The 57,671-nt window shown below is 68.1% G+C and carries 43 protein-coding genes (1 of these 43 cut by a window edge); 19 read left to right on the forward strand and 24 right to left on the reverse strand.

The features are described from left to right. Positions 1 to 162 precede the first annotated feature (162 nt). Positions 163 to 2,265 (forward strand): ATP-dependent DNA helicase DinG, encoded by a 2,103-nt coding sequence (gene dinG / locus AC5P53_RS00740; RefSeq protein ID WP_049404916.1) that lies wholly within the window; start codon positions 163 to 165, stop codon positions 2,263 to 2,265. A gap of 105 nt (positions 2,266 to 2,370) precedes the next feature. Here dinG and ilvD read toward each other — a convergent pair whose 3' ends face one another. Further along, on the reverse strand, positions 2,371 to 4,209 hold the full coding sequence (gene ilvD, locus AC5P53_RS00745) for a dihydroxy-acid dehydratase (RefSeq protein ID WP_241887736.1): 1,839 nt from the start codon (positions 4,207 to 4,209) through the stop codon (positions 2,371 to 2,373). A 409-nt stretch (positions 4,210 to 4,618) separates the two neighbouring features. Here ilvD and AC5P53_RS00750 point away from each other — a divergent pair, with 409 nt between their 5' ends. The 3 genes from AC5P53_RS00750 to AC5P53_RS00760 are packed head-to-tail and all read left to right on the forward strand — an operon-like array spanning position 4,619 to position 7,036. After that, positions 4,619 to 5,191 (forward strand): DUF1190 domain-containing protein, encoded by a 573-nt coding sequence (locus tag AC5P53_RS00750; RefSeq protein ID WP_005420172.1) that lies wholly within the window; start codon positions 4,619 to 4,621, stop codon positions 5,189 to 5,191. Between the two features lie 7 nt (positions 5,192 to 5,198). Further along, entirely contained in the window at positions 5,199 to 6,377 is a 1,179-nt protein-coding gene (locus tag AC5P53_RS00755) for a glutathionylspermidine synthase family protein (protein ID WP_032957032.1), read from the forward strand. Beyond that, complete coding sequence (locus AC5P53_RS00760; RefSeq protein ID WP_032957033.1) at positions 6,377 to 7,036, forward strand: hypothetical protein; 660 nt, start codon at positions 6,377 to 6,379, stop codon at positions 7,034 to 7,036. Before AC5P53_RS00755 ends, AC5P53_RS00760 begins: the two co-directional genes overlap by 1 nt. 692 nt (positions 7,037 to 7,728) lie before the next feature. On the opposite strand, the gene AC5P53_RS00765 is transcribed toward AC5P53_RS00760, so the two are convergent. The 10 genes from AC5P53_RS00765 to baeS form a co-directional block, all read right to left on the reverse strand. After that, a complete protein-coding gene (locus AC5P53_RS00765; RefSeq protein WP_014648783.1) occupies positions 7,729 to 9,027 on the reverse strand; it encodes a DUF58 domain-containing protein in 1,299 nt (432 codons plus the stop codon). Continuing rightward, a complete protein-coding gene (locus AC5P53_RS00770) occupies positions 9,024 to 10,010 on the reverse strand; it encodes an AAA family ATPase (RefSeq protein ID WP_014648782.1) in 987 nt (328 codons plus the stop codon). The genes AC5P53_RS00765 and AC5P53_RS00770 overlap by 4 nt, the downstream gene beginning before the upstream one ends. Then, positions 10,007 to 11,191, reverse strand: a complete 1,185-nt coding sequence (locus tag AC5P53_RS00775; protein WP_032957038.1) for a DUF4350 domain-containing protein — start codon at positions 11,189 to 11,191, stop codon at positions 10,007 to 10,009. The genes AC5P53_RS00770 and AC5P53_RS00775 overlap by 4 nt, the downstream gene beginning before the upstream one ends. Continuing rightward, positions 11,188 to 12,804 (reverse strand): DUF4129 domain-containing protein, encoded by a 1,617-nt coding sequence (locus tag AC5P53_RS00780; RefSeq protein WP_288495375.1) that lies wholly within the window; start codon positions 12,802 to 12,804, stop codon positions 11,188 to 11,190. The genes AC5P53_RS00775 and AC5P53_RS00780 overlap by 4 nt, the downstream gene beginning before the upstream one ends. After that, on the reverse strand, positions 12,794 to 13,786 hold the full coding sequence (locus AC5P53_RS00785; RefSeq protein WP_014648779.1) for a stage II sporulation protein M: 993 nt from the start codon (positions 13,784 to 13,786) through the stop codon (positions 12,794 to 12,796). Before AC5P53_RS00785 ends, AC5P53_RS00780 begins: the two co-directional genes overlap by 11 nt. After that, positions 13,783 to 14,472: an RDD family protein gene (locus tag AC5P53_RS00790; RefSeq protein ID WP_049404933.1), complete on the reverse strand. Its 690-nt coding sequence runs from the start codon at positions 14,470 to 14,472 to the stop codon at positions 13,783 to 13,785. Before AC5P53_RS00790 ends, AC5P53_RS00785 begins: the two co-directional genes overlap by 4 nt. 123 nt (positions 14,473 to 14,595) lie before the next feature. Continuing rightward, on the reverse strand, positions 14,596 to 15,126 hold the full coding sequence (locus AC5P53_RS00795) for a gamma carbonic anhydrase family protein (protein ID WP_169411989.1): 531 nt from the start codon (positions 15,124 to 15,126) through the stop codon (positions 14,596 to 14,598). A 141-nt stretch (positions 15,127 to 15,267) separates the two neighbouring features. Beyond that, entirely contained in the window at positions 15,268 to 16,089 is an 822-nt protein-coding gene (locus AC5P53_RS00800; protein ID WP_049442031.1) for a nucleotidyltransferase domain-containing protein, read from the reverse strand. A gap of 135 nt (positions 16,090 to 16,224) precedes the next feature. Continuing rightward, entirely contained in the window at positions 16,225 to 16,914 is a 690-nt protein-coding gene (locus tag AC5P53_RS00805; protein ID WP_014648775.1) for a response regulator, read from the reverse strand. Then, positions 16,911 to 18,302, reverse strand: a complete 1,392-nt coding sequence (gene baeS / locus AC5P53_RS00810) for a sensor histidine kinase efflux regulator BaeS (protein ID WP_241887283.1) — start codon at positions 18,300 to 18,302, stop codon at positions 16,911 to 16,913. Before baeS ends, AC5P53_RS00805 begins: the two co-directional genes overlap by 4 nt. Positions 18,303 to 18,430: 128 nt before the next feature. Here baeS and smeA point away from each other — a divergent pair, with 128 nt between their 5' ends. Genes smeA through smeC form a run of 3 tightly spaced genes read left to right on the forward strand, consistent with a single transcriptional unit; the run spans position 18,431 to position 24,201 of the window. Beyond that, complete coding sequence (smeA, locus tag AC5P53_RS00815; protein ID WP_126411486.1) at positions 18,431 to 19,627, forward strand: multidrug efflux RND transporter periplasmic adaptor subunit SmeA; 1,197 nt, start codon at positions 18,431 to 18,433, stop codon at positions 19,625 to 19,627. Positions 19,628 to 19,639: 12 nt separating this feature from the next. Beyond that, complete coding sequence (gene smeB, locus AC5P53_RS00820) at positions 19,640 to 22,789, forward strand: multidrug efflux RND transporter permease subunit SmeB (RefSeq protein ID WP_241887284.1); 3,150 nt, start codon at positions 19,640 to 19,642, stop codon at positions 22,787 to 22,789. Then, positions 22,786 to 24,201 (forward strand): multidrug efflux transporter outer membrane subunit SmeC, encoded by a 1,416-nt coding sequence (gene smeC, locus AC5P53_RS00825; RefSeq protein ID WP_111206562.1) that lies wholly within the window; start codon positions 22,786 to 22,788, stop codon positions 24,199 to 24,201. Before smeB ends, smeC begins: the two co-directional genes overlap by 4 nt. A 112-nt stretch (positions 24,202 to 24,313) precedes the next feature. Here the strand turns inward: smeC and mnmG are convergent, their stop codons facing one another. Together mnmG and AC5P53_RS00835 are read right to left on the reverse strand one after the other, a co-directional pair. Continuing rightward, complete coding sequence (mnmG, locus tag AC5P53_RS00830) at positions 24,314 to 26,203, reverse strand: tRNA uridine-5-carboxymethylaminomethyl(34) synthesis enzyme MnmG (RefSeq protein ID WP_241887285.1); 1,890 nt, start codon at positions 26,201 to 26,203, stop codon at positions 24,314 to 24,316. Positions 26,204 to 26,750: 547 nt separating this feature from the next. Beyond that, positions 26,751 to 27,242 (reverse strand): hypothetical protein, encoded by a 492-nt coding sequence (locus AC5P53_RS00835; protein ID WP_032957537.1) that lies wholly within the window; start codon positions 27,240 to 27,242, stop codon positions 26,751 to 26,753. A 160-nt stretch (positions 27,243 to 27,402) separates the two neighbouring features. Between AC5P53_RS00835 and AC5P53_RS00840 the strand changes: the two genes are divergently transcribed. After that, positions 27,403 to 28,365 carry a pyridoxal-phosphate dependent enzyme gene (locus tag AC5P53_RS00840; protein WP_014648768.1) on the forward strand — a complete coding sequence of 321 codons (963 nt, stop codon included), beginning with the start codon at positions 27,403 to 27,405 and terminating at the stop codon, positions 28,363 to 28,365. Further along, positions 28,350 to 28,994 (forward strand): YdcF family protein, encoded by a 645-nt coding sequence (locus tag AC5P53_RS00845; RefSeq protein WP_049442020.1) that lies wholly within the window; start codon positions 28,350 to 28,352, stop codon positions 28,992 to 28,994. Before AC5P53_RS00840 ends, AC5P53_RS00845 begins: the two co-directional genes overlap by 16 nt. A gap of 77 nt (positions 28,995 to 29,071) precedes the next feature. Here the strand turns inward: AC5P53_RS00845 and bioC are convergent, their stop codons facing one another. The 5 genes from bioC to bioB form a co-directional block, all read right to left on the reverse strand. Beyond that, a complete protein-coding gene (gene bioC, locus AC5P53_RS00850) occupies positions 29,072 to 29,956 on the reverse strand; it encodes a malonyl-ACP O-methyltransferase BioC (RefSeq protein WP_014648766.1) in 885 nt (294 codons plus the stop codon). 12 nt (positions 29,957 to 29,968) lie between these two features. Next, positions 29,969 to 30,748 (reverse strand): SDR family oxidoreductase, encoded by a 780-nt coding sequence (locus tag AC5P53_RS00855; protein WP_014648765.1) that lies wholly within the window; start codon positions 30,746 to 30,748, stop codon positions 29,969 to 29,971. Positions 30,749 to 30,777: 29 nt separating this feature from the next. After that, positions 30,778 to 31,557: a pimeloyl-ACP methyl ester esterase BioH gene (gene bioH, locus AC5P53_RS00860; RefSeq protein ID WP_241887286.1), complete on the reverse strand. Its 780-nt coding sequence runs from the start codon at positions 31,555 to 31,557 to the stop codon at positions 30,778 to 30,780. Positions 31,558 to 31,575: 18 nt separating this feature from the next. Then, the gene (gene bioF, locus AC5P53_RS00865; protein ID WP_241887287.1) at positions 31,576 to 32,799 is read right to left on the reverse strand and encodes an 8-amino-7-oxononanoate synthase; all 1,224 of its coding nucleotides are present in this window, start codon (positions 32,797 to 32,799) and stop codon (positions 31,576 to 31,578) included. Between the two features lie 67 nt (positions 32,800 to 32,866). Continuing rightward, positions 32,867 to 33,910 carry a biotin synthase BioB gene (gene bioB / locus AC5P53_RS00870; protein WP_241887288.1) on the reverse strand — a complete coding sequence of 348 codons (1,044 nt, stop codon included), beginning with the start codon at positions 33,908 to 33,910 and terminating at the stop codon, positions 32,867 to 32,869. Between the two features lie 160 nt (positions 33,911 to 34,070). On the opposite strand from bioB, the gene AC5P53_RS00875 reads away from it, so the two are divergent. The 6 genes from AC5P53_RS00875 to AC5P53_RS00900 all read left to right on the forward strand — a co-directional run bounded on the left by AC5P53_RS00875 (position 34,071) and on the right by AC5P53_RS00900 (position 38,274). Continuing rightward, the gene (locus tag AC5P53_RS00875; RefSeq protein WP_241887289.1) at positions 34,071 to 34,634 is read left to right on the forward strand and encodes a DUF3658 domain-containing protein; all 564 of its coding nucleotides are present in this window, start codon (positions 34,071 to 34,073) and stop codon (positions 34,632 to 34,634) included. Positions 34,635 to 34,749: 115 nt separating this feature from the next. Continuing rightward, positions 34,750 to 34,944 carry an NIF family HAD-type phosphatase gene (locus AC5P53_RS00880; RefSeq protein WP_197651620.1) on the forward strand — a complete coding sequence of 65 codons (195 nt, stop codon included), beginning with the start codon at positions 34,750 to 34,752 and terminating at the stop codon, positions 34,942 to 34,944. Between the two features lie 123 nt (positions 34,945 to 35,067). Continuing rightward, the gene (locus AC5P53_RS00885; protein WP_014648760.1) at positions 35,068 to 36,408 is read left to right on the forward strand and encodes a chloride channel protein; all 1,341 of its coding nucleotides are present in this window, start codon (positions 35,068 to 35,070) and stop codon (positions 36,406 to 36,408) included. A gap of 93 nt (positions 36,409 to 36,501) precedes the next feature. Next, the gene (locus AC5P53_RS00890) at positions 36,502 to 37,197 is read left to right on the forward strand and encodes a ComF family protein (RefSeq protein ID WP_049442014.1); all 696 of its coding nucleotides are present in this window, start codon (positions 36,502 to 36,504) and stop codon (positions 37,195 to 37,197) included. Between the two features lie 58 nt (positions 37,198 to 37,255). Next, a complete protein-coding gene (locus tag AC5P53_RS00895) occupies positions 37,256 to 37,807 on the forward strand; it encodes an HdeD family acid-resistance protein (protein ID WP_014648758.1) in 552 nt (183 codons plus the stop codon). After that, the gene (locus tag AC5P53_RS00900) at positions 37,804 to 38,274 is read left to right on the forward strand and encodes a SecDF P1 head subdomain-containing protein (protein WP_180834995.1); all 471 of its coding nucleotides are present in this window, start codon (positions 37,804 to 37,806) and stop codon (positions 38,272 to 38,274) included. The genes AC5P53_RS00895 and AC5P53_RS00900 overlap by 4 nt, the downstream gene beginning before the upstream one ends. A 52-nt stretch (positions 38,275 to 38,326) precedes the next feature. Here AC5P53_RS00900 and AC5P53_RS00905 read toward each other — a convergent pair whose 3' ends face one another. The 6 genes from AC5P53_RS00905 to AC5P53_RS00930 form a co-directional block, all read right to left on the reverse strand. Next, positions 38,327 to 40,105, reverse strand: a complete 1,779-nt coding sequence (locus AC5P53_RS00905) for an MFS transporter (RefSeq protein ID WP_241887290.1) — start codon at positions 40,103 to 40,105, stop codon at positions 38,327 to 38,329. Positions 40,106 to 40,297: 192 nt separating this feature from the next. Continuing rightward, positions 40,298 to 41,413 carry an N-acetylglucosamine-6-phosphate deacetylase gene (nagA, locus tag AC5P53_RS00910; RefSeq protein WP_046433040.1) on the reverse strand — a complete coding sequence of 372 codons (1,116 nt, stop codon included), beginning with the start codon at positions 41,411 to 41,413 and terminating at the stop codon, positions 40,298 to 40,300. Continuing rightward, positions 41,410 to 42,186 carry a DeoR family transcriptional regulator gene (locus AC5P53_RS00915; RefSeq protein ID WP_014038836.1) on the reverse strand — a complete coding sequence of 259 codons (777 nt, stop codon included), beginning with the start codon at positions 42,184 to 42,186 and terminating at the stop codon, positions 41,410 to 41,412. The genes nagA and AC5P53_RS00915 overlap by 4 nt, the downstream gene beginning before the upstream one ends. 33 nt (positions 42,187 to 42,219) lie before the next feature. Then, a complete protein-coding gene (locus AC5P53_RS00920) occupies positions 42,220 to 43,554 on the reverse strand; it encodes a D-tagatose-bisphosphate aldolase, class II, non-catalytic subunit (RefSeq protein ID WP_049442012.1) in 1,335 nt (444 codons plus the stop codon). Positions 43,555 to 43,570: 16 nt separating this feature from the next. Further along, positions 43,571 to 44,509: an ROK family protein gene (locus AC5P53_RS00925; RefSeq protein ID WP_495227051.1), complete on the reverse strand. Its 939-nt coding sequence runs from the start codon at positions 44,507 to 44,509 to the stop codon at positions 43,571 to 43,573. After that, positions 44,502 to 45,656, reverse strand: a complete 1,155-nt coding sequence (locus tag AC5P53_RS00930; protein WP_049405400.1) for an SIS domain-containing protein — start codon at positions 45,654 to 45,656, stop codon at positions 44,502 to 44,504. The genes AC5P53_RS00925 and AC5P53_RS00930 overlap by 8 nt, the downstream gene beginning before the upstream one ends. A 321-nt stretch (positions 45,657 to 45,977) precedes the next feature. On the opposite strand from AC5P53_RS00930, the gene AC5P53_RS00935 reads away from it, so the two are divergent. From AC5P53_RS00935 to AC5P53_RS00950, 4 genes are all read left to right on the forward strand, one after another. Further along, the gene (locus AC5P53_RS00935) at positions 45,978 to 49,337 is read left to right on the forward strand and encodes a TIM-barrel domain-containing protein (RefSeq protein ID WP_495227052.1); all 3,360 of its coding nucleotides are present in this window, start codon (positions 45,978 to 45,980) and stop codon (positions 49,335 to 49,337) included. A gap of 132 nt (positions 49,338 to 49,469) precedes the next feature. Continuing rightward, on the forward strand, positions 49,470 to 52,445 hold the full coding sequence (locus AC5P53_RS00940; protein ID WP_241887292.1) for a TonB-dependent receptor: 2,976 nt from the start codon (positions 49,470 to 49,472) through the stop codon (positions 52,443 to 52,445). Positions 52,446 to 52,510: 65 nt separating this feature from the next. Next, the gene (locus AC5P53_RS00945) at positions 52,511 to 53,866 is read left to right on the forward strand and encodes a Gfo/Idh/MocA family protein (RefSeq protein ID WP_032958828.1); all 1,356 of its coding nucleotides are present in this window, start codon (positions 52,511 to 52,513) and stop codon (positions 53,864 to 53,866) included. Between the two features lie 317 nt (positions 53,867 to 54,183). After that, positions 54,184 to 57,671 carry the 5' portion of a DUF8616 domain-containing protein gene (locus AC5P53_RS00950; protein WP_241887293.1) on the forward strand. 1,198 nt of this gene lie beyond the right edge of the window, so only the first 3,488 of its 4,686 coding nucleotides appear in the window; its start codon is at positions 54,184 to 54,186; its stop codon lies off the right edge, out of view.

The following is a 57,671-nucleotide window of genomic DNA, read 5'->3' on the forward strand; positions in this document are numbered from 1 at the left end:
GGCGCCGGGCCACGCCCGGCGTGTTTCGCCCCTGTGCGGCGCGGGCTTCGGACCGAGCGCGCCGGCGGGCGTCGTCGCTGGCTCGTTCAGGGAGCCAGCAACAGTGAACGCGGCCGGCCATGCGACAATGACCGGCCTGATCCAGCTACGGTAGTTCCCGGCGTGACCGAAACCGTCGCCGCTCCGCGCACGCTCGATGACACCTTGAAGGACGCGATCCGCAAGGCGTACACGACGCTGCAGGCCAACACCCCCGGCTTCTCCACCCGTCGCTCGCAGAGCCAGATGATCGGCGTGGTGTCGCGCGCGCTGTCGAAAAGCGGTGGCGTTGGCGTGGTCGAGGCGCCGACCGGCGTCGGCAAGAGCCTGGGCTACCTCACCGCAGGCGTGCCGATCGCGCTGGCCACCAAGAAGAAGCTGGTGATCAGCACCGGCACCGTGGCGCTGCAGTCGCAGCTGGTCGAGCGCGATATCCCGAATTTCCTGAAGGCCACCGGCCTGGAAGCGACCGTGGCGCTGGCCAAGGGACGCACCCGCTACCTGTGCACGCGCAATGCCGCCGAGGCGCAGGGCGAGGGCTCGCAGGGCGGCATGTTCGAGGATGACGCGCCACTGTTCGACCGGCCGCTGGCGCCGATCGAGATGGACATCGCCAAACGCCTGACCGACGCCTTCACCAGCGGCAGCTGGGATGGCGATATCGACAATGCGCCGGAGACCATCAGTCCCGGCCTGCGCAGCCGCATCACCACGCCGGCCTCGGGTTGTGCCGGGCGGCGCTGCGCCTATTCGGCGCAGTGCGCGGTGCTGCGCTCGCGCAATACGGTGCGCGACGCACAGATCGTGGTCACCAACCACGCGCTGCTGCTGTCGGCGCTGTCGATCGGTGACAGCGACAACGGCCAGCCGTTGATCGCGCCACCCTCGGACATGCTGCTGGTGCTGGACGAAGGCCATCACATCGGCAACGTGGCGATCGACCAGGGCGCGGCCAGCCTCGCGCTGGACGAGATGGCCAAGCGCACCGGCCGCCTGCAGATCTTGATCGCCGGTGCGTACCGCGCGGTCGACAAGGACCGGCTGGGCAACCTGCTGCCCAACGAAGCGATCGAAGTCGCCAGCAACGTGGCCAAGCAGCTGCGCGCGTTCCGTGATCACATCGAGCGGGTGTGGATGCCGGCGCCGGCGGACGAAGAGCCGATGTGGCGCGCGGCCAATGGACGCCTGCCCGAGGCCTGGCGCGAGCCGATCGAGGCACTGGCCGACGATACCCGCAGCCTCTACAACTGGGCGCATGCGGCCACCACGCAGGTGGCCAAGGGCAAGCCGGACGATGCCGCGCGCGAGCGCCTGCAGCGCAACCTGGGCATGGCGCTGGAGATGATCGAGCAGCAGTACAACCTGTGGCAGGCGTGGCGCCGCGAAGACAAGGACGGCGCGCCGCCGATGGCGCGCTGGGTGACTGCCACCCGCGATGGCGACCTGGTGCTGCACGGTTCGCCGGTGTCGGCCGCGCACGTGCTGCGCAAGCTGCTGTGGGATGAAGTGGACTCGGTGGTGATGACCTCGGCGACGCTGACCGGCGGTGGCGACTTCCAGGCGCTGGCGATCGACAACGGCATTCCGGAAGAGGCCGAGATGGTCTCGCTGTCGTCGCCGTTCGACCTGCCCAACCAGGCCGAACTGATCGTGCCGAAGTTCCCGGTCACGCCGGACGACCGCGAAGGCCACCCGCGCGAAGTGGCGCGCTACCTGGACACCGAACTGGACTGGGCCAAGGGCTCGATGGTGCTGTTCACCTCGCGCTGGAAGATGGAGAAGGTGGCCGGGCTGATGCCGGCCGCGCGCCGCAAGCAGGTGCTGGTGCAGGGCGAGATGTCCAAGACCCGGCTGATCGAGGAACACCTGCGGCGTGTCGAGGCAGGCGAGGGCTCGGTGCTGTTCGGCCTGAACTCGTTCGGCGAGGGCCTCGACCTGCCCGGCGAGGCCTGCACCACGGTGGTGATCACCCAGGTGCCGTTCGCCGTGCCGACCGACCCGCAGACCGCCACCCTCAGCGAGTGGTTCGAGGGACGCGGGCTCAACGCGTTCAACCTGATCGCCATTCCGCATGCGCTGCGCACGCTGACCCAGTTCGCCGGCCGCCTGATCCGCACCTCCACCGACACCGGCCGCGTGGTCATTCTTGATTCGCGGCTGCTGACCCGCCGCTACGGCAAGCGCATCATCGACGCGCTGCCCCCGTTCAAGCGCGTGATCGGCTGAAAAAAGGGGACGGAGGGGATTAAGTCGTTTGAGGCACAAACGACTTAATCCCCTCCGTCCCCTTTTCCCAGATGGCGGCCAGCGGCCGGCACTACCGGATCGGCATCAATCGCCGAGCAGGGCGGTGTTGCGTACGGCGCCCTTGTCGGCGCTGGTGGCCAGCAGGGCGTAGGCCTTCAACGCGCTGGTGACCTTGCGCGGGCGTGGCGCGCGCGGTTTCCAGCCACGCGCGTCGGCGTCGGCGCGGCGCTGGGCCAGCGTGGCCTCATCCAGCAGCAGGTCGATGCGGCGGGCCGGGATGTCGATGCGGATGCGGTCGCCGTTCTCCACCAGACCGATGACACCGCCGCTGGCGGCTTCCGGCGAGACGTGGCCGATCGACAGGCCCGAGGTGCCGCCGGAGAAACGGCCATCGGTGAGCAGCGCGCACTGCTTGCCCAGTCCCTTCGACTTCAGGTAGCTGGTCGGGTAGAGCATTTCCTGCATGCCGGGGCCGCCCTTCGGCCCTTCGTAGCGGATCACCACTACCTCACCCGGTTGCACCTCGTCGGCGAGGATGCCGGCGACGGCCGCGTCCTGGCTTTCATAGACACGCGCGGGGCCTTCGAACACGTGGATCGATTCGTCCACGCCGGCGGTTTTCACCACGCAGCCATCCACGGCCAGATTGCCACGCAGCACGGCGAGGCCGCCTTCCAGTGAGTACGCATGCTGCAGCGAGCGGATGCAGCCCTCGGCGCGGTCCATGTCCAGGGTCGGCCAGCGCGTGGCCTGGCTGAAGGCCTCCTGGGTAGGGATGCCGGCCGGGCCGGCCTTGAAGAAGGCATGCAGGGTGTCGTTGTCACTGCGCACTACGTCCCAGCGTTCCAGCGCGTCGGACAGGCTGGCGCTGTGCACGGTCGGCACCGTGGTATCGAGCAGGCCGGCGCGGTCCAGCTCACCCAGGATGCCGAACACGCCGCCGGCGCGGTGCACGTCCTCGATGTGGTACTTCGGCGTGTTCGGCGCCACCTTGCACAGCTGTGGCACGCGCCGCGACAGCGCGTCGATGTGGGTCAGGTCGAAGTCGACCTTCGCCTCCTGTGCGGCGGCCAGCAGATGCAGGATGGTATTGGTGGAGCCGCCCATGGCGATGTCCAGGGTCATCGCATTGGCGAACGCGGCCTGGGTGGCGATGCCGCGCGGCAGCGCGCTGGGGTCTTCGCCGCCGTACCAGCGATGGCAGAGTTCGACGATCAGGCGGCCGGCGCGGCGGAACAGCGCCTCACGGTCGGCGTGGGTGGCCAGCGTGGTGCCGTTGCCGGGCAGCGACAGGCCCAGCGCCTCGGTCAGGCAGTTCATCGAGTTGGCGGTGAACATGCCCGAGCAGGACCCGCAGGTGGGGCAGGCGCTGCGCTCGAACGCGGCGACTTTCTCGTCGGAGGCGCTGTCATCGGCGGCCACCACCATCGCGTCGACCAGGTCCAGCTTGTGCTCGGACAGCCTGGTCTTGCCCGCTTCCATCGGCCCGCCGGAGACGAACACCACCGGGATGTTCAGGCGCAGCGCGGCCATCAGCATGCCGGGGGTGATCTTGTCGCAGTTGCTGATGCACACCAGCGCGTCGGCGCAGTGCGCGTTGACCATGTACTCCACGGCGTCGGCGATGATCTCGCGGCTGGGCAGCGAATACAGCATGCCGTCGTGGCCCATCGCGATGCCGTCGTCCACGGCGATGGTGTTGAATTCCTTGGCGACGCCGCCGACCTGTTCGATCTCGCGCGCGACCAGCTGGCCGAGATCCTTCAGGTGCACGTGGCCGGGCACGAACTGGGTGAAGGAGTTGGCGATGGCGATGATCGGCTTGTGGAAGTCGCCGTCCTTCATGCCGGTGGCGCGCCACAGGGCGCGGGCGCCGGCCATGTTGCGACCGGCGGTGGAGGTGCGGGAACGGTATTCGGGCATGGCGGGCGGAACGGGCGGGCCGTACGACGTGGGGGTCAGCCGATCATGGCCAATTTTTTCGGTTGCTGCTGCAACCACCTTCACCGCTTGCAGCGGCTTGGCGGTCCGCGCATTTCCCCTTATCCCCGCGCCTTCGGCGCGCCCCCCTTGAACAACAAGGGGGCTTCTTGCCGGAGACTTGGCTGCGCGCGCCGGGCATGACCGGGCGCCGCGGGATGTGTGCCAACCAAGGTTGGCACCTACCAGAGCGGTGCGTCGCCTGGGGTCGGATCCCATCGCGGCGCGATGGGCTCTGACCCCAATGCCGACGAAAATGAAAGTCCGTTCATCTTTCGCACTTTGCCGATTCCGGTTGCTGGCCCGGATTTGGCATCATTGGGGCATTGATCCGTCGACAGGGCATGAGGCCATGAAACGTTCCCGCACCACCGCGCTGCTGCTGATGAGCGCCGCGCCGCTGCTGTTCACCGCCTGCCAGAAGGAGCCGGAGGTGAAGGTGCAGGAAGGCCTGTATACCTCGGTGGAGGCCTGCACCGAGGCCACCGGCGATCCGTCGTCGTGCCGCAATGCGTTCGCTGAAGCGCAGAAGCAGGCCGCCGATGCGGCGCCGAAGTACGCCAGCAAGGAAGCCTGCGAGAAGGACTACAAGCCGGAACAGTGCGTGCAGCAGCACACCTCGGCCGGTACCTCGTTCATCGGCCCGATGATGATGGGCTTCTTCATGTCGCAGATGCTGAGCAACCGCGGCGGCCTCGCCCCGCAGGCGCCGGCGTCGGCACCGGCCTACCAGGACAAGAATGCGGGTTGGGCGCGCCCGGCACCGGGCGGCACCGGTGGCCTGAACACCGCCAGCGGCATCGGTGCTGGCAAGGCCGGCCTGGCCCCGGTCACCAGCGAGCCGAACCGTGCGGTCACTGCCAGCCGTGGTGGCTTCGGCAACACCAGCGCACGCCGCAGCACCAGCGGCAGCTACGGCGGCTGATCGACCCATGCAGCGCATCCGGATTGCCGAGCGTGCCCAGTGGCGGGCGCGCGCGGAAGAGGCGGGTTTCCGCTTCCACACCATCGACGGCCAGCCGTACTGGGATGAACGCGCGTATTACGCCTTCACCCTGCGCCAGATCGAACAGGACATCGAAGACCCCAGCGCCGAGCTGCACCAGATGGCGCTGGATCTGGTCGGTGATGTCATCGGCAGCGAACGCTTGATGGACCAGCTGGCGATTCCGTCGCACTACCGCGACTGGATCGCCGACAGCTGGCGCCAGCGCCAGCCGCACCTCTATGGCCGCCTGGACCTGGCCTACGACGGTACCGGTCCGGCCAAGCTGTACGAATTGAACTACGACACGCCGACCTCGCTGTTCGAAGCCAGCTTCTTCCAGTGGCAGTGGCTGGAAGACCAGCGCAATGCCGGTCGCCTGCCGCAGCATGCCGACCAGTTCAACGCCATCCATGAGGCGCTGGTCGAGCGTTTCGGCGACCTCGCCACACAGCTGCCGCCCCCGCTGTACTTCAGCGCGGTCGGCAGTTCGGAGGAAGACCGCGGCACGGTCGAGTACCTGCGCGACTGTGCGTCGCAGGCCGGCCTGCATGGCCAGGCCATCGCCATCGAGGACATTGGCCTGTCCGAGGACGGACGCTTCACCGCGCTGGACGATTCGGTGATCGGCACGCTGTTCAAGCTGTATCCGCTGGAAGACCTGATGGCCGAGGAATTCGGCCGCGCGCTGCCCGGTTCGGGCGTGCAGCTGCTGGAACCGGCCTGGAAGGCGGTGCTGAGCAACAAGGGCATCCTGCCGCTGCTGTGGCAGCGCAACGTGGGCCATCCGAACCTGCTGGAAGCGCATTTCGATGACGGCAGCACGCTGGCGTCGGGCTGGGTACGCAAACCGCTGTTCTCGCGCGAAGGCGCCAACATCGAGATGCACCTGGCCGATGGCAGCACCCAACGCAGCGACGGTCCCTACGACGGCCCGGCGATCATCCAGCGTGCGCATCCTCTCACCCGCTTCGAAGGCGGCTATCCGCTGATCGGCAGCTGGGTGATCGGTGACCATGCCTGCGGCATCGGCATCCGCGAGGATGACAGCGCGATCACCCGCGACAGTGCGCGCTTCGTGCCGCACGCGATCGTCGACGAGGCGCCGACGCGGATCTACGTCTGATGACGGTGCGGCGCAATCGCGACCTGCGGCCTGCGCCGCTGCCGGGCCGGCATCTGGATGACGGCCACGCCCTGTGGCGCTATTCGGACCGCATCGCGGTGCGCTGCCACCGCTGCGATACGCCCGGCTGGGTGGTGCGGACGCCGGAATCGCGACGTTTCCGCTGCCTGGGCTGCAGCGCAGCCCTCGACAGTGGATGCGGCTGCGGTTGCTGTGCCGCGGGCGACTGGGTCGGGCCCGTGCGCTACAGCGGCTATCGTCCCTGCGGATACTGCGGGCACAAATGGGTCCGCGCCGAGCTGCACCGTGCGCGTGCAGTGTCGCCGTTGCGGACGCTGGCGGCGGACTGCAGTCAGTGCGGACGCAGCAGCGAGGTGGAGGTCACGTTGTCGCGATGGCGTGGCAATGAGGCGATCGATCCGCATTTTGGCTTGCCGCTGCGGCTGGTCGAAAAGACTGCGGCCGGCGTGCTGTGGGCCTACAACGAAGCCCATCTGCAGGCACTGCACGACTACGCTGCCGCGCCTCTGCGCGAGCGCGCGGGCGTTACCAACGGTTCGATGTTCTCGCGCCTGCCGCAGTGGATGAAGCTGGGCCGCAACCGGGTGCTGCTGCAGCGTGCGGTGGAGCGGTTGCAACGTCGGTTGCTTCAGGGGTAGTGCCGGCCGCTGGCCGGCAACCGGTTTTGGTAGATGCCGACCTCGGTCGGCGCTGTGGATTTCGTGCCAACCAAGGTTGGCACCTACCAGGGCGATGCATCGGTTGCCGCAGGGGTAGTGCCGGCCGCTGGCCGGTAACCGCCGTTGGTAGATGCCGACCCTGGTCGGCGCTGTGGGCGGGCCAACCAAGGTTGGCACCTACCAGGGCGATGCGTCGATTGCTGCAGGGGTAGTGCCGGCCGCTGGCCGGCAACCGGTTTTGGTAGATGTCGACCCTGGTCGGCGCTGTGGATTTCGTGCCAACCAAGGTTGGCACCTACCAGGGCGATGCATCGATTGTTGCAGGGGTAGTGCCGGCCGCTGGCCGGCAACCGGTTTTGGTAGATGTCGACCTTGGTCGGCGCTGTGGATTTCGTGCCAACCAAGGTTGGCACCTACCAGGGCGATGCGGCGGTTGTTGCAGGGGGTAGTGCCGGCCGCTGGCCGGCAACCGGTTTTGGTAGATGCCGACCTCGGTCGGCGCTGTGGGTTCGTGCCAACCAAGGTTGGCACCTACCAAGGCGATGCGGCGGTTGTTGCAGGGGGTAGCGCCGGCCGCTGGCCGGCAACCGGTTTTGGTAGATGCCGACCCTGGTCGGCGCTGTGGATTCCGTGCCAACCAAGGTTGGCACCTACCAGAGCGATCGCGGGTATCAGAGCAGCCCTTCGCGCTTCACCGCCAGATAGCGTTCCACCAGCGCGCCGGGCAGGGCATCGGCGGTCACGTCCAGCACCATCACCTTTTCGCTGCGCAGGGCCTCATGCGCCTTCGCGCGTTGCTGCAGGTACAGCGCGGCGGCACCGGCCTGGGTGGCGTCTTCCAGTGTCTGCACCTCGCCCTCCAGTGCGCCGTCCAGCTCGCGTTCGCGCAGGCTGGCCACGCACACCAGGTGGCGCCGCTGCAGCAGGCGCACTGCCGCCAGCAGGTCTTCGATGTCCTCATCACGCACGTTGCTGACCAGCATCACCAGCGCACGCCGGCGCTGGCGCAGCGACACCTCGGTGGCGGCGGCCAGGTAATCGGTGGCCACCGCGCGTGGCTGCAGGTCGTAGCTGGCGCGCAGCAGGTGCTCGACCGTACCCATGCCGCGCTGCGGCGCCACCCAGCGGCGTTCGCCCCCGGCAGCGTACAGGCCGGCAGCGTCGCCCTGGCGCAGCGCCAGGTAAGCCACCACCAGCGAGGCGTTCAAGGCATGGTCGAAGTGCGAGAGCCCGCCTTCGCTGGCCAGCATGCGCCGGCCACTGTCCAGCATCAGCAGCAGCTGCTGGTTCTTCTCGTCCTGGTATTCGCGCGAGATCAGCTTGCGCGCACGCGCGGTGGCCTTCCAGTCGAGCTGGCGCAGGCTGTCGCCGATGCGGTACTCGCGCATCTGGTGGAAATCGGTGCCTTCGCCACGGCGGCGCTTCACGTGCGCACCAACCAGCCGCGAGGCCTGGTCGGCACTGAACAATGCGAAGCGGGTGAGCGGCACGAAGTTCGGATAGACCCGCACCTCCAGCGCCGGCGGCAGCGTGCGTTGCTGCCACCACAGGCGCCACGGCGAACGCATGCGCAGGTGCACCCCCTCGAAGCGGAAGTGCCCACGCTGCAGCGGCTGCAGGTGGTAGTGCAGGGTGGACGCCGTACCGGCCTGCAGGCGCACGCGCTGCGGCAGCGCTTCCAGCGGCCAGCCGCCGGGCACCAGGTCGAACACCTGCACCGTCATCGATTGCTCGGCCTGCAGGCGCAGCGCCGCCTCGCGGCGCACGCCCAGCGCCAGCGCTTCGGGCAGCTCGCGCTGTACCTGCGGCGACGGACGCCGCGACTGCCGCCACAGATCCCACAAGGCGGGCAGCGCGATGACGACGGCTGCCAGCGCCCAGCTCCAGCGCGGCAGCCACCCGCCCAGCACCAGGCCGCCCAGGGCAGCCCAGGCCAGCAGCAGCGCCAGCAGCAGCGGGGCCGGTCTCATCGGCGCGGTGCTTCCACCTTGGCCAGCAGCGCGCCCAGCACGTCGTCGGCGTCCTGGCCTTCGATCTGCAGCTCCGGGGCCAGTGCAATGCGGTGGCGCAGCGCCGGGCGCGCAATGTCGCGCACGTCGTCCGGCGTGACGAAGTCACGGCCGGCCAGCACCGCCTGCGCGCGCGAGGCACGCACCAGCGCGATGCTGCCGCGGGGGCCAGCGCCGACCGCGATGCCCGGCCACTGCCTCGTGGCCGCCACAATCCGCACCGCGTAGTCGATCACTTCGTCATCGACGGTGATCGCCGCGGTCGCGCGCTGCAGTTCCAGAAGCTCGCCGGCCCCCAATACACGCGGCACCTGGCTCAGGTCGAAATCGCTGGCGGCACGGCCACTGGTGATCGCGGTCACCATGCGCTTCTCGTCCTCCAGCTGCGGGTAGTCGATCAGCACCTTCAGCAGGAAGCGGTCCAGCTGTGCTTCCGGCAACGGGTAGGTGCCTTCCTGTTCCAGCGGGTTCTGCGTAGCCAGCGCCATGAACGGCGGCGCCAGGGTGAAGGCCTTGCCTTCGATGGTCACCTGACCTTCCTGCATCACTTCCAGCAGGGCCGACTGGGTCTTGGCCGGGGCACGGTTGATCTCGTCGGCCAGCAGCAGGTTGGTGAACACCGGGCCGCGACGGATCTTGAAGCTCTCGCTCTTCGGGTCGTACACCGCGTGGCCACTGACGTCGCTGGGCATCAGGTCGGGGGTGAACTGCACGCGCCCGTAGTCCAGCTCCAGGGCCTGTGCCAGTGCACGCACCAGCAGGGTCTTGCCCAGACCGGGCACGCCTTCGATCAGCACGTGGCCACCGGCCAGCAGCGCCACCAGGATCTGGTCCAGTACATCGGCCTGGCCGATGAAGGCGTGTCCAACGGCGGTGCGGATGGCATCGACGCGTTCGATCAGGCGGGCGTTGGCGGCCGCCGGCAGCTCGGGGACTTCGGTCATAGCAGGGATCTCATCTGGAGCAGCAAGCGGATGCGCTCGCGCAGGGCGGAGGAATCGTGCGGTGGCGGGGGCGTGAGCGCGCTGGCAACACGGCCTTGCGGCCATTTCAGCAGCTCGGCGATGGCCTGATCGCGCGGCGCACCGTCCAGTGCAGCGGCTACCGGTGCGCGCAGGCGCAGGCGATGCAGGAACAGGGCGAACACGGCGTCGTACAGGCGCGTGCCGTGGCCGAAGCGCAGCAGCAGCTCGCCACTGGCACGCACGTGCTCCAGCAGCGAGCGGCGTTCCAGCACCGGCGACGGCAGCAGGCTGCCGAAGCGCTGCGAGCGAGCCCACAACCAGCCCAGCAGGGCCAGCAGCAGCGGCGCCCACAGCGGCCAGCCCTGGTAGAACAGGCGCGCCCACAGTGACGGCGGGCGGCTGGCATAGACCAGCCAGAACGCTCCCTTGCCGTAATTCGGGTCGAGCAGGTAACGGGTCAGGTCGCGGTGCGAGAGATCGTGCAGGCCATCACTGGCCTTGCCTGCGGCCGACGCCAGGCGTGCCGCCGGCGAATCCACCTCGCCGCGCATGAATTCCATGTCGGCCAGCACGCTCACCTTGCCCTGGCCATGGTGCAGGCGTGCGAACACCAGGCTGTGCTCGTTGCCCCAGCGCCGTTCGGCCCGCGCATTGGCGGCAAAGCCCAGCGTGAAGCGACGACCACCGCAGAACTCGACGTGGCTGGGATCATCGATGACGTGGAATGGCTGGCAGTCGCTCTGCTGATACAGGCTGTCCACGCCCAGCTGGTCCAGCAGGGGCCCCTGCGTGCTGCTGGCGTCGTCCTCGGCGGGCGGCGGCGTACGCACCAGCAGATGGCCACCACCATCAACCCAGGCCAGCAGGGCCCTGGCCGCCGGTGCCGGCAGTTCGCTGCTGTCCTGCAGCAGCACCACCGTATCGTGCGGGCCCAGCGCCATCTGCTGCAGGTCCAGCCGCGGCCGCGAGTGCACCTCGATGCCATCGGCACGCAGGGCCTGGCCCAGCACGTACAGCGGGTTGTAGCCAGCTTCGCCCTGCGGCGGCAGCTGCACGGTCTCGGTCACGCGTTCGTGCGTGCGCAGGTAGAGGATCGTCAGCGGCACGCCGAACAGCACCAGCGCGCCCAGCAGCAGCGACCAGAACAGGCGCGGACTCATGCCAGCCACCTGTACTGCCGGCGCAGGGTATCGGCCAATGCATCGAAATCGGCGCGGCTGGGCAGGCGGCCACCGTAGGCGGCGTACTGCCACATGCGCACGATGCGCGCGAACAGGTCACGGTCGGTGGCATCGGGCATGCGCCGCGACGCGCGCAGGCATTGCGCTTCGGTAGCACCGGGCGGAAGCGCGATGCCGCTGCGCTCGCCCACCGTGCGCACGCTGGCGCGGTACAGCAGGGCCAGCGCCTGCCGCGGCCGCCCCTGGTCCCACAGCAGGCCGGCCTGGGTGGCCACGTCCGGCGGCAGCACGACCGGCAGTTCCACCGGTTCTTCCACTACCTGCGGTGTGGCCTCGGCCTTGCGCCGGCCACTGCCGCGCAGCCACGGCAGCCACAGCCGTGCGGTCAGCAGCAGCACCAGCAGCAGGACGCCCAGCAGGCCCCACAGGCCCCACTCGGCCAGGCGTGCCAGCCAGGCGATGCCGTCCTTGCGCGTTTTGCGTTCACCCTTGCTGTTGGTGTCACGCTGCAGCTGCTTGTCTTCCTTCTTTTTTTCCTCGGCCTGCTCGATCGGCTTCCAGCGCGTGACCTGGCGGGTCGGGCGCTGCAGCGGATCTTCATAGGCGCGGTTCACCGCCTGGCGGAAGCCGGCGGTGTCCACTGGCGCTGCACCGAAGATCATGGCCGGTGCATTGGCCGGATCGTTCGCCGCAGTGGCCGGTTCCTCCGCGCTGTCCTCGTCCTCTCCGGCATCGTCTGCCTGTTCTGCGGCCGTCTGCGCGTCCTGCGCATGCACTGGCGCGTAGGCCAGCGGCAGGGCAAGGCACAGCAGCAGCGCCAGCGTGGATGCCGCCGGCAGCAGCCGCTCGCGCAGGCGGCGCAGGGCGATCTCCACGTCCCACGCTTCCATCTGCGTGCGCCGGTTCAAGTACAGGCCGAAGCCGGCGCCGACGTAGAACGGACCGATCAGCACCGAGGCCAGCCAGCACGCCAGGTTGAAGCCCGCCCGCGCCCAGGCGGGTGTGTCCTGGCCGATCATGTCCCACGCGGCACGCCATGATTCGGACATCAGCTCCAGCGGCATGAACATGAACACCGCGCCGATCGCACCGGACACCAGCACCGCTTCAAACGCCATGCAGGCCACGGTCAGCACGGCGGCGGCACCCGCCGCACCAGCGGCCACGGCACGGCGGCGTGCACCGCGCTGGGCCGGCGCATTGCCCTCCAGCAGGTTCACCGGCATGCACAGGCTGCGCAGCACGCTGAAACGGCGCCAGCCCAGGTAGCCCCAGAAACCTGCATTGCCCCAGCTGCGTTGCGCGCGCAGGGCCGCCAGCGTACCGACCGGCTCGCCGAAGATGCCACGCGACAGCACGTACAGCGGCGCCCGTTCGAACAGCGGCTTGCACCACCACATTGCCAGCCACGCCCAGCCGAATGCATCCAGCCACCAGCCCAGCGCGTTGAAGACCACGAACAGCGGCGCACTGGCCAGCAGCCAGCTGCCCCATACCGCGCGTGCGTGGCGGCGCGACAGGGCACTGCCCAGCTCCATTGCTTCCCAGCCGCTGCGCGCGCGCAGCACCACGTCCAGGTGGTCAATGCGCATGGCCGCCTCCGCGTCCGCCGCGCCACAGCCACAGCAGCACGCCGGCCCACAGCATGCCGGCCACGCTGAACTTGCCCCACGCCGGCACGTCGGCAATCGACGACCAGAAGGCTTCGATGAACGCGGCCACCAGCAGCATGAACGCCACGCCCAGGCACAGGCGCGCACCGATGCGGCCGCCCTCGACCAGTGCATCCAGGCGGCTGCGCCGGCCGGGTGCCAGCAGTTTCATGCCCAGCTGCAGACCGGCACCGCCGGCGATCACGATCGCGGTCAGCTCGAAGGCACCATGGCCTGCGACGAAGCGCCAGAACGGATCACCATGGCCGATGTGCTGCAGGTGGCCCGCCACCGAACCGATGATCACGCCGTTGAACAGCAGCACCAGCAGCGTGCCCAGGCCGGCCAGCAGGCCGCTGGCGAAGGTACGCAGGGCGATGCTGATGTTGTTGAGGATGTAGTGGCCGAACATCATCCAGTCGGTGCCGCTGTCGCGTCCCAGGCGCTCGGCGGCCGGATCGTACATGCGCTCCATCTCGGCGATCTGGCGGTTGTCCATCACCATGTGGATCAGGTCCGGATAGACCTGCACCAGCACGAAGCAGGCCAGCGCCGGCAGCGCGAACATCGCCAGCGCCACCCACATGCTGCGCGCCTGGCTGCGCACCAGCAACGGGAAGTCGGCCACCAGGAATTCCAGCGCACCGCGCCAGCGCGTCGGCGGCGTGCGGTACAGCACGCTGTGGCCCTGCTGCATCAACTGCTGCAGGCGCTGCACCAGCTGCGGGCTGTAGCCGCGCTCGCGGGCCAGCGCCAGCTGCTGGCACAGGCGCCGGTAGCGCTGCGGGAAGGCGGTATCGTCGAGCGCGAGCGCGCTGGCCTTGCGCCGCGTGCGGCGCGAAGCACCGGCGCGCAGCAGCAGCCAGTGTTCCAGGTCCTGCCATTCCTGCTGGTAGCGGGCGACGAACTGTTCCTGCTTCATCGCCGCCCCAGCAGCCAGTTGGCCATGGCATACAGGCGCAGCACGCCGACCTGGCCGTGGGTGCCGGTCAGTGGCTCGGCAATGCCGGCCAGTTCCTGCTGGCGTGCCGCCGACAGCCGCGGCGCGCGCTCGGCGAAGGCCATCAGCGCCGCCTGTTCTTCCGGTCGCAGCGGCTGCGGCGGGGCCAGCACGCTGTCGATGGTGGGCGGAGGCGGCAGGTACAGCACCGGTGCATGCACCACCACGGTACCGGCCACCAGGTCGCCGAGGCGGCGGCCGTGGGAATCGAACAGGCTGCTGATCAGGCCCAGTGCATAGCCGAACGGCAGCATGTCCACGGTGCGCAGCAGGTTGCGGGTGATGGCGGCCATCCAGCCCACCGGCGCGCCATCGCGCGCGAGCACGCGCAGGCCCAGTGCGCGCTTGCCCAGGGTGCGGCCCCACCGCGCTTCGCAGACGATCGGGTAGGCCCAGTAGACCAGGAACATCAGCACCAGGCCGAGCCCGGAGCCGAACGAATCCAGCAGTGCCAGCGGAATCGACATCAGCACCAGCACCGCGATGCGCACGCCCAGATCGATCAGCCAGGCCATCGCCCGGGGCACCGGGCCGGCCGCCGGCAACTGCAGCGGCACACCCTCCGGCGTCACCACCTCGCGGTAGGTATCGAGCATCGGTGCGGCCATCAGTGCGATGGCCTTCGTTGTGGGCGGCGGAGTCCTCTCCGGCAGGCAGCCACAGGCATGGGGGTCTCGACAGGTCCTGGTCGGGCCCAGACTTTAGCAGAGCCGCATGGCGGCGTTGGCCGTTCAGCCCAGGTATTCGTCCTTCAGCCGCACGTAGTGGTCGGCCGAATAGTGCAGCGACTCGATCTCCCTGTCGCTCAGCGTGCGCGCCGGGCGGGCCGGGTTGCCCACCCAGAGCTCACCTTCACCGACCACCTTGCCCGGGCCGACCACCGCTCCGGCACCGACGAAGCCATGGCGTTCCACACGGGCGCCATCGAGGATGCAGGCGCCCATGCCGATCAGGCTGTAATCACCGATGGTGCAGGCGTGGATGATGCAGCCATGGCCGACGGTCACGCCTTCGCCGATCAGGGTCGGGTAGCCGGCCTTGTTGTACGGGCTGTGGTGGCTGACGTGGATGATGGTGCCGTCCTGCACATTGGTGCGCGCACCGATGCGGACGTAATTGACGTCGCCGCGGATGATCGTACCCGGCCACACTGATACGTCCTCGGCCAGTTCCACGTCACCGATGAGGGTGCAGGCCGGATCGATGTACACGCGCTCGCCGAGGACGGGCATCTTGTCGCGGAAGGGGCGCAGCGGGTTCATCGGTGTCTCCGGAAATCAGGGCGTTCACCGCGATGATACCTGCGTGGTAGTGCCGGCCGCTGGCCGGCAACGTCATGGGCGTACCTGGAATTCTGCGGTTGCCGGCCAGCGGCCGGCACTACCCGAGTCAGGTGCAGCCGCTCAGATCGGCGCGTGCTCGGCCAGCATCTGCCGGAACAGCTCATCCAGCCACGCCGCATCACCGTGTCCAGCGGGCAGCTGCGGCGCCTGCGCAGTCCGGATGGCCAGTTCACGATCGATGAAATCGCTGATCGCCGCGATGCGTGGTCCGGCACTGACCTCGGCACTGGCGCGTTTAACGGCCAGCAGGGCATCGATGGCTTCACGCACCGGGCCGTGCGTCAGCAGCCGGTCCAGCAGGTCCTCGAAGGCCATCGGCGGGGGGGTCTGTTCGTGCTCGATCCACTGGCAGGCCAGCAGTGGGCGCAGCACGTACAGGTACTTCTTCGTGCGTACCGTTTCGCCACGCAGGTAACCGCGATGGTTCGAGCGCGCCATGTTGAAGTAGTGCCACCACGTGCCCAGTGGTGAATAGAACGACTCAGCTGCCTTCCAAAGCTGCGACACTGCGGTGTGATCCTGCTGGTAGATGATCGGCGAGCGCAGCCATTCAATCAGTGTCGGATTGGATTTTGAAACCAGGCGCAATGCCTTGCGCAGGTCCCAGCCGCTGACATCGAGCTCATCGTCGATCGGCAGTTCGATCACGTCCCGCTGCGCATCGCCGGGGCCGGTGCTCTCGTTGACGGTGAGATACCACGGCTGGCGATGCACGTAGATGAAGCGTGCATCGTAGTCGCTGTCCGGCGAAGAGAAGCCCCAACCACGGCTGCCGGACTCGCACGCCAGCAGAACGCGCACGTCGTGTCGCCGTTCGATGTCGGCGAGGCTGGAAAGAATGGCGGCGCGCTTGCCCGGCGCGATCGGGTGGATGTCGTCCATGCAGTCGTGATCCGTTGATGTCGAGCGTGCTCGACTGTAGCGCAGTTGCGCACGGGTAGTGCCGGCCGCTGGCCGGCAACCTCAATGGACGCACCTGGAATTCTGCGGTTGCCGGCCAGCGGCCGGCACTACCGGCTAGGGTTCGTAGCTGTAGCCCATGCCGTACACCGAACGGATCGGTTCGCCTTCCATGCCGGCGTCGGCCAGCTTGCGGCGCAGGTTGCGCACATGGCTGTCGACGGTGCGGTCGACCACCACGCGGTGGTCCAGGTAGAGGCGGTCGAGCAGCTCATCGCGCGCCCAGATCCGGCCGGGCGTGGCCAGCAGGGTGCGCAGCAGGCGGTATTCCACCGGCGTCAGGTCCAGGCCCTTGCCGTTCCAGGTGGCGCGTGCCGCCGGTTCGTCGATATGCAGGCCGCTGTTGGCGCGTGCAGCGGGGTCCGGGCGGTAACGGCGCAGCACCGCCACCACCCGCGCGACCACTTCGCGCGGACTGAACGGCTTGCAGATGTAGTCGTCGGCACCGATGTCCAGGCCCAGCAGGCGGTCGATCTCTTCCACCCGCGCGGTGACCATGATCACCGGTACATCGCTGCCGGCGCGCAGTTCGCGGCACAGGTCCACGCCATCGCGTTGCGGCAGCATCAGGTCCAGCAGCACCAGGTCGGGCTGGTAGCGCGCGAATGCGTCGATCACCTGGCCGCCATCGTCCACCCATTCGCTGGTCATGCCGGCGGCGGCCAGGTAGTCACGCAGCACCGAGGCCAGGCGTGGCTCATCCTCGACGATCAGGATCTTCGCGGACGCGGCGGGGGACAGGCTCATGCGGACTCCGGCAGGGTGACGACCACGCGCAGCCCGCCCAGCGGCGAGGGATCGGCGTGGATATGGCCGTGGTGGGCGAGGATGATGTTGTGGCTGATGGCCAGGCCCAGCCCGCTGCCGCCGCTGGCGCGGTTGCGCGAACTCTCCACCCGGTAGAAGCGCTCGAACAGCAGCGCACACTTGTCGGCCGGTACGCCCGGCGCGGTGTCTTCCACGATCAGCTGCACGCCGGCGGGCACGCGCGCAGCCTGCACGCGCACGCGGCCGCCGCCATGGGTATAGCGCAGCGCATTTTCCAGCAGGTTGGCCAGCACCTGCTGCAGGCGGCGCTCGTCACCGGACACCTGCAGCGGTGTGGCGGGCAGCGCTTCTTCCAGTGCCAGCCCCGCCGTGGAGAAGCGCACGCGCATGCCATTGAGCTCGCTACGCACCAGCGCCACCAGGTCCAGCGGGGCGAAGCGGTAGGCCAGGCCGCCGGACTGGGTCATCGACAGGTCGTGCAGGTCGTCGATCAGCTTGCCCAGCTGGCGGATCTCGCCCTGCAGGGCACCCAGGTTGGCGCGGTCCAGCGGGCGGATACCATCCTCGATCGCCTCCAGTTCGGCGCGCACCACCGCCAGCGGCGTGCGCAGTTCGTGCGAGATGTCGGCAATGAAGGCGCGGCGGTTGCGCTCGGTGTCGTCCAGCGCCTGCGCCATCCGGTTGAAGTCGTTGACCAGTGCATCCAGCTCGTCATCGCTGGTGCGCTCGATGCGGGTGGCGTAGTCGCCGGCGGCGAGCCGGTGGGTGGCGGCGGCCAGCTTGGCCAGGCGCTGGCGCAGCGCGCGCGACACCAGCCAGGCCAGCACTACGGTCACCAGCAGCAGCGAGATGCCGATCACCCACCATGCGCGCATCTGGGTGTTGTAGAAATTCAGGTCGTTGGTAGCGATGACGGTCTGGAACGGCACCATGCCCAGCCAGCCGACGGTGTGTCCGTCCACCTGCACACTGTGCGGCTCGTCGTCGCTGATCGCGTCCGGGTTGCCGGCCACGAACCGATGCTGCGCATCGAACAGGCCCAGCCGCGAGGGAACGCCGGTCTGGTCGGACAGCGGCGGCACGGGCCCCTCGTGCCCATGGCCCAGGTCCGGGCGCAGCAGCCGCGCCCAGCGGTCACTGTCACCGCGCAGATGCTCCCAGCCGCCGTGCGTGCGGTACTCGCGCTGCAGGTGTGGCATCACGCGCTGCATGCGCAGGTCGCCCTGGTCGTTGAGGTAGTCCAGGAAGCCGGTCTGGAACGCCACGCGGCTGGCAATGCCGTTCACTGCCAGCACCAGCAGGCAGGCGGTGAAGATCGCGAGGAAGGTCTTCGCGGTCAGGCCGAATTTGAATCGAATCTTCGCCATCGCCGGGCCATTAGCGGCGCATGCGGCGCCGAAAGCAAGCGCCCGCTGAGCCGGTCGCACAATCTCCATATTCTCTGCACACTTTCACGGCAGCGTGCACGGGTCAACGAAAGGCCCCCACGCCCCCCATGTCACTCCTGCGTCCGCTGTTCCGCTCCCCCCGTGCGTTGATGTTGCCCCTGCTGCTGGCCCTGGCGGCCTGCTCGGCGGGCAGGACCGAGGCCCCGGCCACCCCCGAAGTCGGCGTCATCACCGCCCGCGCGCAACCGCTGGCACTGCAGCAGACCCTGCCCGGCCGGGCGGTGCCGTTCGAGGTGTCCGAGGTGCGGCCGCAGATCGGTGGGCTGATCCGCCAGCGGCTGTTCACCGAAGGCCAGCAGGTCAAGGCCGGCCAGCTGCTGTACCAGGTCGATCCGGCGCCGTACCAGGCCGCCTTCGATACCGCGCGTGGCCAGCTGGCGCAGGCCGAGGCCGCTGTGCTGTCGGCGCAGCCGAAGGCCGAGCGCACCCGCACGCTGCTGGGCATGGACGCGGCCAGCAAGCAGGACGCCGACGATGCCACCTCGGCACTGAAGCAGGCCCAGGCCAACGTGATTGCCGCGCGCGCGGCATTGCAGGCCGCCCGCATCAACCTGGACTACACCCGGGTGACCGCACCGATCGACGGCCGCATCGGTACCTCCAGCGTCACCGCCGGCGCGCTGGTCGCCGCCGGCCAGGATGCGGCGCTGGCGACCATTCAACGGCTGGACCCGGTCTATCTGGATGTGACCCAGTCCAGCACGCAGATGCTGGCGCTGCGCAAGCAGCTCGACGCCGGCCTGGTGAAAGCCATCGATGGCAAGGCCCAGGTGAAGGTGCTGCTGGAGGACGGCAGCACCTATGCCCATGAGGGCACGCTGGAGTTCGTCGGCAGCGCAGTCGATCCAGGCACCGGCAACGTGGTGCTGCGCGCGGTCATTCCGAACCCGGAGGGCCTGCTTCTGCCGGGCATGTACCTGAAGGCGGTGTTGCCGATGGCCACCGATGCGCGTGCCCTGCTGGTGCCGCAGAAGGCGGTGCTGCGCAATGAACGTGGCGAGCCGCTGCTGCGCCTGCTCGACGCAAAGGATCGCGTGGTCGAGCGGCGGGTCAGTACCGGCCAGGTGGTGGGCAACCAGTGGCAGATCACGCAGGGCCTGAAGGCTGGCGAGCGGGTGATCGTCAGCAACGGCAGTGCGGTAGCGCTGGGCCAGCAGGTGAAGGCGGTGGCGGCCACCACGGCGCAGCTGGCGGCGATGCCGGCGGTCGACCCGAACGGCAACACCGACGAAAAGTCGCACTGAGGCCTGCCGCGCATGGTTCGTTTCTTCATCGACCGGCCGATCTTTGCCTGGGTGATCGCCATCGCGGTCAGCCTGCTCGGCCTGCTCGCGATCCTGATCCTGCCGGTGGACCGCTACCCGCAGATCGCCCCGCCCACCATCACCATCCGCGCCACCTACACCGGCGCCTCGTCGCAGACCGTGGAAAACGCGGTCACCCAGGTCATCGAGCAGTCCCAGCAGAGCCTGGACCACCTGATGTACATGACCTCGACCAGTGCTTCCGATGGCTCGGCGCAGGTCAACCTGGTGTTCGCCACCGGCACCAACCCGGACACCGCGCAGGTGCAGGTGCAGAACCAGCTGCAGGCCGCGATGGCGACGCTGCCGCAGGCGGTGCAGCAGAACGGCCTGACCATCACCAAGTCCAGCGGTTCGATCTTCGAGGTGCTGTCGTTCACCAGCGAAGACGGCAGCATGGACAACTTCGATGTCGCCAACTTCATGGAAGCGCGCATCGACGACCAGATCAGCCGCGTCAGCGGTGTCGGCAACATCCAGCCGATCGGCCAGGAATACGCCATGCGGATCTGGCTGGACCCGGAAAAGATGCGCCAGTACGCGCTGATGCCGTCGGACATCGAGACCGCACTGCAGGCGCAGAACACCGACGTGTCGGCCGGTGAACTCGGTGGCCAGCCGGCGCTGAAGGGCCAGCAGCTGGACGCGACCGTGACCGCGCGCAGCCGCCTGCACACGCCCGAGCAGTTCGCGCAGGTGGTGCTCAAGGCCGATGCCAATGGCAGCGTGGTGCACCTGGGCGACGTGGCGACGATCGGCCTGGGCCCGGAAAGCTATGACAGCATCAGCACGTTCAACGGCAAGCCGTCGGCCTCGCTGGGCATCGAGCTCAACGCCGGTGCCAACGCCATCGCCGTCTCCAAGGCCGTCGAGGCACGGCTGCAGCAGCTGCAGAAGTACTGGCCGCATGGCTACACCTACCACGTGGCGTTCACCACCACGCCGTTCGTGACCATCTCGCTGAAGGAAGTGGTGATCACCCTGATCGAGGCGATCGCGCTGGTCGTGCTGGTGATGTACCTGTTCCTGCAGAACTGGCGGGCCACGCTGGTCCCGACCATCGCGGTGCCGGTGGTGCTGCTGGGCACCTTCGGCGTGCTGGCCGCCTTCGGCTATTCGATCAATACGCTGACCATGTTCGCGCTGGTGCTGGCCATCGGCCTGCTGGTGGACGACGCCATCGTGGTGGTGGAGAACGTGGAGCGGGTGATGACCTTCGAAGGGCTGGCACCGAAGCCAGCCACGTTGAAGGCGATGGGCCAGATCACCGGCGCGCTGGTCGGCATCGTGCTGGTGCTGACCGCGGTGTTCCTGCCGATGGCGTTCTTCAGCGGTGTCACCGGCGTGATCTATCGCCAGTTCTCGGTGACGATCGCCGCTGCGATGATCCTGTCGGTGCTGGTGGCGATGACCATCACCCCGGCGCTGTGCGGCAGCATCCTGCACCAGATTCCCAAGGGCGGCCATCCGCATGGCGACCACGCTGGCGAGCCGGGCCTGCTGGGCAAGTTCTTCATCTGGTTCAACCATCGCTTCGAGCGCACCTCCAACCGACTGCGCCATCGCGTCGACCGCTTCCTCGGCCGGCGCACGCTGGGCGTACTGTTCTACCTGGTGCTGAGCGTGGCCACCGGCCTGTTGTTGTGGCACCTGCCGGGCGCGTTCCTGCCCGATGAAGACCAGGGCATGCTCAACGCGCTGGTGAAGCTGCCCGCCGGGTCCACCCTGGAGCAGACCCGTGCCGTGATGGATCGCCTGAGCGCCGCCGCGGTGAAGGACGACAGCGTACTGTCAATCCAGGCCACCGCAGGTTTCAGTGTCAGCGGCAGTGGCCAGAACGTCGGCCAGGCCTTCATCCGGCTCAAGGATTGGGACGACCGCAAGGACGATGCCGATACCATCGCCGCGCGCTTGACCGCGGCCATGGCCAGCGTGCCCGATGCGCAGGTGTTCATCACCTCGCCACCGGCCATCCTCGGCCTCGGCGATGCCGGTGGCTTCACCCTGGAACTGCAGGACGAAGGCGGTGCCGGCCATGCCGCCGCCGTGGCCGCGCGCAACACGCTGCTGAAGGACGCTGCCAAGGATCCGAAGCTGGTCAACGTGCGCTACGCCAGCCTGGAAGACGCGCCGGTGTACGCGGTGAAGGTGGACGACGCCAAGGCGCAGGCGATGGGCGTCAATCCGCAGGACATCAATGACACCTTGAACGCCGCGCTGGGTGGCGACTTCGTCAACAACTTCATCTACAAGGGCCGCATCAAGAAGGTGTTCATCCAGGGCACGGCCGAAGCCCGCATGCAGCCGCAGGACATCGAGCGCTGGAGCGTGCGCAACCAGGCCGGCCAGATGGTGCCGCTGTCGTCGCTGGTCAGTGCGCACTGGACCAGTGCACCGGCCGCATTGCAGCGCTACAACGGCGTGTCGGCGATGGAGATCACCGGCCAGCCGGCACCGGGCGTCAGTTCCGGCGAGGCGATGGCCGAGATCGCACGTCTGGCCGGCACGCTGCCGGAAGGCTTCAGCCATGCCTGGTCGGACATGGCCTACCAGGAACAGCTGTCGGGCAACCAGGCGCCGATGCTGTACGCCATCTCGCTGCTGTTCGTGTTCCTGTGCCTGGCCGCGCTGTATGAAAGCTGGGCGGTACCGTTCGCGGTGATGCTGGCGGTGCCGGTAGGCGTGTTCGGCGCCGTGCTGATGATGAACCTGCGTGGCCTCAACAACGACGTGTACTTCCAGGTCGGTCTGTTGACCACGATTGGCCTGGCTGCGAAGAACGGCATCCTGATCGTCGAGTTCGCGCGCATCCTCGAGCAGCAGGGCAAGCGCACCCGCGAAGCGATCCTGCAGGCGGTCTATCTGCGGCTGCGCCCGATCGTGATGACCTCGCTGGCATTCCTGATGGGTGTGCTGCCGCTGGTGTTCGCCACCGGCGCCGGTTCGGCCGCGCGCCGTTCGCTGGGTACCGGCGTGGCCGGCGGTACGGTCGCCTCGATGGTGCTGGGCATGTTCTTCGTGCCGTTGTTCTACCTGCTGGTGCGCCGCCTGTTCCCGGGCCGCGCGCCGGCCGACGCCACTGCCCCGGAGGCACGCCCATGAAGCCGATGCTGCTGCGCGCCCTGGCGGCCGCAACGATGACCACCGTGCTGGGCGGCTGCGTGAGCATGGCCCCGCACTACCAGCGCCCCGAGGCGCCGGTGCCGGCACAGTTCGCCAATGCCGCCACCGGCGAGACCGGGCCAGCACTGGCGATGCCGGCCTGGCGCGAGGTGTTCCTGGAGCCGCGCCTGCAGCAGGTCATCGCGCTGGCACTGCAGAACAACCGCGACCTGCGCGTGGCGGTGCTGCAGGTGGAGAAGGAACGCGCGCAGTACCGCATCCAGCGCGCGGCGCTGCTGCCGTCGGTGGATGCCAGCGGCAGCGTGACCCGTTCGCGGGTGAGTGATGCCAACAGCGAGATCGGCGTCAGCCAGGTGACCGAATCCGATGCCGTGCAGGTGGGCTTCAGCAGCTGGGAACTGGACCTGTTCGGGCGCATCCGCAGCCTGAAGAACGAGGCGCTGCAGAACTGGCTGGCCAGTGCCGAGAACCAGCGTGCGGCGCGCACCAGCCTGGTCGCCGAAGTGGCCACGGCCTGGCTGGCGCTGGCGGCCGACGAGCAGTCGCTGGCGTTCACCCGGCAGACGCTGGACAGTCAGCAGCAGACCCTGCAGCGCACCGAGGCCCGCCATGCACAAGGCCTGGCCTCGGGCCTGGACCTGTCGCAGGTGCAGACCAGTGTGGACGCCGCGCGCGCTGCGCTGGCCAGGCTGCAGACCCAGCAGGCGCAGGATCGTGATGCGCTGCAGTTACTGGTGGGTGCTCCGCTGGACGCGGCATTGCTGCCCAGCGCACAGGCACTGGACGGCACCGTGGCGCTGGCGCCGTTGCCTTCCAACCTGCCCTCGAGCGTGCTGCTGCAGCGTCCGGACGTGCTGTCCGCCGAACACGCGTTGCAGGCGGCCAACGCCGATATCGGCGCCGCGCGCGCCGCGTTCTTCCCGACGCTGACGCTGACTGCCAACTACGGCCACAGCTCCACCGCGTTGTCGACGCTGTTCTCGGCCGGCACCCGCGGCTGGTCGTTCGCGCCCAGCATCACGGCGCCGATCTTCCACGCCGGTGCGTTGAAGGCCTCACTGGATGCCTCGAAGATTGGCAAGGACATCGGCATCGCGCAGTACGAGAAGGCGATCCAGCAGGCCTTCAGTGAAGTGGCCGATGCCCTGGCCACGCGCGATCACCTGGGCGCGCAGATGGAGGCACAACGGGCACTGGTCGCCGCCAGCCAGCGCAGCTACACGCTGGCCGAGGCGCGCTATCGCACCGGGCTGGACGGCTATCTGCAGGCGCTGGATGCGCAGCGCAGCCTGTTTGCCGCGCAGCAGGACCTGATCGCGCTGCAGCAGCAGGAAGCGGGAAACCGGGTGACGCTGTTCAAGGTGCTGGGCGGTGGCGCAGACGCACGGTAACGCGCCCTGCTCTGGTAGGTGCCGACCTTGGTCGGCACGGAAGCATGGAGTGTCGCGATCTGATGATTCGTGCCGACCAAGGTCGGCACCCACCAGAAGCGGACGGTGCTGCCTACGCCACGCGGCCCCGGCGTGCACGCTCCAGGTGCACCAGCAGCAGCGAGATTGCCGCCGGGGTCATGCCCGGGATGCGCTGCGCCTGGCCGATGGTCTGCGGTCGCACGCGCTCCAGTTTCTGCAGCGCTTCGGCCGACAGCCCGCGCACCGTGGCGTAGTCGAAGGCTTCAGCGATCGGCGTGGCTTCATGCCGCTGCTGGCGCTCGATCTCCTCGCGCTGGCGGTCCAGGTAGCCGGCGTACTTCACGCCGATCTCCACCTGCTCGGCCACCTTGGCGTCGGCCACGGCCGGGCCCAGCGACGGCACCTGCATCAGCTGCGCGTAATCCAGCTCGGGGCGCTTGATCAGGTCCAGCACGTTGGTTTCGCGGCTGACCGCCACGCCCAGCGTGTCCTGCACTTCGCGGCCCAGCGCATTGGCCGGGGTCGCCCACAGCGCGCCCAGGCGCGCGCGCTCGGCGGCGACGGCGGCCTGCTTGGTCTCGAACGCGCTCCAGCGCTGGTCATCCACCAGGCCCATCTCGCGGCCGGCCGGGGTCAGGCGCTGGTCGGCGTTGTCCTCGCGCAGCTGCAGGCGGTATTCGGCGCGGCTGGTGAACATGCGGTACGGCTCGTTGGTACCGTGGGTGATCAGGTCATCCACCAGCACGCCCAGGTAGGCCTCGTCGCGACGCGGGCACCAGCCGTCCAGCCCACGCACCTGGCGTGCGGCGTTGAGGCCGGCCAGCAGGCCCTGCGCGGCGGCTTCTTCATAGCCGGTGGTGCCGTTGATCTGGCCGGCGAAGAACAGGCCGTTGACCAGCTTGGTTTCCAGCGAAGCCTTCAACCCGCGTGGATCGAAGAAGTCGTACTCGATCGCGTAGCCGGGGCGGGTGATGTGCGCGTTGCCGAAGCCGCGGATGCTGCGCACCATCTCCAGCTGCACGTCGAACGGCAGCGAGGTGGAGATGCCGTTGGGGTAGATCTCGACGATGCCCAGGCCTTCGGGTTCGACGAAGATCTGGTGGCTGGCCTTCTCGGCGAAGCGCACCACCTTGTCCTCGATGGACGGGCAGTAGCGCGGGCCGATGCCTTCGATCTGGCCGCTGTACAGCGGCGAGCGGTGCAGCGCGTCGCGGATGATCTGGTGGGTCTTTTCGGTGGTGTGGGTGATCCAGCAGCTGACCTGCTGCGGATGCTCGTCCACCGAACCCAGGAAGGACATCACCGGGCGCGGCGAATCGCCGGGCTGCTCGTCCATCACGCTGTAGTCCAGCGAGCGGCCGTCGATGCGCGGTGGCGTGCCGGTCTTCAGGCGGTCCACCTGGAACGGGCGCTCGCGCAGGCGCGCCGCCAGCGTGGTGGCCGGCGGGTCGCCCATGCGGCCGGCGGCGTACTGGGTCGGGCCGACATGGATCTTGCCGGCCAGGAAGGTGCCGGCGGTCAGCACCACGGCCTCGGCATCGAAGCGCAGGCCGGTCTGGGTGATGACCCCGCGCACGGCGTCGCCGTCGATGACCAGGTCATCGACGGCCGCCTGGAACACGGTCAGGTTGGCCTGGCCTTCAACGATGGCGCGGATCGCCATGCGGTACAGGTTGCGGTCGGCCTGGCAGCGGGTGGCGCGCACGGCCGGGCCCTTGGAGGCATTGAGGGTGCGCCACTGGATGCCGGCACGGTCGGCGGCATGCGCCATCGCACCGCCCAGGGCGTCGATTTCCTTGACCAGGTGGCCCTTGCCGATGCCTCCGATGGCCGGGTTGCAGCTCATCGCGCCCACCGTTTCGATGTTGTGGGTCAGCAGCAGGGTGCGCACGCCGGTACGGGCCGCGGCCAGCGCGGCTTCGGTGCCGGCGTGGCCACCGCCGATGACGATGACGTCGTAACGATGGAAGGACGGGTTCATGGGGCTGTTCAGCTGGGGGCGGGCGCGGCCGGGGCGGCGCCGGGGTGGCGATTTTAGCGCCATTCGGGGCCGCGGCGTCGGTGCCGGCCGGCCGGCGTCGAAATCAGCCCTAAAGTTGGCAGGATTATTGCAGATAACCCAATAGCACCCACCGTGGCTGGCGCCGCAGGCGCCCGTGACCGGAATTGGAACAGGGGCCGGTACAGGCGCACGGTGGGGGAGCAGAGGGCCGGCAGTCGGGGGACTGTCCGGCCCTGTTTTTTCGGGATTGCCGGGAAAGGCCCGACCACGCATGGCGTGGATCTACCGACGCTGGGGCTCTCTCCGGTTGGCGACCCGGCAAAACAGACGGCCCCGCAGTGCGGGGCCGTCTGTCTTCAGAGGTGCCGACATCCGACAGGGCCGGAACAGGGGGGATCCAGATGTTCCTGTCGGATATCGACGTAGAGATTTTTGCGGCGGCCCGTCTCGCTTTTTGTCACTTTGTGACGCGGGCCGTCACCGGTTCCGTAGAGTGCAACCTGGACCGGGTGAAATGCAAGACGGTTCAGCGCTCAACTGTGCGCTGCGTCCCACGATCCATGTTGCGCCAAGGGGAACCGTTCATCCTCGGCGCGCTCGGCGCCGGGGTCGGACGGGCCGGCGGTGGCGGCGCCGACGGCTGGATGTTCGACTGCGGCGGGCGACGCATCGAGTCCATGTTCCGCCACGGCGAACCGCCGTTGTACGACGGCCGCGGCGGCGGCGGCGGACGGTTCTCGCCACCGTTGCCGGGCGGGCGCGGTGGCGGACGGTGGTTGTGCGGCGGGCGGTAGATCGGGCGCGAGTAGTACGGATTGCCATAGCCGCCGTAGTAGCCGCCATAGCCGCCGTAGTAAGGGTAGCCGTAGTTGTAGGGATAGCCGGCCGGGTAGCGGTACTCCACCGACGGCGCACCGTGGTAGTAGCTGCCGCTGCGGCCACCGCCGACATAGTCGTAGGTGGTGCAGCCGGTCAGGGCCAGCAACAGGCCACCGGCAAGCATCAGGCGCGTTTTCATGGTGGGTCCCCCCAGAGGACGGGTTGTGCAGTCAGCTTCGTGCGCAGGCGTTGAATCGGCCCTTAACTTCACTGCCCAGGATGAATGGAGGTGAAGGCCCTCATGCTGGCATGACCTGTGCCGGGGTCGCCAGCGTGGGGCCATACGTTAATCTTGCGTCATGAGCGATTCACTGTTGCCCCGTGCCGACGATGTCCTGGCTGCCGCTGCGCGGATCGCGCCGCACGCCAGCGTGACCCCGGTGCTGCGCTCGCGCACGCTTGATGCGCTGGCCGGCGCGCAGCTGGCGTTCAAGGCCGAGCACCTGCAGCGCGGCGGCGCATTCAAGTTCCGCGGGGCCTGCAACGCGGTGTGGTCGCTGGATGCCGATCGCGCCCGTGCCGGCGTGGTCACCCATTCGTCCGGCAACCACGGCGCTGCCCTGGCCCTGGCCGCGCGCACCCGTGGCATTCCCTGCCACGTGGTGGTGCCCGAAGGTGCGGTGGCGGCCAAGCTGGCCAACATCGCCCGCCACGGTGCCACGCTCTGGCGCTGCCCGCCGACCATCGCCGACCGCGAGGCCGCCTGCGCCAAAGTACAGGCTGATACCGGCGCGACCCTGGTCCATCCCTATGCGGACCCGGCGGTGATGGCCGGGCAGGGCACCGCGGCCCTGGAGCTGCTGCACAGCGACGGTCCGTTCGACGTGCTGGTAGTCCCAGTCGGAGGGGGCGGCCTGGCCAGCGGTACCGCCCGGGCCCTGCAGTTCGCCAGTCCCCAGACCCGGCTGGTGCTGGCCGAACCGGCCGGTGCCGACGACACCGCGCGCTCGCTGGCCGCAGGCGAGCGCCAGGGCGCGTTCACCCCTGACACCATCTGCGACGGCCTGCGTACCCTGATCGGCGCCCCCAACTTCGCGCTGCTGCGCGCGGCCGGCGTCGAGGTGATCGTGGTCGACGACGCCGCCACCATGGCCGCGATGCGCCTGCTGTGGGAGGTGCTCAAGCAGGTGGTCGAGCCGTCCTCGGCCACCGTGCTGGCCGCGGTGCTGGCACAGCCGCAGCGGTTCGCCGGCCTGCGGGTGGGCCTGGTGCTGTCCGGTGGCAATGTCGACCTGCCCGCGCTGCGTTGGGGGGCGCCTTGAGCCGCGACGGGCACCGGCCCCGCACCGGCCTGCTGGGCTGGCTGTGGCGGCTGTTCGTGCTGCTGGTGGTCTGGCTGCTGGGCGTGACCGCCTGGATCGTCTGGGTGGGGGAGCGCGACCAGGCAGCCAAGGCCGACGCCATCATCGTGCTCGGTGCGGCGGCCTATGACGCCAAGCCGTCGCCGGTCTTTGAAGAACGCATCCGTCATGGCCTGGATCTCTATGAAGCCCAGTACGCGCCACTGCTGATCTTCACCGGCGGCTACGGTGGCACCGGCGCGCGCTTTTCCGAATCGCAGGTGGCGCGGCGCTATGCGCTCAAGCATGGCGTGCCGGACGATGCGATCCTGATCGAGACCGCCTCGCGCAACACCGTGCAGAACCTGGTCGAGGCCAAGCGGCTGATGGACCAGCGCGACCTGCACCGGGTGATCATCGTAAGCGACCCGTTGCACATGGCGCGCGCGCTGCGCCTGAGCAAGGCGCTGGGCATCGATGCGCTGGCCTCGTCCACGCCCAGCACGCGCTTCCGCAGCTTCCACACCAGCTGGCGCTTCCTGGTGCAGGAAATCTATTTCTTCCACCGCGACCTGGTGCGGCCGCCGCTGAGTTCGCCGGCCAATACCTGAGGGCGGAAACCTGATCTGGGCAGACGCCCATCGTGGAAACGTGAGGTTGCCGGCCAGCGGCCGGCACGACCGGGCGATCAGGTCTGCTTGCGCCGGATCGGAATCGCCGACACCGGCACCGAGGCCACGTCATGCCCGCCTTCGCGGATCGGTGCGCCCGGGTCCGGTGCCCAGGCGTGGGCGTAGATCACTTCCCAGCTGCTGGGCAGCTTGCCGTCGGCGCGTCGCATCGGTTCATACGCCGCTGCCGCCGCGGCGAAGCGGCCACGCCCGGTCAGCGTGTGACGGCGGTCCACCCGCGCATTGGTCGCGCCCATCGCGCGCAGCTCCCGCATCAACGAGGGCAGGTCGTCGTAGGTCAGGGTGAACAGGTCGCGGTCCAGCACCGGGTCGCGGAAACCGGCCATCATCAGCGCATCGCCGAACTGGGCGATCTGCGCGAAGCGGCTCACGTGCGGGCGATCATCGGCGGCTGCGAAGGCCTCATTGAGTTCGACCAGCGTGTCCGGGCCGAAGGTGGAGCACAGCAGCAGGCCGCCGGGCTTGAGCACGCGGCGGAAGCCGGCAAACACCGCCGGCAGGTCGTCCACCCACTGCAGGCACAGGTTGCTGAAGATCACGTCCACGCTGTTGTCGGCCAGCGGCAGCGCGGCGGCGTCGCCGCACAGGCGCTGGAACGGCTTCCACCAGCCGGCCTGGCGCTTGGCCTGATCCAGCATCGGCAGCGCCACGTCCAGCGCGATCACCTGCGCCTTCGGCCAGCGCTTCTTCATCAGCGCACTGGCGTGGCCGGTACCCGCGCCGATGTCCAGCACTACCTCGGGCTTGCGTGCCTCCAGGTAGTCCAGCGATTCCACCAGCCGCGCCTGCACCTCGCGCTGCAGGGCGGCGGCGGCGTCGTAGCTGTTGGCGGCGCGGGCGAACGCGCGGCGGACATGGCGGGCATCGAAGTGGGACGGCATTGCGAAAGTCTCTTAGAACGTACCGGGGTAGGCGCCGCCGTCGATCAGCAGGTTCTGCCCGGTGAGGTAACCGGCCTGTGCGCTGCACAGGAAGGCGCAGGCCGCGCCGAATTCATCCGCCGTGCCGAAGCGGCCGGCCGGGATCTGCTGGCGGCGGCGTTCGGCCACTTCCGCAGCATTGCCGTCCTTGCCCGCACTGTGGGCGAAGTTGGCGCGCAGGCGGTCGGTGTCGAACTGGCCGGGCAGCAGGTTGTTGATTGTGACGTTGTGCGCCACGGTACGGCGCGACAGGCCGGCGACGAAGCCGGTCAGGCCGCTGCGCGCGCCGTTGGACAGCGCCAGGATGTCGATCGGGGCCTTCACCGCCGACGAGGTGATGTTGACGATGCGGCCGAAGCCACGCGCGATCATTGCGTCCACGGTGGCGCGGATCAGCGCGATCGGCGCCAGCATGTTGGCGTCCAGCGCGGCGATCCAGTCGTCGCGCTCGAAACTGCGGAAGTCGCCCGGCGGCGGGCCACCGGCATTGGTGACCAGGATGTCCACCTGCGGGCACGCGGCGAGCGCTGCGGAGCGACCGGCCTCGGTGGTCACGTCGGCGGCGACCACGCGGACTTCGGCGGCGCCGGGCAGGGCGCGCAGCGCTTCGGCGGCGGCCTGCAGCGCAGCCTCACCACGGGCCACGATCACTACGTTGACGCCCTCGCGCACCAGCGCACGCGCGCAGCCCAGGCCCAGCCCCTTGCTTGCGCCGCAGACCAGTGCCCAGCGGCCGTTGATACCCAGATCCATGCATCAATCCTGCGGAATGAGGAAGGCGCTCATTGTCCGCCATCGGCCGGTGACAGGCCGGCAACGAAGTGTTGCAGGGCGGCGGCCACCTCGTCGGCATGGCCGAGGAAGGGCGCATGGCCGCCGTGGGCGATGGTCAGCGCCTGCGCACCGGGGGGCAGTGCCGCGGCGGCCTGCATTGCCGCCGGAGACACCAGCCGGTCACGCTGGCCGGCGATCCACAGGCTGGGCTTGGCCAGCGTCGGCAGTGCGCCACGCAGGTCGGTGCTTTCCAGCAGGCGCAGGCCTTCCAGCAGGGCGCGTTCGGTGGGTGCACCGCGCTCGACCAGGCGCTGGCGCAGAGTGCGCAGCTCCTCGCGGGCGTGTGCCGAGCCCATTACATCCAACGCCAGGAAGCGTTCCAGGGTGCCACCGAAGTCGGTGGCCAGCTCGCGCCCGAACTGCTCGAACACCGCCGGCTCCACCGCATGCGGCCAGTCGTCGCCACGCACGAAGCGCGGCGTGGCCGCGATCATCGCCAGCCCGCGCACCTTCGGCAGTGTCGCGGCGGCGTGCAGCGCGAACAGGCCGCCCAGCGACCAGCCGCACCACACCGCAGGCGGCGTGGCCGCGGCAATGGCATTGACCACGAACGGCAGGCGCAGCGGCGTGGTGTCATCGCGGCTGTGGCCATGGCCCGGCAGATCAACCAGATGCAGGGTGAAGTGATCGGCCAGGCGTTGCACCAACGGCGCGAACACGCCGCCCTGCAGGGCCCAGCCATGGATCAGTACCAGGTCCGGCCCCTGGCCGGTGACGTCGATATGCATGGGGAAACGGCAACAGGCTCAGGCGAAGACAGGCAGCGGCGGTGGCGCGGCCTCACGCGCGGCCAGGTCGACGCGATCGCGCGCGCTGGCAATGGCTTCGACCAGGCCACGCACCTGCTCGGGGGTGTGCAGCGCGGACAGCGTGACGCGCAGGCGCGCCTTGCCTTCGGGAACCGTGGGCGGGCGGATCGCGCCGACCAGCCAACCGGCCTGTTCCAACGCCTGGGACATCGCCACGGCGCGCTGGTCGTCGCCACACAGCAGCGGCTGGATCGGCGTTTCCGAGGCCATCAGGTCCAGGCCATGGCGGCGGGCTTCGCCGCGGAACAGCGCGATCAGATCGGTCAGTTTCGAGCGCCGCCAGTTGTCACGGCGCGCCAGGCGCACCGCTTCCAGTGCTGCGGCGGCCAGCGCCGGCGGCATCGCAGTGGTGTAGATGTACGGGCGTGCGGTTTCGGCCAGGTGCTCGACCAGGTCGTCGCGGCCCAGCACCAGCGCGCCGGAACCGCCCAGTGCCTTGCCCAGCGTGACCAGCTGCAGCGGCACATCGTCCACGCCCAGCCCGGCGGCGGCCACGGCACCACGGCCATCACCGACCACGCCCACGCCGTGCGCATCGTCCACATAGAACAGCGCCTGCTGCAGGCGTGCCACCAGCGACAATGCACGCAGCGGTGCGATGTCGCCATCCATGCTGAACACACCGTCGGTGGCCAGCATCGCCGCGCCATCGGGCGCGTGCTTGAGCTGGCGCATCGCGCCTTCGGCGTCGAGGTGCGGATAACGGCGCAGGCGCGCACCCGCCAGCCGCGTCGCATCGAGCAGGCTGGCGTGGTTGAGCTTGTCCTGCACGCACACATCGTTCTCTTCACTCAGCAGCGCCTGCTGCACGGCCAGGTTGGCGGCGAAGCCACTGCCGAACAGCAGCGCGCGCGGGTAGCCCAGCCACTCCGCCACTTCGCGCTCCAGTGCCTCATGCAGAGCGTGGTGGCCGCAGACCAGATGCGAGGCGCCCGCGCCGGAGCCTTCGCGTGCGGCCGCATCCTGCAATGCGTTGACCACGCTGAACTGCTGGGCCAGGCCCAGGTAATCGTTGCTGCAGAAGCCGGTCAGCCACTGGCCGTCCACCTCCAGGCGGACGCCATCACGACGGCTGACCGTGCGCCGCGTGCGGCGACGGCCTTGGGCATCGCGCAGGGCGCGTTGGGCGTGGAGGCGGGCGGTCAGGTCGGGGCGGGCCATGGCGGCTGAATGCGGCGACGGGGCGGCTAGGGTAGCGCGTTGCCGCGGCGCCTGCTTGCGGCCCGTCTCAGGCCGCGTGAGCGCAGCCACAGGCGGGCGCATCGGCGCTGATATCAGCGTGCACGGTGCCGCCGTGGTCGTGGCCCTCGGCATCCACCTGCACCGCCATCGGCTGCAACCCCAGCCGCGCGAACAGGGCCAGGTCGCGCTCGCTCTCCGGGTTGCCGGTGGTCAGCAGCTTGTCGCCGTAGAAGATCGAGTTGGCACCGGCCACGAAGCACAGCGCCTGCAGTTCGTCGCTCATCGCCTCGCGACCGGCCGACAGCCGCACCATCGAACGCGGCATGGCGATGCGTGCCACCGCGATCATGCGCACGAACTCGAACGGATCCAGTTCGGCACTGCCATGCAGCGGCGTGCCCGCCACCTGCACCAGCTTGTTGATCGGCACCGAATCGGGATGCGCCGGCAGCGTGGCCAGCGCCAGCAGCAGGCCCACGCGCTGCGCGCGCGTCTCGCCCATGCCGACAATGCCGCCGCAGCAGGTTTTCAGACCGGCATCGCGCACGTGCGCCAGCGTGTCCAGGCGGTCCTGGTACTGGCGCGTGTGGATGATCGAATCGTAGTAGTCCGGCGCGGTGTCGAGATTGTGGTTGTAGTAGTCCAGGCCGGCGTCCTTCAGCGCACGCGCCTGCTCGCCACTGAGCATGCCCAGCGTGGCGCAGGTTTCCAGGCCCAGCGCCTTCACCCCGGCGATCATCGCCGCCACCTTCGGGATGTCGCGGTCCTTCGGCGATCGCCACGCGGCACCCATGCAGAAGCGCGATGCGCCGGCAGCCTTGGCCTGGCGTGCCTTGGCCAGCACCGCGTCGGTGTCCATCAGCTTCTGCGCGTTCACCCCGGTGCTGTAGCGCTGTGCCTGCGGGCAGTACGCGCAGTCTTCCGGGCAGCCGCCGGTCTTCACCGACAACAGCGTGGACACCTGCACCCGCGACGGGTCGAAGTGCTCGCGATGGACTGCGGCAGCGCGGAACAGCAGCGCGGGGAACGGCAGATCGAACAGCGCCTGCAGTTCGTCGTGTTGCCAGTCGTGGCGGATGGCAGCAGCCATGGCGGGACCTTGGGTACGAGTGGAGCGAGGGCGGCAGTGTGGGTGGGTTGGCGAGCCCTGTCAACTTGATTGCTTCCCATGTGGTTTACATCGGTTGACCGCCATGAATGGGCGCTACGGTGTAAGTTCATTGCTGCATACGGACGCGCGAGCACGTGCCATGAACAGCTACCAGCCCTACCCGATCCGCCGCGACGCGGTGCTGTGCAGTCTTGCCGAACTGCCCGACGGCGGCCTGCGCGTGGTGCTGGATGATCTGCGCCAGTCCGACACGCCAGGGCAGTGGAAGAACCACGTCTTCGTGACCTTCAAGGACTACCCGGCAGGGCAGCTCGATCCGGCGACGTTGCCCAAGGAGGAGCTCGAGGCTTTCGGCCACTATGTGCTGGTTCGCCTGTTGGCCATCAATGGCTGCCTGCGCGATACGGACGAGCGCTCCGACAACGATGCCCATCTCACTGACCTGGCGCGGCAGAACATCGCCGCGCTGACCAGCGAGGACATCGCCTCGATCGATGAGCAGCTGTTCTCCCTCTGCGACGGGCAGTTCCGAAAGATCGCCTACATTGTGGGGATGGTCATGTCGCTGCAGCCGAAGTGCCGATCGGGAATTCCCGATGTGTTCTATGCAGGGCGTGTACGCATGCTGGTGGAACGGGGCATGTTGCAGGCGCAGGGCGACCTCACGCGGATGGGCTGTTGCGAAGTGCGCGTCCGGCAGTAGGCTTGCGCCCACCAGGACCTGGCTGGAACTGTGCTTACATCTACCTGCTGGAAGGACACATGCTGAAGTCCATCCAGAAGATGGCGGCAGCTGAGGCAATGAAAGAAGGATGCGCATGGAACCGGACACGATGCCGCAGGGCGGAAAGCTGCTGATACTCGATCTGGATGAGACGCTGGTGCATGCCAGCGAGCGTGAACTGGAGCGACCCGCAGATTTCCGCCTCGTCGGCTACCACGTCTACCTGCGGCCCCAGCCCAACGTGCGTGCGGTGGAGAAGCGCCGGTGGCGGGAGCGCCTGCAGGCATAGGTAGCTGCACAGGGCAGGTGCTATCGGCGAGCACCCGCACTCGCGCGTTTCACCGCATCCTGCAAGGCCTGCAGCCACAATAACCGCTGCCCAACGCAAGCGCTGGCGCGCAGACTGTGCCCCATGACCGATCTCCATCGCCTCCGCGGCCGCATCACCGCGCTGGTTCTCAGCGAGGCCTGGCGCCGCCGTGCCGCGCTCTGGGGCGGCGCGGTGGCCGTGGCGTTGGTGGCCATCCTGTTCGCCAAGGCCAGCGACGCGGCCTTCCATCTGTTCCAGCGCATCACCGCGCACTCGCCGTGGTGGGCCCTGCTGCTCACGCCGGGCATCTTCGCGCTGCTGGCCTGGTTGACCAGTGGCGTGCTGAAGCCCACGCGGGGCAGCGGCATTCCGCAGGTCATCGCTGCGTTGGACAAGCCCGATGAGCCATTCCGGAAGACCAATCTTTCGCCTGCGGTCTCAGCCGGCAAGCTGCTGCTGACCTCGTTGTCGCTGCTCGGCGGCGCGTCCGTCGGACGCGAAGGTCCCACGGTGCATGTGGGTGCCAGCCTGATGTACCTGTTCGGCCGCTGGTTCGGCTTCAAGGATCCTCGCGAGCTCTCGCACTTCCTGCTGGCCGGTGGTGCAGCGGGCATTGCCGCGGCGTTCAACACGCCGCTGGCTGGCATCGTATTCGCCATCGAGGAGCTCAGCGGCCGTTTCGAGCATCGCTTCTCCGGCACCCTGCTGACGGCGGTGATCGTCGGTGGCGTGGTGTCGCTGGGCCTGCTTGGCAACTACACCTACTTCGGCCATGTGAGCGCGCGGCTGCCGCTGGGGCAGGGCTGGCTGGCGATCCTGCTGTGCGGCGTGGTGGCCGGGCTGCTGGGCGGCCTGTTCGCGCGCGCGGTGCTGGCCAGTGCGGCGGGCCGCCCGCGTTGGCTGGGCCAGCTGCGCCAGCGGCATCCGGTGCTGCTGGCCGCAGGCTGCGGCCTGGCGGTGGTGGCACTGGCTTTGACGTTCGGCGACGGCGCGTTCGGCACCGGCTACGAGCAGGCGCGCAGCCTGGTGCAGGGGCAGGCGTTGGTCGGCCACGAGTTCGGGTTGATGAAGCTGCTGGCCAACCTGGCATCGTACGTGGCCGGCATACCCGGCGGCCTGTTCTCGCCCGCGTTGGCGGTCGGTGCGGGGCTGGGCCACAACCTGGCGGTGCTGATGCCGGGCGTGGATCCGCGCGCGTTCGTGCTGCTGGGCATGTGCGCGTACCTGACCGGCGTCACCCAGGCACCGCTGACCTCGGCGGTGATCTCGCTGGAGCTGACCGACAGCGGCGATCTGCTCCTGCCGATCCTGGCCACGGTGCTGATCGCGCGGGGCGTGTCCGGTCTGGTATGCCGGGTGCCGATCTATCGTGGGTTGGCGGAGGTGTTGACGGCGTCGGCCGTTGCATCAACCGGGCCTGGGCAGGGCGGACGCCTTTCCTGATCGGCAGCACCCTCTGCAGTTGCGGGCAGTCCCGACACTGCGATCGGTGCTTCGCCGATGGCCGCACATGGGCAGCGCGATGAAGCATGGGCAATGCGTATTGATCTCCTGCATTCGGCAACCCGTGTCTCCCGCGCACTGCTGGGTGTCCTGCTGCCACTGCGCTGCCTGGTCTGCGGCGATCCGGGCCATGATGATCTCGATCTGTGCCGCGCCTGCCTCGCCGGACTGCCCTGGGCCGGTCGCGCCTGCCTGCGGTGTGCACTGCCGTTGCCGGATGAGGCCCTGATCGTCTGCGGCAGCTGCCGCGAGGAAGCACCACCGCAGACGGCCACGCACGCCAGCCTGCTGTACCTGCCGCCGGTGGACCAGCTGCTGCTGCGCTACAAGTTCCATCAGGACCTGGCGGCCGGTCGCCTGCTGGCGCAGTTGATGCAGCGCGCACCACCGCCCTGGTCCTGCCCGCCGCTGGTGCCGGTGCCGCTGCACCGCCGGCGCCTGCGCCAGCGCGGCTACAACCAGGCTGCCGAGCTCTGCCGGCTGCTGCCGTTGCCGGTCTGGCAGGGGCTGTACCGGCGGCGGCACACCGCACCGCAGTCCGAACGCACGGCCGAACAGCGCAGGGAAAACCTGTTCGATGCGTTCGATGTCCACGGGCCGGTGCCCACGCATCTGACCGTGGTCGACGACGTGATGACCACCGGCAGCACGGTGATGGAAATCGCCGAAACCCTGCGCTGCGTGGGCGCCAGAGAGGTGCGGGTATGGGTGTGCGCGCGGGTGCCGTGATCGCTCCCTTCATCGCAACGGGCTAGGATGAACCCGGTTCCGGATCGAAGGAGTGACCATGAATTCCCCCTTGTCTCCCTTGTTGTCAGCGGTTGGCCGCAGCTGGTGGATCCTGCTGCTGTATGGCCTGGTCGCGCTCGGCTTCGGCATCATCGCCATCGGTTGGCCGCTGTCCGCAGCCATGGCATTGGCTTGGACGCTGGGCGTGATGGCCATCATCGAAGGGGTCATCAGCCTGTTCGCACTGATCAGTGGTGGCAGCGGCGCCTCGCGCGGCTGGCTGGCGCTGTATGCCATCGCTTCGCTGGGCTTCGGCATCCTGGCGGTGATCAACCCGCTGGCCACCGCCAGCGTGCTGGTGCTGTTCCTGGCGGCGTGGCTGCTGGTAGCCGGCATCTATCGCATCGTCTTCGCGATCCGCGTGCGCAAGCAGATCCAGGGCGAGTGGCTGCTGATCCTCAGTGGCGTGCTGGCGGTGGTGCTGGGGCTGCTGTTCGCGGCCAATCCATACGCAGGCGTGGCGGTGACCACGCTGTGGATCGGCATTGGCAGCCTGCTGTACGGGCTGCTGCAGGTGCTGGTGGCGTTCAAGCTGCGGAAGCTGAAATGAGGGGCGCGCGTCCGCTCCTGCTGGGCGCGGCGCTGGTGCTGGCCGGATGCATGCCGGGTGCCACGCCCGGTGCGCTGGCAGGCAAGGATCATGCGCCGCGCGCCGGCGTGGACGTGCGCCTGAGCGCGGTCGATGCGGCTGGCAACGGCACTCCGGCGCACTGGCAAGGTGAAACCCTGGCCCTGCGCGAGCCGCCGATTGCCGGCAGTGCGGACATCGCCGATGTGCGCTACGTGCTGGACGATGCCAAGCAGCCAGGCCTGCAGATCCGCTATCGGCCAGAAGCGCATCAGCGCATCCACGATGGCACCTCGGCCCTGGTGGGCCAGCGCGCGGCGATCAGCGTGGACGGCCGCGTGCTGATGGTGGCGACGGTGAAAGGCCCCTTCGGGGAATCGATGATGCTGAGCGGGCTGCCGAGCATTGCCGAGGCGCAGGCGCTGGCCAGGCACATCACCGGTCAGTGACGGGCGCGCCAACACCACCGCGCTACGCGCGGAGGTCGACCAAGGTCGACCGCTACCGTGCGAACCGTGCCTCGATCTCCTCCAGTGACTTGCCCTTGGTCTCCGGCAGCCAGAACGCGGCTACCAGGAAGAACACGAACGTGCACGCCGCCCAGAACAGGAACATGCTGGCGTAGCCGTAGTGGCCCACCGTGGGCAGGAAGATCGCCGCGATGGTGGTCGACACGAACTGGTTGATCAGCAGGGCGATGCTCATGCCGTTGGAGCGGATGCGATTGGGCATCAGTTCCGACAGTGCCAGCCACACGCAGACGCCGGGGCCGACCGCGAAGAACGCGACGAATACCAGGATGCAGGCGGCTACCGCCCAGCCATGCGCCGGCGGCGGCACCGGGCCGATGCGGGCCTGCTCGATGCGCAGCGGTGCCTGTGCGGCCTTGGCCGGGTCGGCGAACGGGTTCAGATGCAGCTTGCGGAAGAACGCGCCGATCACACTGTCCGGCTGCACGGTCCCGGCACGCTCGATGCGCAGCTCGCGGTCGGTCAGGCTGTCGCTGCGCAGGGCGCGCACATTGGTGAAGTCACCGTAGGCGTACGACACGGTCAGCTGCATCGGCCGGCCTTCGCTGTTTATGCCACCGCCCAGGCGCTGCCACTGTGCGTCGTCCAGCACCAGCCGCAGGCCGTCGCCGCTGACCGCCGCCTGCAGTTGCGGCTGCACGTCGGCGCGGCCACGCTCGGCCTGGAAGAACAGCGTGGCGGCAGCCAGCAGGGCCACGCAGATGCCGCCGCTGCCGAGCATCAGCAGGAACTTGCGGCCCTTGCGGTCGACCAGCAGCAGCGCGACCACGGTCATCACCGCGTTGAGCAGCTTGATCGCCACGTCGGCACCGTTGGCCACCGAGCCGGACAGGCCGGCCTGGTTGAGGATGTTCACCGCGTAGGCCAGCACCGAATTGATGCCGGTGGCCTGGGTGCAGGCCAGCACCACGCAGGCCAGCACGAACGGCACCACGTAGCGTCGGCTGAGCAGTGGGTCGCGCTTGCCGTCGCTGCTGCTCGATTCCGGCGCCTGGATCTGTGCAAGGGTGGGTTCCACGTCGGCAGCAGGCAGCACCCGCTGCAGGCTGCGGCGGGCATCATCGACGCGGCCGCGGCGCACCAGCCAGCGCGGCGATTCGGACAGCCAGAAGATGCCGGCACAGAACAGCAGGCCGGGCGCCAGACAACTCCAGAAGATGGTGCGCCAGGCCTGGTCCTTCACCGTGAACAGTTCCTGCGCCTGCTGCGCCAGTGGCAGCGAGCGCACGGCTTCGGCGGCGGCATCCACCGCATGTGCGTGGTACAGCCCGATCAGTGCCGCCAACACCAGGCCGATGGTCAGCAGCAGCTGGAACATCGCCGCACCGCGTCCACGCCGCTCGGGGCTGAGCACTTCGGCCAGGTACAGCGGAATCACCACGCCGATCAGGCCGCCACTGATGCCCTGCAGCAGCCGCCCGAGCAGCAGCGGCGTGTAGCCCGAGGCCAGCGCCATGATCGGAATCGACGCGGTGAACAGCAGGCCGGCCAGCAGCATCGCACCGCGGCGACCGATCAGGTCGGCGACCATGCCGGCGAACAGCGAGGACAGCACGCTGCCCAGCAGTACCGCCGCCACCACGAAGCCGAGTTGCTGGCTGCTGAGCTGCCAGGCTTGGCTGGCCGTTGCCTCCAGGTAGGGCAGGGCACCGGCGATGATGCCGATGTCGATGCCGTACAGCAGGCCGCCAAGGCCGCCGATGAAGAGCAGGTAGCGTACGGGCCAGCGCGGGGCGGTGCTTGCAGTCATCGGCAGTTCCTGTGGTAGCGCCGGGCCAGGCCCGGCGGCGGTTCGTCGCAGAGTGCATTCTGTAGAGCCGAGCCATGCTCGGCTGCTTTCCGTTCCGATATCGAGGTTCCCCATGCCGCGCTTCGCGCGGTGAGCCGAGCATGGCTCGGCTCTACAGGGAGCCCGCGCGGCATCCGGGCCGCATCGCTTGCGTCAGGTCAGATCGACCACGCGCCCACCAATGACCACCTGCTGCAGGCGCAGTTCGGCGTCCAGCACCACCAGGTCGGCGCGGGCGTCGGGCGCGATGCGGCCGCGATCGCCCAGGCCCAGATAGTCGGCCGGGAAGGTGGAAACCCGCTGCGAGGCGTCGGCCAGGTCCAGGCCGACGCGCACCAGGTTGCGCAGCGCCTGGTCCATGGTCAGTGCGCTGCCGGCCAGCGAACCCGTCGCCAGGCGCACGCAGCCGCCGCACTTGTGCACGCGCTGCTCGCCCAGCGCGTACTCGCCGTCGGGCATGCCGGTGGCGGCAGTCGCGTCGGTCACCGCGTACAGGCGCGGGATCGCGCGCGCGGCCAGCCGGATAACGCCGGGGTGGATGTGCTGCAGGTCGGGGATGATCTCGGCGTACTGCGCATGCGCCAGCGCCGCCGCCGCAATGCCCGGGCGATAGTGGTCAACGCCGGTCATGCCGTTGAACAGATGGGTGAAACCGGAGGCACCGGCCTGCAGCGCCGCCACGCCCTCCTCGTAGGTGCCGGCGCTGTGGCCCAGCTGCACGCGGATGCCCATCGCCGAAAGCGCGGGTATCAACGCGGTGTGCTCGCCGATCTCCGGTGCCAGCGTCATCACCCGGATCGGCGCCAGCGCGTGCAGCTGCTGCACCAGTGCCACCGTCGCCTCGATCGTGCGATTGGGCTGTGCGCCCAGCCGCTGCGGGCTGATGAACGGTCCTTCCAGATGCACGCCGACGATGCTGGCGGCGTCGGTATCAGGCGCCGCCATTGCCGCAGCGACGCCGTGCAGCGCGTGCTCGATCTCGTCCAGCCCGGCGGTCATGGTGGTCGCCAGCAGCGTGGTGGTGCCGAAGCGCAGATGGGTGCGGGCGATGGTGCGTGCCACGTCGCCGCCCTGCATCAGGTCCACGCCGGCCGCGCCATGCACATGCAGGTCGACGAAGCCGGGCAGGATCACCGGCAGCTGCAGGTCGTCGGCGCCGCTGTGGTCGTCCACCTGCAGCCGGCGCACGCGTGAATCGAAGTGGACGTGCCCGCGCCGCCAGCCCAGCGGGGTGAGGATGCGGCCATGCAGGGTGCGGGTGTCGGTCATGCGGTGGGCTCGGCGATGATCACTTCGATGCCCAGCCGCTGCAGCCCTTCGCGGGTTGCATCGTCGATGCCGGCGTCGGTGATGATGGCGTGGATCTGGTCCAGCAGGGCGATGCGGTGCAGGCTGACGCGGCCGAACTTGGAGGCATCGGTCAGCACCACGATGCGGCGCGCACGCTCGACCATGCGGTGGTTGAGGCGGGCTTCGGCCTCGTCGTGGGTAGTCAGGCCGAACTGCAGGTCCAGGCCGTCCACGCCCAGGAACAGGGTGTCGAAGCTGTACGAGTTGAGGCTGGCTTCGGCCTGGCTGCCCTGCAGCGACAGCGACTGCTGGCGCAGCAGGCCACCGGTCAGCAGCACGGTGATGCCCGCGGCATTGGCCAGTTCCCAGGCGATGTTCAGGCCGTTGGTCATCACCGTCACGTCGCGATGCGCGCGCAGGTGGCGGGCCAGCGTCATCGTGGTCGAGCCGGAATCGATGATGATGTTGTCGCCCGGCTGCACCAGGCGCGCAGCGCGCGCACCGATCGATTCCTTCAGTGGCAGGTTCAGCGCGTCCTTCTCATGGATGTCCTGTTCCTGCGGCGGCGTGCGCACCAGGGTCGCGCCGCCGTGGGTGCGGTTGGCCAGGCCCTGCGATTCGAAGTGGGTCAGGTCGGCACGGATCGTCACCGCCGACACGCCGAAGCGCTCGACCAGATCGGCCACCTGCACCGAGCCGTGCTCGATCAGCAGCTGCAGGATCTGTTGCCGGCGGGAGCGGGTGTTGCGCATGGCCATTCTCGGTTTTGCGGGAAAAGGTAGAGATTAGCCGTTCGCAGGAACGCCGGCAGCCGAACCTGCGTTCTGCGTGCGGGGTCCGGCCTGGTTGGCGCTGCAGGCACGGGCGTACTCACCCAGGCACAGGCCGATGCGGTGCTGCACCAGCGCGGTGGGGGTGTTGGCCAGGCTGCCTTCGCGCACGGCGCGGTACTGCTCCGGCAGGTACTGGCTGAGCAGCACCAGCGGCGGCGCATGCTGCTCCAGGTTGGCGAACAGGGTCTGCACCGCCTGTACCAGCGCCGGCTCGCCCCAGTAGTAGCGGCAGCGGTCGCTGAAGGAATAACGGCGCAGCAGGCGCAGCGCGGCGGCATCGCCCTGGTAGTAGGACTGCCAGTACTTCGGCTGCGCCACCATCACCTCGTCCAGCACCTGCGGCAGGCGAGAGCACTGTGTGGCCGGCAGCAGTTCGGCCTCGATCGCGGCCAGCGCGAACAGCGCCTCGCGGTAGGCGAAGGTGGCCGCCGGGCCGACCTTGAGGATGGCGAAGTGGTCGCGTACCAGCGCATGCAGGCCGCTTTCGCGCTGGTAGTCGGTGGAATGTGCTTCGAACACGATGCGCGGCTGCCGCTCGAGGAAGTCGGCCAGCGCATGGGCGGCGTCCGGGTTGTACTCATGCACGCTGCTGTGGTCGAAGTCCACGCCCGGCTGCACCACCATCGCGATCACGCGCTGCCACGCATCGCGCAGCTGTGGCGTGTCGAACGCCTGCTGGTGGATGGCCAGGGTCTGCGCGGCGGCAGCCGGCGTGGTCACCTGCAGGCCTTCGGCCAGCGAGGCTTCGCCGCCGGGAATCGGCACCTCGGTACCGATCACGTAGACCGGCGGCGGCAGGCCGTGTTCGGCGGCGGTGCGTTCGGCGATCTCGGCAAGCTCGGCCGAACGTGCAGCGACGATGGCATCGGGCAGCGGCACCGGGTCATCGGCGCAGGACATGCTGCAGTCGAGGTGGATCTTGTGGAAACCGGCGGCGACGTAGGCTTCGATCAGCACGCGCGCGTGGGTCATCGCTTCGGCCGCCGGGCGCTTCTGCCAGGCATTCGGGCCGAGATGGTCGCCGCCCAGGATCAGCCGTTCGCGTGGGAAGCCTTCCTCATCGGCCAGGGCGCCGACGTAATCGCGGTACTGCGGCGGGGTCATGCCGGTGTAGCCGCCGAACTGGTCGACCTGGTTGGAGGTGGCCTCGACCAGCAGCACGGTGCCATGTGCCTGTGCCACGTGCATGGCCGCGCGCAGCACCTGCTCGTTGCTGCAGCAGACGCTGTACAGGCCGACATTGGCACCGGCGCGGTGGGAAGCAAGCAGGGTCTGCAACGGGGACATGGTCAGGCTCCGGACATCAGGAAAACGAGGGTTGGCAGGCGAGCAGGGCGGCACCACGTGCGCCACCGGCATCGCCGAAGCGTGGCGGCACGACCGGTGGCACCTGCACACCCTTGAACAGGTGGGCGGCGATGGCGGCGGGCAGGTGCTGGTACAGCGGCGCGTACTGCGAAAGGCCGCCGCCGAGCACGATCACGTGCGGGTCCAGCGCCAGCACCAGCGCGGCCAGGCTGTGGCCGAGCAGGTCGCGATGGATGTCCAGCGCCTTGCGCGCGCGGGCATCACCGGCTTCGGCCAGGGCGATCACCGCGCTGGCGTCGGCGGCGCTGCCACCAAGGTGGCGCTCGATCATCGCCACGCCACTGCCGGACACATAACGCTCCACGCAGCCCTGCAGGCCGCAGGCGCAGTCGATCAGCGGCAGGCCGTGGCGCTGCAGCAGATGACCGGGCACGCTCCAGTGGCCCCATTCGCCGGCCAGCCCGTTGAAACCGGTCAGCAGGCGGCCCTGCACGCAGAAACCACCGCCAGCACCGGTGCCGAGGATGGCGCCGAACATGCTGGGGTAGCCGTCGGCGGCACCGCCGTGTGCTTCAGACAGGGCAAAACACTGCAGGTCGTTGCCGAAATGCAGCGGGCGTTGCAGCCGCGCCTGCAGGTCCGCGGCCACGCTGTGGCCGGTCAACGCAGGCACGTTCGCGCTGAGCTGGCGGCCGCTGCGGCGGTCGCGCACGCCGGGCAGGGCGATGCCGATCGCCGCATCACTGCGGCCCAGTGCGGCATCGGCCTCGGCGACCAGCGCCACGACTGCCTGCAGGAAACCGTCGTAGTCACCCTGTGGGGTGGCCACGCGGCGGCGCCAGGTAACCTGCATCGCCACATCGCACGCCACCAGCTCGATCTTGGTGCCGCCGATGTCGATGCCGTAGCAGGCGTGGGCGATCAGCTCAGCCATGGTGGATGGTGACGCCCTTGACGACGCGGTTGACGGTGCCGTCCGGGAACGGGTTGTCCGGGGTCAGGCCCAGCGCGGCCGAGCGCTGTAGTGCGAACAGCTGCGCAAAGCCCAGCCACACCGGTGCCAGCCACGGATCGTCCAGTGCCGGCACGGTGAGGGTGTATTCGTCGTCGGCGCCGATGTCCGAATGCGGACCGATCGCCAGCACCTGGCCGGCCACGCCGTCGCGGCGCAGTTCTTCCAGCAGGTCCTGTTCGTAGCGGCGCGCCAGCGGCTGCACGCTGCGCAGCACCACCACCAGGGTGTTGCCATCCAGCGTCGACTTCGGGCCATGACGGAAGCCCAGGGGTGTGTTGGCCAGCGCCAGCACGCGGCCAGCGGTGAGCTCCAGCACCTTCAGCGCGCACTCGCGTGCCAGTGCTTCCAGCGGGCCGCTGCCGAGGTAGATGATGCGGTTGAACGGGCGCTGCGCCAGTGTCGCCACCGGTGCATCCCACTGCGCCAGGCCTTCGCGGGCCAGCGCGGCGATCTGCTTCAGGCGCGTCACGCGCGCATCCCACGGCGAACGATCGAACACGGTCAGCGCGGCCAGCAGCATGCAGGTCAGGCTGCTGGTCATGGCGAAGGCGCGGTCGCAGCTGGCCGACGGCATCAGCAGGGTGCAGGTGTCGGCACGGCCGGCGCCACGGCGGGCCAGCTCGCCATCGGCGTTGCAGGTGATGTCGAGGAAGCGCGCGTCATCCACGTCGCTGCGCACGCGGTCCACCGCCGCCACGCTCTCCGGGCTGGAGCCACTGCGGCCGAACGAGACCAGCAGGGTCGGACGGTCGCGCTGCAGGTACAGCGCCGGGTGGGTCAGCAGACTGGTGGTGTGCACCACGCGCACCTCGGCGGGCCATTGCGCGTTGATCGCGTCGGCCACCATTTCGGCGATGAAGCCGGAGCTGCCGGCGCCGGTGAACAGCACGCGCTGGTTGGGATCGTTGAGGCTGTCGCCGAGGAAGGCCTGCAGGCGGTCGCGGGCACGCGACAGGTCCTGTGCCAGGGCTTCCCACAGCGCAGGCTGCTGGGCGATTTCGGTAGCGGTATCGGCTCCGCCAAGGCGCTGCCAGGCGGACACATCGGAAAGCAGGGTGACGTCCATTCGGAGGTTCCAGTTGGGCCAGCGCACCATCTGCGTTTTCTTTCGAAATGTCAAACATCGAAAGTAAAAAGAAAGAAAAAGGTGGGTGGCTTTGCCTTGCCCGCGATGCCGGGAAAAACGAAAGGACCGACGGAATTCCGTATCGCACAATGCTTAACAGGCGCCTGCAAGCGCTTACACAAAGTATTGCGGCGCAGCAACTTTCGTTTCAATGGAATATATCTTCCTTTTTCCTTTCAATTTGTTGACATCTTTCGAATCGCTGCCCTAGAGTCGGCCCAACCGCTTTCGAAACGCCCGGTGAACGGGTTGGGAGTCCGCGTGGAAAACTGCGTTCGTCGCTCGCCGCTGATGCTGGCCCTGGTGCCGTCCTTGATGCTGGCGTCCATGACGGCCCGCGCCGAGCCGGTCGGCAACCTGCGTACCGTCCGCGCCAGCGCCAGCCGCGACGGCGTGCAGGGCTGGGACCTGCAGACCGACAAGGGCGCGCGCATCCGCATTGAACTGCCGGCGACCGACATCATCCGCGTGCAGGCCGGCCGCAACGGCACGTTGACCGGCGCCGGCGACAAGGCCGCGCCGATCGTGCTGCCGCAGCCCAAGGCGAGCGTGCAGGCGCAGCTGGAAGAAGACGCACAGGAAATCCGCGTGCGTACCGAGGCACTGGTACTGCATGTACAGCGGCAGCCGCTGCGCCTGCGCCTGGAACGGCTGGACAATGGCCAGCCCACCGCGCTGTGGCAGGAACTGCAACCGCTGGACCTGGATGCCACGCAGAGCGTGCAGGTGCTGTCCTCGCAGGCCGATGAGGGCTACTTCGGTGGTGGCCAGCAGAACGGCCGTTACCAGTTCAAGGGCCGCGAGCTGGAGGTGTCCTATTCCGGCGGCTGGGAAGAAGGTGATCGGCCGAGCCCGGCGCCGATGCTGCTGAGCAGCCGTGGCTGGGGCATGCTGCGCAATACATGGAGCGATGGCAGCTACGACCTGCGCCAGAGCGACCAGGCCACGCTGCTGCATCGCGAAGACCGCTTCGATGCGTACTACTTCGTGGGCGCCGACCTGCCCAAGCTGATCGAACGCTACACCCAGCTGACCGGCCGCCCCAACATGGTCGCGCGCTGGGCGCTGTCCTACGGCGATGCCGATTGCTACAACGACGGCGACAACAGCAGGAAGCCCGGCACCGTGCCCGAAGGCTGGAGCGACGGCCCGACCGGCACCACGCCCGATGTGATCGACAGCGTGGCCAAGCAGTACCGCGCCCACGACATGCCCGGTGGCTGGATCCTGCCCAACGATGGCTACGGCTGCGGCTACAAGCAGTTGCCGGAAACCGTGCAGGGCCTGGCCAAGTACGGCTTCCGCACCGGCCTGTGGACCGAGAACGGCGTCGACAAGATCGCGTGGGAAGTGGGCAAGGCCGGCAGCCGCGTGCAGAAGCTGGACGTGGCCTGGACCGGCAAGGGCTACCAGTTCGCGATGGACGCCAACCGCCAGGCATTCAACGGCATCCTCGACAATTCCGATTCGCGCCCGTTCCTGTGGACGGTGATGGGCTGGGCCGGCATCCAGCGCTACGCGGTGGCATGGACCGGCGACCAGAGCAGCAGCTGGGATTACATCCGCTGGCACGTGCCGACCCTGGTCGGTTCGGGCCTGTCCGGCATGGCCTACGCCAGCGGCGATGTGGATGCGATCTTCGGCGGAAGCGCCGAGACCTTCACCCGCGACCTGCAGTGGAAGGCGTTCACGCCGGTGCTGATGGGCATGAGCGGCTGGTCGTCGAACGCGCGCAAGCACCCGTGGTGGTACGACGAGCCCTACCGCAGCATCAACCGCGACTACCTGAAGTTGAAGATGCGCCTGACGCCATACATGTATGGGCTGGTGCACGAGGCCGCGCAGACCGGTGCACCGCCGGTGCGTGGCCTTATGTGGGACAACCCGCGCGATCCGCATGCGCAGGATGAAACCTACAAGTACCAGTTCCTGCTCGGCCGCGACCTGCTGGTGGCGCCGGTGTACCGCAGCCAGGCCGCCAGCCGTGGCTGGCGCCGCGACATCCACCTGCCGGCCGGCGGCTGGATCGACTACTGGGATGGCCGTCGCGTGCAGGCCGCCGCCGATGGCCGCCAGCTCGACCGCCAGGTGGACCTGGCCACGCTGCCGGTGTTCGTGCGTGCCGGTGCGATCCTGCCGATGTACCCGTCGATGCTGTTCGATGGCGAAAAACCGCTCGATGAAGTGACCTTCGACCTGTACCCGCAGGGCGACTCGCAGTACACGTTGTACGAAGACGATGGCAACACGCGCCGCTATCAGCAGGGCGAGTCGAGCACGCAGGTAATCCGCGTGCAGGCGCCGGCGCAGGGCAGTGGCCCGGTGCAGGTGCAGATCGACGCCGTGCAGGGCCAGTACAACGGCCAGCTGGCGCAGCGCCGCTACGGCCTGCGCGTACTCAGCCGGCAGGCACCACGTGCGGTGCAGGCCGGTGGCCGCGCGCTGCCGGCGCTGGCCGATGCTGCCGCCTTCAACAGCGCCAACGAGGGCTGGTACTTCGATGCCAAGGACCGCCGCGGCACCGTGCATGTGCGCACTGCCACCCAGGATATCCGCCAGCCACTGCAGCTGCAGCTGGACTTCGCAGTCGCTGCCGCAGCCACCGATGATGCCTATCCGGCCGCACCGGTGCTGGGCCGCGAACTGCCGGCCGACAGCCTGCTGGTGGTCAACCGCCCGGCCGAAGAGCCTGGCCATGCGTTGGAAAATGCTTTCGACGACGATCCGGCCACCTGGTTCCGCAGCGTGCGCAACCAGGCCGTGCGCACCGGCGCCCACGAGTGGGTGATCGGCTTCGGCGAGCGGAAGATGATCGATGGCATCGACATTGCGCCACGCAATGACAAGAACTGGAAGCACGGGCAGGTACGTGACTATGAGGTCTACCTGGGCGACAGCAACGGTGAGTGGGGCGAGCCGATCGCCCGTGGCCGCCTGCAGTTGAAGGAAGGCGTGCAGCGCATCGACTTCCCGGCCCACGCCGGCCGCCTGCTGCGCTTCCGCGTGCTGAGCGTGCAGAACCCCGAAGGCGACGGCGCCAGCAGCACCGACCCGATGGTCACCGCCGCACAGGGCAGCGCCCGCGCGTTCGATGCACTGCAGCCGCGCGATGTCGGCCCGATCGCCCTGTCCACCTTCCACATCCTTGAACACCAGGAACCGGAGCGACCGGCCCGGCAGCGCTATCTCTCCGAGTTGCCGGTGCCGGCCGCGCTGGCCAGCCAGGTGCGCACCGACCAGTCCTTCCGTGGCGACGCCGGCATGCGCATGAACGGCCTGCAGTTCCGCCGTGGCCTGGGCGTCGGCGCCAGCAGCCGCATCGACCTGCGCCTGCAGGGCGGCTGGCACCTGCTGCGTGCCGACCTCGGCATCGACGACGCCTGCCGCAGCGCCGGCGGCCTGCAGTTCCAGGTCTGGGGTGACAACCGCCTGCTGTACGACAGCGGCCTGGTCAAGGCGCCCGGCGTGGTCAAGCCGGAGCTGGACATCCGTGGCCTTTCCACCCTGAGCCTGCGCACGCTGGGTGCGCAGGGCAGCCAACCCGCCCAGGTCTGCGCCAACTGGGCCAACGCCGTACTGATCGGCCAGGAGGGCGACTCCGCCAGCATCGTCGCCCCATGACCCCTACGTAACACCGCTCCTCCCCCGCCCAATCCGACCACGGCCCTCATGGCCGTGGCCCGGGAGCGTTTTGCCCGCCGAACGCCCACGCGCTCACTTTTTGCGCCGCACCCCTGCCAGGAGAGAACCCCGATGTTGCCCGCCCGCCACCACCGCCCCCCCTGTCGCTCGATCGCTCCGCTGACGCTGGCCATCGCCGGCGTGCTGCTGTCGGTCGCCGTTCCTGCCTTCGCCCAAGAGAGCAAGGACAAGGCCACCGACCTGGCCCGCATCGAGGTCACCGGGTCCAACATCCGCCGCACCGACGTTGAAACCGCCTCGCCGGTGCAGGTGATCAGCAAGCAGGACATCCAGAACATGGGTGCGCGCACGCTGCTGCAGGTGCTCGACAACCTGCCGGCCGCCCGCCCGGCGCAGCAGGACGCGCGCTCGCTGTTCACCGGTTCCGACGGTGCCTCGCAGGCCAATCTGCGCGGCCTCGGTGCCCAGGGCACGCTGGTGCTGCTGAACGGTCGCCGCCTGTCGTACTACGGTGCCCCGGCCGGCTTCCAGACCCAGTTCGTCAACATCGATGCGATTCCGGCCGCGGCCATCGAGCGCATGGAAGTGCTGACCGACGGTGCCTCGGCGGTGTACGGCACCGACGCGGTGGCCGGCGTGATCAACGTGATCACCAAGCGCAACTTCCAGGGTGCCGAGGTCAGCTTCACCAACGACACCTCCTCGCGCATCGACTCCTACGGCGAACGCCAGGCCAGCATCACCGCCGGCTTCGGCGACCTGGCCGAGAACCGCTTCAACATCTACGGCGCGGTGAACATGTACCGCCGCGACGCGATCCCGCTGAGCGATTTCTACGACAAGCGTCCGGACCAGTACTACGTCAACAACCCGAACTACCTCAACAACCTGCGCCTGGGCGTGGGCAGCAAGCCGGGCGAGTTCAACCCGGGCACCTACTTCGCCTTCGATCCGGTCACCGGCCGCCGCGTGCAGGAAGCTGCGCCGGGCTGCAGGAACGTGCTGACCAGTGAAGCGGCCGGCCCGCGTTGCGTCTGGGAAACCTGGATGAACAACGAGATCGATGCCGGCGCCAAGTCCGAGCGCAACACCGCCTACCTCAACGGCACCTTCCTGGTCGGTGACAACACCGAGATCTTCGCCGAGGCGACCTATACCGACATCGACCTGCGCGCCAACGGTGGCACGCCGCGCACCTATGGCACCACCACCGGCAACCCGACCAGCTGGTTCTCGCGCAATACCGGCAACACCGTCAACCAGTTCCTGTACCCGTTCCTGGGCCCCAACAACGAATACAACCATGCCAGTCCGCAGTTGAAGGCGATGATGGGCGGGGTGGTCGGCCTGAACTACCTGCTGCAGGATGCCGGTCCGAACTACTTCGGCCAGCGCAACACCGACAAGAGCTACCGGGTGCTGGCCGGCGCACGTGGCAATGTGGGTGACTGGAACTGGGAAACCGCCTTCGCCAGCGCGGGTACCCACTCCACCACCTACCAGACGATCAACGTCAACACCAAGGGCTTCGAAAAGGCGTTCGGCCCGTACACGATCGATCCGGGCACCGGTCGGGTGATCATCTCCGACCATCCGGCGTACAAGTTCGGCGAGATCAGCGAAGCCAACGCCGCGTTGATCCGTGAAGCGTTCCCGACCTTCGACATCCAGTCGTGGACCCGCCTGCATACCCTGGACGGCAAGATCGAAGGACCGCTGTTCCAGCTGCCGGCCGGCGAGATGCGCGCCGCGTTCGGTTTCAACGCCAGCCGTGAGACCTTCTACACCCCGGGCAACGCCGATGCGGCCAATGGCCTGATCACCCAGCAGGGCGGCTCGTGGTTCGACGGCAAGCGCAACACCTACGCGCTGTTCGCCGAGACCGTGGCGCCGATCACCGACAAGCTGGAACTGGATGCGGCGGTGCGCGTGGACAAGTACCCGAACTTCAGCGCCAACATCGCGCCGAAGATCGGCTTCAAGTACCAGGCGTTCGATCAGCTGATGCTGCGCGGCACCTATTCCACCGGCTTCCGCGCACCGAGCCTGGCCGAGTCCGGCAACGGCGGCGTGTTCGCCCAGCTCGGTGGCTTCCGTGACGAACTGCGCTGCGGCGAGACCAACGCCATCGCCAACCTGCTGCTGAAGTCGCAGCGGCCGGGTGACGTCGACCTCGGCAAGACCCTGCTGAACGTCGACTGCAGCCGCACCGTGGCGCGCATGACCCAGCCGAACAAGGACCTGAAGCCGGAGAAGGCGAAGATCGCCACCCTCGGCTTCGTCTACGAGCCGGCCAGCTGGCTGTCGGTGTCGGCCGACTACTGGTTCATCTACCGCAACAATGAAATCGTCGCGCCGGACTATCGCCGCATGGAAGACATCATCTCGATGTCGCGCTCGCCGATCACCGATAGTGACCGCGCCAACCTGGCGCAGCTGGCGGCGATGTGCGCCGATCCGGCCAGCGGTGTGAGCTGCCCGGCGAACCTGCCGGGCTACTCCGCCGGCAACGTGGCCAGCGTGGTGGGCCAGTACAAGAACCGCGGCAAGACCCTGATCGACGGCTTCGACATCGACGCGCGCAGCCGCTTCTCGCTGGGTGACTGGGGCAACCTGAACATCGGCCTGGCCGCCACCATCGCCAACCGCAACCGCTTCTACATGGACGCCGAGAACGGCTGGTACTACGGCGACGTGGTGGGCTACTACAACAACCCGCGCCTGCGTGCCACGCTCAATGCCGACTGGACCTACAAGCAGGTGACCACCAGCATGTTCGTCAACTATGTCGGCGGCACCAAGTGGGCCACCGACCAGATCGACGAAGAGAGCAACAACAAGGAAACCTGCACCGGCGGCTACCTGGCCCTGCAGAAGAGCAAGTGCGATGGTGCACCGTCGTGGTGGACCGCCAACATGAGCGTCACCTGGCGCCCGGACGATGCGTGGAACCTGAGCTTCACCGTCAAGAACCTGTTCAACCGCCTGCCGTTCTACGACCCGAACAGCTTCCTGGGTGACTCCAGTGACTACGCAACCATCTTCGGCCGTGGTTACAGTGTGACCATCGGCTACCGGTTCAAGTAATTCCGTTTGCGTGACCTGGCGTGCCGGCTGCGGCCGGCACGCTGCCAAGAGGAGAGATGTTTGCCATGAAGCGTAGGGAATTCATCGCGGCCAGCGCCGCTGTCGCCGCCAGCAGCCTGCTGCCGCAGACCCCGGCATGGGCACGCGGGCGCAAGGTGCGCCTGGCCATGATCGGCACCGGCATGCGCGGGCTGGTGCTGCTGAAGGAACTGGTGCGTCGCGACGACGTCGAAGTGGTTGCCGTCTGCGATATCGAGCCGATCATGCTCGGCCGTGCCACAGAGATGGTGGCGAAGGCCGGCAAGCCCGCGCCGAAGACCTATGGCCAGGACCGCGACACCAACGCCTGGAAGCGACTTCTGGAACAGAAGGGCATCGATGGCGTGATCATCGCCACGCCGTGGGAATACCACGCACCGATGGCGATTGCCGCGATGCAGGCCGGTGTGGCCGTCGGCTGCGAAGTGGTGGCCGGCATCACCCTGCAGGACCACTGGGACGTGCTGAAGACGCAACTGAGCACCGGTACCCCGTACATGCTGCTGGAAAACGTCTGCTATCGCCGCGACGTGATGGCGGCATTGCAGATGGTGCGCCAGGGCCTGTTCGGCGAGCTGGTGCATCTGCAGGCCGGCTACCAGCACGACCTGCGCGGCGTGAAGTTCAATTCCGGCGACCCGAACCAGCCGTACGACAGCGGCGTGGAGTTCGGTCCCAAGGGCTGGAGCGAAGCACGCTGGCGCACCGAGCATTCGGTGGAACGCAATGGCGAGCTGTATCCCAGCCACGGCATCGGCCCGTGCGCGATGTACACCGGCATCAACCGTGGCAACCGCTTCACCCACATCAACGCTTTCGCGACCAAGGCGCGTGGCCTGCACGAATACACCGTGGCCAAGAGTGGCGGCACCACCCACCCCAGCACCAAGGTGAAGTTCAAGCTCGGCGACATCGTGACCACCACGCTGGCCTGCGAGAACGGCGAGACCATCCTGCTGCAGCACGACACCTCGCTGCCGCGCCCGTACTCGATGGGCTTCCGCGTGCAGGGCACCAAGGGCCTGTGGATGGACGTCAACCATTCGATCCACATCGAAGGCCGCAGCCCGCCGCACCAGTGGGAGGAGTTCAAGAAGTACCAGGATGAGTACGAACACCCGCTGTGGAAGCAGAATGCCGACACCGCCGCCAGCGCCGGCCACGGTGGCATGGACTGGTTCGTCATCCATGCATTTGTTGAAGCACTGAAGGCCAAGGCACCGATGCCTATCGACATCTACGACGCGGTGACCTGGAGTGCGATCACCCCGTTGAGCGAGCAGTCGATCGCCAACAGCTTCCAGACGCTGGAGTTCCCGGACTTTACTGCTGGTGCGTGGAAGACGCGCAAGCCGATCTTCGCGTTCGACGGTAAGTATTGAGGTTTACACCCTTCCACGCTGTGACGGAGACGCCGGGCACTGCCCGGTGTTTCCGTTTCTGGAAGCATTCGCCTTGTAGAGCCGAGCCCACGCCCGGCTGCTTGTTCGGTCGGTCGCTCGCTTTATCAGAAAACTCTGAAATCCGACCCACTCCACAGTTTCTGACTTGAATGTGTAAACCACATCGGAGATAACGTTCCCCGTGCGGTCATGGCCGCATTCCGGACCAGGGACGATCCGAAGCATGACGTGGTGAGGCAGCTGCCCCACGTTCTCGTTCCCGCCGGAGCTGTGTTCGTCCAGGAAGGAGAACAGGGATGTTGGAACGACTGAAGACCATTTCGTGTGCCGCACTGGCGATGATCGCGCTGGGGAGCTTGGCTCCTTGGGCTGCGCAGGCGCAGGAGGTGCAGAAGAAGTGGGAGAGCTACCTGTCGATGGGCCAGCCGCGAGCCACCGAAGCGGCGGTGCAGAAGGACATCAAGTCGCTCTTTTCCCAGTACGAAAAGGACAAACCCTTCAAATGGCATGTCAAAGGCCAACGCGTCCTTGGAAAGAAGGTCATCTACGATTACCGGGTGAGACCCGAGAAGATCGTTACTACCGACTGGGTCTACATCCACTCAGGGCAGGAGTACTCCTCCGAAGATCAGATTCGTAGCGTGATCCTCGCTACCCGCGTCAGCGACCCGCAGTGCCCGGCGACTTCACTCACGGAGGATCCTTGGGTGGAGCTCCTTGGACTTGGCAGGGGCGACGACGGTAGCGTGACCAACGAGGAGAAGGATTTCCATTACACCTTGAACTTCTATCATCAGAGCACTCAAGAATGCTCGTCGATAGTGGGGTGGGAGCATGTGCGCCGGGCCAGAACGGCGCTTTGTCCGAATCGACCGTCCCTGACGTGGAATGAGGCCCTGCAGATGTGCTCTCTGGTCCAGCAGGACGAGCCGCACATGTCGCCCATGCTCTCCTACACAAGCGGGCCGCTGCCGCCGCAGCAGTGTCCTGTTGGTAACCCGTGTGATCCGACCACTGGCGATAAATCCCAGCCTGAGCCGGATCTCAACCTTGGATGGGTGAGCTTCCAACGCCACTATCACTCCCTGACAAGCACGGCGGGCGGCGCGTTGGGCACGGGCTGGACCCATTCCCACAACCTGCGGCTTACCGCAGGCGTAGACGATTCCACCTTCCCTCCCAGCCCCGAACTGAAAGTTGGGCTGATCGGCGCCGATGGCGGGCAGACCGCATTCCAGAAAGTGGGGGCAAGCTACGAAGCCATGGACGGAAGCGGCGATCGCGCGGTCCAGCAGGGCACCAACTGGCAACTCTCACGTGCCGGAGAGCGCATTCATTTTGATGCTGATGGCTTGATGCAGCGCCGCGATTTCGAAGACGGAACGTCGCTGACCTATGCACACGACAGCCGTGGTCGCCTGCTCAGCATCACCCATTCAACCGGTCGGCGCGTAGACGTCCAGTATCTCGCGCCGGGCGACGATTCGCTGATCTCGGCCCTGGTGGTCGCCGGCCAGCCTGTGGTGAGCTACACGTACTCTCCTGCTGGCGAGCTGACCACTGCGACCTATGCAGACGGCGCCAGCCGTACATACCACTATGAGGACACACGCTTCCCGGGCTACCTGACCGGCGTGACCGCCGAAGACACCCGGCGCTACAGCTGGTTTGGCTATGACGCCAAGGGGCGGGTCAGCTGCAGCCGCCATTCCGGTGATTGCAGTCAAGCCGACGTGGGCATTGATGGCGTGCGCCTGGAGTACACCCCGGCAGGCACCACCATCGTCACCGACGCGCTGGGCAAGCAGAGTACGTACGCATTGACTGCCACCGGCAGCAGTGGCCTTCCGCGCAAGGTCAATGGCATCACCGAAAGCAATGGCAGCATCACACACGCCTATCTGCCCGAGGGCACCGATTTCCGGCGTCGGCTGCAGTCGGCGACCGACCGCCGTGGTGTCGTCACCAACTACGCCTATGCGGAGGCCAGCGACGCTGTCGCAGGCACCGTCAGCGTGACCACCACCACCGAAGCGGCCGGTACTCCGGATCAGCGCGTCAGCGAAACGCGCGTGGCCATGGACAGCAATCGGCTGGTGCAGCAGACCGTCGGTAACCGTGAGATCCGCATCGCGCGCAATGCACGCCTCCAGCCGACCACCATCACCGTGCGCGACAGGGTGACCGGTGATACCCGCATCACCACGCAGACCTACTGTGAGGCCGAAGGGCCGGAGTGCCCGCTGGTGGGACTGCTGCGTAGCGTGGATGGCCCACGCAGTGATGTGGCGGATGTGTCCACCTATGCCTACTACACTGCGGACGACGCGGGATGCGCGGCCAATGGTGCTTGCAGTTATCGCAAGGGCGACCTGCGCAGCGTGACCAATGCGCTGGGCCAGACGGTCGAGACTCTGGCCTACGACGCGTTCGGACGGCCGTTGTCGGTCAAGGATGCCAACGGCGTGGTCACCGACTACACCTACCATGCGCGCGGCTGGCCGACCTCGGTCACCGTGCGCGGTGCCACCACAGCCGAGGATCGGGTGACCCAGATCAGCTACTGGCCGACCGGCCAGGTGCAACAGGTCACCGAGCCTGACGGCAGCAGCGTCACCTATGTCTACGACGCCGCCCAGCGGCTGACGGATATCGCGGACAGTGCGGGCAACACCATTCACTATGCGCTGGACAACGCCGGCAATCGCCTCAAGGAAGACACGCTGGATGCAGGCGGCACGCTGCGCCGTACCCTGGCACGGACGTTCAACACACTCGGCCAGCTGACCGCACTGAAGGACGCAGGCAATCACGCTACCGGCTTTACCTACGATGCCAACGGCAACCCGCAGACGGTGACCGACGCACTGCAGCGCGTGACCAGCCAGCAGTACGACCCGCTCAACCGCCTGGCGCAAATCCTGCAGGACGTTGGTGGCGTCGCGGCGGAGATCCGCAGCCAGTACGACGCGCTGGACCAGGTCACCCAGGTCACCGACCCGAAGGGCCTGCATACGACCTATGCCTACAACGGGTTCGGTGACCTGACCGGGCAGGTCAGCCCGGACAGTGGCGCCAGCAGCTTCACCGTGGACGCCGCCGGCAACCGCAAGACGGCCACCGATGCACGCGGCGTCACCGCCACCTATCACTACGATGGGCTCAACCGCCTGATCGGCATCGCCTATCCGAACCCCAATCTGGACGTGGGCTACAGCTATGACGTGGCGCCTGCCGCCTGTGCCGCCGACGAGCGCTTCGCCAAGGGACGGCTTGGGCAGGTGCTGCATGCCAATGGCAGCACCCAGTACTGCCACGACCGCTTCGGCCAGGTCACCCGTAAAGTGCAGACGATCAATGGTGTCGCCAGCACGCTGCGCTACGCCTACAGCAAGTCGGGTCGCCTGACTGCGTTGACCTACCCCGACGGCAGCGTGGCCGACTACGTGCGTGATGCCCAGGGCCGCATCAGTCAGATCGGCCTGACCCGCCCCGGCCAGGCGCGCCAGATCGTGGTGAACAACGTGACCTACGCGGCCTTCGGCCCGGCCACCGGCTGGACCTACGGCAACGGCCGCCAGCTGCAGCGTCCGTTGGACCTCGACTACCGCCCGCAGGCGGTGCATGACCCAGCCGCAGGCGGCCTGTCGCTGGGCTACGGCTATGACCCGGTCGGTTCGGTCACCGAGCTGAAGAACGGCGCAGGCTCGACGGTGCTGGCCCAGTACGCCTACGACACGGTGGGTCGCCTGACCCAGACCCAGGACGGTACGACCGGCACGCC

Source organism: Stenotrophomonas sp. YJH_SMC_82 (assembly GCF_059368875.1).

What these genes read in the sequence shown, in the direction of transcription:
- AC5P53_RS00900 (WP_180834995.1), top strand. Translation starts at nt 37,804, where the DNA reads ATGAGGGGCGCGCGTCCGCTCCTGCTGGGCGCGGCGCTGGTGCTGGCC.
- AC5P53_RS00895 (WP_014648758.1), top strand. Translation starts at nt 37,256, where the DNA reads ATGAATTCCCCCTTGTCTCCCTTGTTGTCAGCGGTTGGCCGCAGCTGG.
- AC5P53_RS00835 (WP_032957537.1), bottom strand. Translation starts at nt 27,242, where the DNA reads ATGAAAACGCGCCTGATGCTTGCCGGTGGCCTGTTGCTGGCCCTGACC.
- AC5P53_RS00795 (WP_169411989.1), bottom strand. Translation starts at nt 15,126, where the DNA reads ATGAACCCGCTGCGCCCCTTCCGCGACAAGATGCCCGTCCTCGGCGAG.
- AC5P53_RS00765 (WP_014648783.1), bottom strand. Translation starts at nt 9,027, where the DNA reads ATGAGACCGGCCCCGCTGCTGCTGGCGCTGCTGCTGGCCTGGGCTGCC.
- AC5P53_RS00875 (WP_241887289.1), top strand. Translation starts at nt 34,071, where the DNA reads ATGAACAGCTACCAGCCCTACCCGATCCGCCGCGACGCGGTGCTGTGC.
- AC5P53_RS00880 (WP_197651620.1), top strand. Translation starts at nt 34,750, where the DNA reads ATGGAACCGGACACGATGCCGCAGGGCGGAAAGCTGCTGATACTCGAT.
- AC5P53_RS00760 (WP_032957033.1), top strand. Translation starts at nt 6,377, where the DNA reads ATGACGGTGCGGCGCAATCGCGACCTGCGGCCTGCGCCGCTGCCGGGC.
- AC5P53_RS00885 (WP_014648760.1), top strand. Translation starts at nt 35,068, where the DNA reads ATGACCGATCTCCATCGCCTCCGCGGCCGCATCACCGCGCTGGTTCTC.
- smeA (WP_126411486.1), top strand. Translation starts at nt 18,431, where the DNA reads ATGTCACTCCTGCGTCCGCTGTTCCGCTCCCCCCGTGCGTTGATGTTG.
- AC5P53_RS00775 (WP_032957038.1), bottom strand. Translation starts at nt 11,191, where the DNA reads ATGAGTCCGCGCCTGTTCTGGTCGCTGCTGCTGGGCGCGCTGGTGCTG.
- mnmG (WP_241887285.1), bottom strand. Translation starts at nt 26,203, where the DNA reads ATGAACCCGTCCTTCCATCGTTACGACGTCATCGTCATCGGCGGTGGC.
- AC5P53_RS00905 (WP_241887290.1), bottom strand. Translation starts at nt 40,105, where the DNA reads ATGACTGCAAGCACCGCCCCGCGCTGGCCCGTACGCTACCTGCTCTTC.
- nagA (WP_046433040.1), bottom strand. Translation starts at nt 41,413, where the DNA reads ATGACCGACACCCGCACCCTGCATGGCCGCATCCTCACCCCGCTGGGC.
- AC5P53_RS00890 (WP_049442014.1), top strand. Translation starts at nt 36,502, where the DNA reads ATGCGTATTGATCTCCTGCATTCGGCAACCCGTGTCTCCCGCGCACTG.
- AC5P53_RS00755 (WP_032957032.1), top strand. Translation starts at nt 5,199, where the DNA reads ATGCAGCGCATCCGGATTGCCGAGCGTGCCCAGTGGCGGGCGCGCGCG.
- AC5P53_RS00940 (WP_241887292.1), top strand. Translation starts at nt 49,470, where the DNA reads ATGTTGCCCGCCCGCCACCACCGCCCCCCCTGTCGCTCGATCGCTCCG.
- ilvD (WP_241887736.1), bottom strand. Translation starts at nt 4,209, where the DNA reads ATGCCCGAATACCGTTCCCGCACCTCCACCGCCGGTCGCAACATGGCC.
- baeS (WP_241887283.1), bottom strand. Translation starts at nt 18,302, where the DNA reads ATGGCGAAGATTCGATTCAAATTCGGCCTGACCGCGAAGACCTTCCTC.
- AC5P53_RS00770 (WP_014648782.1), bottom strand. Translation starts at nt 10,010, where the DNA reads ATGACCGAAGTCCCCGAGCTGCCGGCGGCCGCCAACGCCCGCCTGATC.
- AC5P53_RS00785 (WP_014648779.1), bottom strand. Translation starts at nt 13,786, where the DNA reads ATGAAGCAGGAACAGTTCGTCGCCCGCTACCAGCAGGAATGGCAGGAC.
- AC5P53_RS00840 (WP_014648768.1), top strand. Translation starts at nt 27,403, where the DNA reads ATGAGCGATTCACTGTTGCCCCGTGCCGACGATGTCCTGGCTGCCGCT.
- bioC (WP_014648766.1), bottom strand. Translation starts at nt 29,956, where the DNA reads ATGCCGTCCCACTTCGATGCCCGCCATGTCCGCCGCGCGTTCGCCCGC.
- AC5P53_RS00750 (WP_005420172.1), top strand. Translation starts at nt 4,619, where the DNA reads ATGAAACGTTCCCGCACCACCGCGCTGCTGCTGATGAGCGCCGCGCCG.
- smeC (WP_111206562.1), top strand. Translation starts at nt 22,786, where the DNA reads ATGAAGCCGATGCTGCTGCGCGCCCTGGCGGCCGCAACGATGACCACC.
- AC5P53_RS00855 (WP_014648765.1), bottom strand. Translation starts at nt 30,748, where the DNA reads ATGGATCTGGGTATCAACGGCCGCTGGGCACTGGTCTGCGGCGCAAGC.
- AC5P53_RS00800 (WP_049442031.1), bottom strand. Translation starts at nt 16,089, where the DNA reads ATGGACGACATCCACCCGATCGCGCCGGGCAAGCGCGCCGCCATTCTT.
- AC5P53_RS00790 (WP_049404933.1), bottom strand. Translation starts at nt 14,472, where the DNA reads ATGGCCGCACCGATGCTCGATACCTACCGCGAGGTGGTGACGCCGGAG.
- AC5P53_RS00930 (WP_049405400.1), bottom strand. Translation starts at nt 45,656, where the DNA reads ATGGACGTCACCCTGCTTTCCGATGTGTCCGCCTGGCAGCGCCTTGGC.
- bioH (WP_241887286.1), bottom strand. Translation starts at nt 31,557, where the DNA reads ATGCATATCGACGTCACCGGCCAGGGGCCGGACCTGGTACTGATCCAT.
- smeB (WP_241887284.1), top strand. Translation starts at nt 19,640, where the DNA reads ATGGTTCGTTTCTTCATCGACCGGCCGATCTTTGCCTGGGTGATCGCC.
- AC5P53_RS00925 (WP_495227051.1), bottom strand. Translation starts at nt 44,509, where the DNA reads ATGGCTGAGCTGATCGCCCACGCCTGCTACGGCATCGACATCGGCGGC.
- AC5P53_RS00920 (WP_049442012.1), bottom strand. Translation starts at nt 43,554, where the DNA reads ATGTCCCCGTTGCAGACCCTGCTTGCTTCCCACCGCGCCGGTGCCAAT.
- AC5P53_RS00915 (WP_014038836.1), bottom strand. Translation starts at nt 42,186, where the DNA reads ATGCGCAACACCCGCTCCCGCCGGCAACAGATCCTGCAGCTGCTGATC.
- bioB (WP_241887288.1), bottom strand. Translation starts at nt 33,910, where the DNA reads ATGGCTGCTGCCATCCGCCACGACTGGCAACACGACGAACTGCAGGCG.
- AC5P53_RS00805 (WP_014648775.1), bottom strand. Translation starts at nt 16,914, where the DNA reads ATGAGCCTGTCCCCCGCCGCGTCCGCGAAGATCCTGATCGTCGAGGAT.
- AC5P53_RS00780 (WP_288495375.1), bottom strand. Translation starts at nt 12,804, where the DNA reads ATGCGCATTGACCACCTGGACGTGGTGCTGCGCGCGCGCAGCGGCTGG.
- AC5P53_RS00945 (WP_032958828.1), top strand. Translation starts at nt 52,511, where the DNA reads ATGAAGCGTAGGGAATTCATCGCGGCCAGCGCCGCTGTCGCCGCCAGC.
- bioF (WP_241887287.1), bottom strand. Translation starts at nt 32,799, where the DNA reads ATGGCCCGCCCCGACCTGACCGCCCGCCTCCACGCCCAACGCGCCCTG.